Raw genomic sequence first — 57671 nt, 5'->3', positions numbered from 1 at the left:
TGCTTGGGCACGATGAAAGTCTCGGTCAGGAAGGACATGTAGGGCGCAAAGGGCTCTTCCATGCGCCAGGTGATCTCAGTGGGAGACACGACGGTAAGGTCGCGCACCTGCGAGTGGCCGGTCGTGCGCCAGGCCCGGAAGTCCGGGTTCACGATCAGTTCGAGGGTGAACTTGACGTCTTCGGCCGTAAACGGGGTGCCGTCATGCCATTTGACGTCGTCGCGCAGGCGAACGCGCCAGTTGAGGCCGTCTTCGGAAATGCCGCCATTTTCGAGGCTGGGCACTTCAGTGGCCAGATTGGGGACAATGACGCCCTCGGGGGTAATGCGGAACAGTGCATCGAAGATCGAGAAGTGCACACCGTCATCGACCTCAATCTTGGCCATCAACGGGTGGAAGACAGTTGGCTCCTGCGACAGGCCAACAATGACGCGACCTGTGGGGGCGCTGGGCGGTGTCTGGGCAAAGGCGGGCTTGCCCAGCAAATGCGGGGCGGTGAGGCCCAGGACGCCGCCGGCGGCAAGCAGTCGCATCGCATCGCGCCGCGAATAACTCGCAGCTTTCGTCGTGATCTTGGTCATGATTTTCTCCCTTTCGGCGTTCCCGCCACGGCTGAGCTGTCGAGCACGTCCGGCACAGCCAGGTCCGGACGCTCCCCCGGGATCGCCGCCACCAGCTCACGGGTGTAAGCCGACTGCGGCGATAGGAATATCTGGGACGGCGGCCCGTATTCGACGATCCGTCCCTTCTGCATCACCACGATCTCGTCGCAGATCTGGCTGGCGACGCGCAGGTCGTGGGTGATGAACAGCATCGATACGCCGGTTTCCCGCTGGATCTGATCCAGCAGTTGGAGGATCTGCGCCTGGATGGACACATCCAGCGCCGAGACTGCCTCGTCGGCGATCAATAGCTTGGGCTTGAACATCAGCGCCCTGGCGATGCCGATGCGCTGGCGTTGGCCACCGGAAAACTCATGCGGGTAGCGGTCGAAGGCACCAGCATCGAGGCCGACATGGGCCAGGAGGGCCTTAGCCTCATCGCGAGCCCGGCTATAGGGCGTTCCATGTGCCACCGGCCCCACGGTCAGGATATGGCCGATGGTCGAGCGTGGATTGAGAGAAGCGAACGGATCCTGGAAGATCATCTGGATGCTTGGGCGCAAGGCGCGGAATTCAGGCTCCCGCAGCCCGGCGATGTCTCGGCCTTCGAACAAAATTTTACCGCTATCGCTGTCGAGCAGCTTGATCAGCAGGCGGCCCAGCGAGGTCTTTCCCGAACCGCTTTCGCCCACCACGCCGAGCGTGCGGCCCGGTGCGACCTCAAACGAAATATCGTTCACCGCCGGCACGACGCGCTTCTTGCCGAAAAGCACGCCGCCGCTGCGATAGGTCTTGACCAGGTTCTCCACCTTGAGAACCGGTGCCGTGGCCTTTTCAGTGCGCGAGCGATCCTCGCCCGTGAGGTGGGGAACTGCCGCCAACAGGCGGCGCGTATAGGGGTGGCTGGGAGATTTCAGCACCTGATCGGCATCACCCTGCTCGACGATCTTGCCCTTTTCCATGACCACGACGTCGTCAGCGATTTCGGCCACCACGCCGAAGTCATGGGTGATGAACATCACGCTCATCCCTTTGCGGCGCTGGATGTCCCGAATGAGCTTGAGGATCTGCGCCTGGGTAGTCACGTCTAGAGCCGTGGTCGGCTCATCGGCAATGAGGATGGCCGGCTCCAAAGCCAGGGCCATGGCGATCATGACGCGCTGGCGCTGGCCGCCGGACAGCCGGAATGGATATTGGTGATACATGAGTTGCGGGTCGGGCAGACCGACCTCGGTGAGCAGCTCGACGGCACGGGCGCGCCGAGACTGCTTGGTACCGACGCCATGTGCCAGCAGCACCTCGGTGATCTGCTCACCCACCGTCATCAGGGGGTTCAATGCCGATAGCGGGTCCTGAAAGATCATCGAGACCACCCGCCCGCGCACGCTGCGCAGTTGTTCGGCCGGCATCCCCACGATGCCCATGCCTTCGAGATGGATCGTCCCGGATGTGATCTTAATCGGATTGGGCAGAAAGCCCATCAAGGCATTGGCCGTAACCGACTTGCCTGAGCCGGACTCGCCGATGATGCAGAGTATCTTTCCGCGTTCGAGCTGGAACGAGACACCTTCGACGGCGTAGGGCCGCTCCATTCCGGGAGGAAGGCTTATCGTGAGATCGTGCACGGAAAGCGCCAGGTCCTGGGGCGATGCCGTCTCGGTGGTCACGGTCATGGTGCTGTTCTCCCGCCGCGTACTGGGATCAAATTGCGGCCCGGCGCGCCGTCGGCTCATGCCCAAGGCCGGGCTGGGAAACATAGTCGCATCGTCCATCGGGGGGCTCCAAGACATTGTTCCCTAACTCCGGTTCGGTCCCTGGCTCCTGCGAGCGACGCCGACCTGTTGCCGTCTTTTGCAAGACCCCCAATCCTCGTCAGGTGGACGCCTCGAAGTTTAGACAGTGTCCTCCCCACAGCCCCCGCAGATTCTCCGAAAGTGCGTCGTCAGGCAGCACGACATGCTAAATCTGCCGAGCCAGACAGCGATTCGTCCTGCACCGCCGCCAGTGGGTATAAACCGCGCGCGCCGGGTGCCGATGTTCCGGAGACTCTTTCATCCCCTTCACTCGGACAGCACATCCTGCTGCGCGGTAGCTCCTTGGCCGCAAAAGATTCCGCAGAGTGCCGATCAGCCATGGCACGCGGCAAAAGACGGCGCGCTAGAATGTATGGAACAAAGGAGTTCTTCATGCCCGCGCCCCTGCTTCACATCGAATCCAGTGCCGATTTGCCCGGGGAGGCCGACGCCGTCGTCATCGGTGGCGGCGTCGTGGGCGTGTTCACCGCCTATTACCTGTCGCGCCGGGGCGTACGAGTTGCCCTGCTCGAAAAGGGGCGCGTCGCCGCCGAGCAGTCGAGCCGAAACTGGGGCTGGTGCCGTCAGCAGAACCGCGATGCCCGCGAGCTGCCAATGGCTACCAAGAGCCTCCAATTGTGGGAGAATGTCGCCAAGGAGACCGGCGAAGATACCGGCTTCCGGCGTTGTGGCCTACTTTACCTTTCCGATGATGAAAGCCAGTTGGCCGGATGGGCAAAGTGGCGAGACTTCGCGCGCACCGCCGGGGTCACCACACATATGCTCAGCGCTCAGGAGGCCAGTGAGCGAGGCAAGGCCACCGGGCGCAAGTGGAAAGGCGGCGTCTTCTCGCCCACCGACGGAACAGCCGATCCCTCGCGTGCGGTGCCGGTTGCGGCACGCGGCATCATGGCCGCAGGCGGTACGGTGCATCAGTTCTGTGCCGCCCGCGGCATCGAGCTCAGTGCGGGCCGGGTCAGCGGGGTGGTGACTGAAAAAGGCACGATCAAGACCAGGACCGTGGTTATGGCGGGTGGGGCCTGGGCCTCGTCCTTCTGTCACCAACTGGGCATCCGGTTTCCGCAAGCCTCCGTACGCTCCTCTATCCTGGCGGTCGCGCCAGGCCTCTCGGCCATGCCCCCTGCCCTTGCCGCGCCTGATGTTGCCATCACGCGGCGGGGCAATGGCGGCTACACGCTGGCCATAAGCGGTCGCGCGCGCGTAGACCCGACGCCTCAGCAGTTCCGGTTTGGACGGGAATTCTTGCCCATGTTTGCCCGCCGCTGGCGTAGTCTCTCCCCCGGAGGGCTGGAGGGATGGCGACAGGGACACGAAACCTTGAAGAAATGGTCGCTCGACGACATTACGCCGATGGAGCAAAACCGTATCCTCGACCCAGGGCCGGACATGGCACAGATACGCCTGACCTACGAGCGTGCCTGCGAACTGATCCCGGAGATTCGAAACCTCTCCATTACCGATTCCTGGGCCGGTTATATTGACAGTACGCCCGATGGTATTCCGGTAATCGGCGAGGTCGAGAGCATTCCCGGCTTCATCCTTGCGGCTGGCTTCAGTGGCCATGGCTTTGCCATCGGACCCGGTGCCGGGCACCTGATTGCCGACATCATCACCGGAAAGGCCCCCATCGTCGATCCAGCCCAATTCCGCCCTGAGCGCCTGAAAACAGCGGCCTGGGGCAAGGTCGCCGAGTTCTAGCGGTCACCCTGGAAGTCGTGAATTGGCATGGGCGCTAATAGGACCGGCTATAGGATGCGAGTGTGGAGCCTTTGTGAGCGGCAGTGGATCCTCAGGGTGGAAACATTCCGCCGCGAGACGATATACTGGACGGCCACGCCGATGCATGACCAACTGTGCATGATGCGCCGCGTCGCGTTCTTGGAATGGATACTGTTATGAAGCTCGATAGGATCGACATCAGGATTCTGGCGGAACTCCAGAAGAATGGACGGATCTCCAATGTCGAGCTGGCCGAACTGGTCAACCTGTCGCCCAGCCCATGCCTGATGCGGGTCAAGAAGCTGCAGTCGGAAGGTTTCATCACCGGCTACAGCGCGCAGATCGACGTGGCCAAGCTGGGACAGACCTTGACGGTGTTCACGGAAATCACCCTGCGCAATCACCGTCCCATCGACTTTTCGCGGTTCCTGACGACGATCGAAAAGATCGATGCGGTCGTCGAGTGTCACCTGGTCTCGGGGGGATACGACTACCTGGTGAAATTCGTCACGGCCGGGATCAGCGAATACCAAGCAATCATCGAGCGGCTGATCGAGCTCGATATCGGGATCGACAAGTACTTCACCTTCGTGGTCCTGAAGTCCCCGATAGTGAAATCCCACGTGCCTCTGGACAGTATCTTCACGGCCTGACCCCCGCCGCCAAAGCACTGCAGGGTCCGGCAGCAGGTAAAGGCCGCCGGACGCGCCCAACTGAACCTATTCGTAGACGCAGACGAAGATCTTGCGGACCGTTTCGATGGTCCGCCAGACACCCACAAAGCCGGGCTTCATCACGAAGCTATCGCCGGCGCGATAGGTGCGGGTCTCGCCGCCCTGCTCCTCGATTTCGATCACGCCCGAGAGGATGTGGCAGAACTCATACATCGTCCCCTTGCGCGAATGCGTCACGCCGGGCGTGGCTTCCCACACCCCGGTGCGCACCTTGTCGCCCTTGTCGGCATCCTGCGGCCAGGACTTGAAGGCCGGATCGCCGGAGATCAGGCGATCCGCTTCGGGCTTGGACTGGACGGGTTCGAAGTCGGGATTGTGCTCGATGGTCTTGATAAGGGACATAGTGGCCTTCCTTGCTAATAGCCAAGTGCGCGATCGACCAGGCCGATCGGTTCCTCCCCGGCGCGGTGACGCCGGATGTTGTCCACCACGGCCCGCGCCGCACTGAGCGGCTGCGTGACCGAGGCAATATGGGGCGTGATCAGCACCTGTGGGTGCGACCAGAAAGGGTGATCGGACGGCAACGGTTCCGGGTCGGTCACATCGAGCATGGCCGCCGAAATCTGCCCCGAATTCAGCGCCGCGAGCAGCGCCTGCTGGTCGAGCTGAGGCCCTCGACCCACATGTAGCAATTGCGCTCCCCGCGGCAGGGCGGCGAAGAGATCGGCATTGAGGAGGCCGCGCGTCTCCCGCGTCAGCGGCAAGAGACAAATCAGGATGTCCGTCTGGGCGAGAAAGGCGGGCAACGCGGCCGCGCCATCAAAGCACTCGATCCCTTCGATCTGCTTGGGGCCGCGGCTCCACCCGGCAATCGGGAAGCCGAAGGGTTTGAGGCGTTCGATGGCCGCCTTGGCCAACACGCCCAGGCCCAGGAAGCCCAAGCGACGCTGGCTGGCCTGATACGCCGGGAGGGGCTTCCAGATCCCGTTCTGCTGCTGCGTCCGGTAGGTAGGCAATTGCCGATGCAGCGCCAGCACGCCGAGCGCAACGTATTCCTCCATCATGCGGATGATGCCCTCTTCGACCATGCGTACGAGCTTGACGCCCTCAGGAAGGCCGTCCCAGTCGAACTGGTCGACGCCGGCGCCGATCGAGAACAGCATCTCGAGGTTGCGGTAGCGCGAAAGGACCGCGGGCACAGTCCAGGTGATGAGGTACCGTACCGCTTCCGCATCGATCGCGTCGGAAGGCATGACGAACGGCAGATCCGGCAATTCGCGCGCGAACACCTCACGAAAGACCGCAGCGCGGGCGGCATCCGAGTTGAACAGGAATGTCATCGAGACCCCTCTTTTGCGCTACGCGGCCAGCTTGGCGCCAAGATCCTCGATCAGGGCCTGGCAGGCGGCGAGTTCGGCTGTTTCGATGTATTCGTCGGGCTTGTGGGCACGCCCAATGTCGCCGGGACCGCAGATGATCGCTTCGATACCGGCCTGCTGGTAAAGCCCCGCCTCGGTGCCGTAGCTGACAGCCGGCAGCACTGGCTTGTCCGTCAGCTCCGACAGCAGCGACGCCAGGGCGCTGTCCCTGGAAAGCGACAGGCCCGGATAAGTGGTCAACTCATGCCAGGCAACCTCATAGCCGCTGTCGCGGAGCGCAAGGAGCGCATTCTTCACGGGCTCGAGAAGGGCCGTCGGACTGGCACCGGGTATGGCGCGCAGCTCGATCTCGGCGATGCAACGATCAGGAATGATGTTGACCGATTGCCCGCCCTGGATCACGCCTATCTGTACGGTCGAGCAAGGCGGCTCGAAATCGGGGTCCACAGGCCCGCCTTCTAGCTCACCGCTGTATTCAATGATCTGCGCAACGATGCCCGCCATGGCATGGATGGCATTTAGCCCCAGATCCGGACGCGAGGAGTGACCTGACCGGCCAGTTACCTCCAGACGCGCGGCGGCCTTGCCCTTGTGGGCGCGCACCGCCTGCATACGGCTCGGTTCACCGATGATGGCACCCAGCGGCGCATCGCATAGGCCGGGCAACGCCGCGAGGAGGTGTGGCACACCCCTGCAGCCAGCCTCCTCGTCATAGGAAAATGCGAGATGGATCGGGTTCTGCAAATCCTGCCCGGCGAGCTTGGGCAGGGCCGCCAGCGCGCAGGCCAGAAACCCCTTCATGTCGCTGGTTCCGCGGCCGAACAGCTTGCTTCCATCACGGCGCAGCGCAAATGGGTCGCTCGTCCAGCCATCTTCCCGCGCCGGAACCACATCCATATGGCCGGAGAGGACATAGCCCTTGCCTCGAGCCGGGCCGATAGTCGCGAGCAGATTGGACCGATCGCCTTCGGGTCCGATGAGAACCGAAACGGAGGCGCCGTAAGAACGGCAATAGTCGGCGATCCAGTCAACAATGGCATGGTTCGGCATGCCGACAACAGTCGGGAATGCCACCAGCTGGGCGAGAATCTCCTCAACGCGCATCAGGCCACGCCGCCTTGCATAAATTGTAGAATGCCGACAGCATGGCGGGCGGAACACAGCGTTCCCTGCCGAATGGGACGTCGGTTCAGACGAAGATACCGAATTGCCAGAGGAAACCGGTCATTCCTGCTGGCCTACCTGCGGCATCCTGATGCAATAGCGAGATGCAACGCTGCAATGTCCGGTGGGTGTCACAATCTGCTGCTGGAACGGAACCTGCGGCGAGAGAGCGGATGAATTGAATGCAAGAATCGGTGCGCCTGAAGTCCTTTGAGCTGGTTGCGCGAGACATTGCCGGTGTCGATCCACATCTGCTGCATGCACTGACCATTTCTGTAGGCTGGCCACACCGGCCTAAGGATTGGGAATTGCTGATCCGAGCCGGTCAGGGCATTGCCGCCGTGGACGGCATTGGTCGGGTCTTCGGCACCGCCATGTGGTTTCCTCATGGCGACGACTTCGCCACCATCGGTTTGGTGATCACCTCCCCCCGCACCCAGGCGCAAGGTGGCGGTCGCTGGCTGATGAGCCACGTGCTTGAACGGTGCCATGGACGAGACTTGGCGCTCAACGCAACCCGCGCCGCGCACGGGCTCTACCTTTCGCTCGGCTTTGTCGACGAAGCCTCGGTGCATATGCGCCAAGGCGAACTGGTGCGGGACGTTCCGGCACTGCCGCCAGTAAATGGCGAACTGAGCCCTCTCAGTGCTGACCGCCTCGCAGAAGTCTTGCCACTTGACAGCCAGGCCTTCGGCCGAAGCCGAGAACGGCTGCTGACCATGCTGTCGGAGAACGCCTCGATTTGCGTGCTTCGACGTGAAGGCAAGGTGGTCGGGTATTCGATGAGGCGTGATTTCGGACGCGGCCATGTTATCGGCCCGGTAGCGGCGAGCAATGCCGACGACGCACTTCATCTCACGGCGGCACACATGGAGAGCCTCAAGGGTCAGTTTGTCCGCGTCGATACGCGAGAAGCCAGCGGCCCCTATGCGACGTTTCTCGAGCAATGCGGCCTCACCATTGCCGAGGTGGTGACGACCATGTCCAAAGGTCGGCGGTTCCTTAACCGCCAACCGGACCAACCCCTTTTCTATGGACTTGCAGGTCACGCGCTGAGTTGATGCCGAAGCGCCGGAGCCTCATAGGCACGGCCCCCAACGCGCCAACTTGCCGATGCCCATTGGTATCGACCAAGTTGCCGCCAAGGGGGCCATTGCTGCAGCCGACAAGGTCGGCACGGACTGACGGTGAGGGTGTACCGGGCCTGATGAGGCCCGGTACATTGATCAGTCGAGACCACCAATGTGGAAGCTCTTGAGCTCGAGATATTCCTCGATACCGGCCTGACCGCCTTCGCGGCCGATACCGGATTGCTTGACGCCGCCAAAGGGCGCGACCTCCATGGAGATGACGCCGGTATTGAGACCCACCATGCCGAATTCCAGGGCCTCGCCGACGCGCCAGGCGCGCTTGAGCCCCTGGGTATAGAAATAGGCGGCCAGCCCAAAGGGTGTACCATTGGCGATAGCGATGGCCTCATCCTCGGTCTCGAAGCGGAAGAGCGGCGCCACCGGACCAAAAGTCTCCTCATTGGCCAGCAGCATGTCGGTGCTGGCATTGGCCAGGACGACCGGAGCCGCGTAGTGATCGCCATCTGGTAGCGCCGGACGCGACCCCATCAGGCTGGCGCCCTTGGCAAGGGCATCTTCGACGTGGCGCTCAATCTTGTCGACGGCGGCGCGATTAATCATCGGGCCAATCTGCGTGCCAGCCTGGGCGCCGGGGCCGACCTTGAGCGCCGAAACTCGCGCCGCCAGCCGTTCGGCGAAGGCATCATAGACCCCGCTCTGCACCAGGATGCGATTGGCGCACACGCAGGTCTGACCACCGTTGCGGAACTTGGAGGTCATCACGCCATCTACGGCCAATTCGATATCGGCATCGTCGAAAACGATGAAGGGCGCGTTGCCGCCAAGTTCAAGGCTCAGCTTCTTGATACTGTCAGCCGACTGGCGCATCAGCAGCGCCCCAACGCGGGTCGAGCCGGTGAACGAAATCTTGCGGACCGCCGGATTGCTGGTCAGTTCGGTGCCAATCTCCGTCGGCAAACCGGTGACGACATTGACGACGCCATCGGGGATGCCAGCGCGCTGCGCCAGAACGGCCAGGGCCAGGGCCGAATAGGGCGTGAACTCGGAGGGCTTGATGACCGTGGTACAGCCCGCCGCAATGGCAGGGGCGACCTTTCGGGTAATCATGGCCGCCGGGAAGTTCCACGGCGTAATGATGCCAGCGACGCCCACGGGCTCCTTGAGCACCAGAATACGCCGGTCCGCCTGTGGTGCCGGAATGGTGGTGCCGCCTATGCGCCGCGCTTCCTCGGCATACCACTTGACGAATGAGGCGGTGTAGACGATCTCGCCCCGCGCCTCGGCCAATGGCTTGCCCTGTTCCAGCGTCATGATGCGCGCCAGGTCTTCCTGGTTGGCCATGATCAGGTCGAACCACTTTTCGAGCATGGCCGCGCGCGCCGCATGGGTGGTGCGCCGAAAGCTGGCAAATGCCTGTTCGGCCGCTGCGATGGCCCGCTTGGTCTCGTCACGGTCGAGATCGGGAATGGTACCAATGGTCTTGCCGCTGGCGGGATCGACAACGTCGACGGTCTTGCCGGAGGCGGCATCGACCCAGATGCCATCGACAAGAGCCTGCTGGCGGAACAGATCGGGGTCGGTCAGTGCGGTCATTTCAGTGCTCCATGTCAGTCCAGCGCCGCCAGGACGGCGCGGGTGATTTCATCTGTCTTGTGCTTGCCAGGGACGGTGCCAATGCCGCGGGCAGTAACCCGTTCGATGGCCCCAATGATGCGGATGGCCGCGTCGGCCTCCCCGAGATGGTCGAGCATCATCGAGGCGGACCAGATCGCGGCAATGGGGTTGGCGATGCCCAGATGGGCAATATCGGGAGCCGAGCCATGCACCGGCTCGAACATGGACGGGGTGGTGCGATCCGGGTTGAGATTTGCCGATGCCGCAAAGCCGAGCCCACCCTGAATAGCCGCACCCAGATCAGTCAGCACGTCGCCGAAAAGGTTCGAGGCGACCACGACATCCAGCGTCTCCGGGGCCATGACCATGCGGGCTGCCATGGCGTCGATGTGATAGCTCGTGACCTCGACATCGGCGTATTCGCGCCCCAATTCGCGGGTCACCTCGTCCCAGAACACCATCGAGTGCCGCTGAGCATTGGATTTGGTGACCGAGGCCAGCTTGCCGCGTCGCTTGCGCGCCTGCTCGAAGCCGAAGCGCAGGATGCGTTCCACGCCCTTGCGGGTGAAAATAGCGGTTTCGACAGCAACCTCGTCCGCGCTTCCCTGATGGACGCGCCCGCCGGCCCCTGAATATTCGCCCTCGGTGTTTTCGCGCACGCAGAGGATATCGAATTCCGATTTCCGCAACGGCCCCTCCACCCCCGGCAGCAGCCGGTGGGGCCGAATATTGGCATATTGCCGGAAGGCCTTGCGGATGGGCAGCAGCAGGCCATGCAGCGAGATGGAATCTGGGACCTTGGCCGGCCAGCCGACAGCGCCGAGCAGAATGGCGTCATGATCGCGCAGAACTGCAATACCGTCCTCCGGCATCATCGCGCCGGTTTCCAGATAGAGGTCGCACGACCAGGGCAGGCGCGTGCCCTCGAGGGCAAAGCCGGAACCGCGCGCGACTGCTTCGACCACCTGCCAGGCCGCATCGGTGACGGTTGGGCCGATCCCGTCACCAGGGATGAGGGCGATGGAATAGGTCTTCATGTATCCTCACGCTCAGAAAATATTAGGTCCAGGAATGGCTGCGACAGAAGCGCCCACACCGGGGGCAGTTTGTCTGGGCAGGCCTTCATATCATCGGCTCTCTGCACGGCAGATTGCGCTGAAAGAGTCGGCTTTAGCGGCATATCAGTTCGAGTTTTCGGGTGTGTGTGCGGCGCTGTTCACCGGAGAGCTGGATGACGCGGCTGGCAAGCCAGGACATTATAACATGACTTTTTTGATCTTGTTTTCTGCGCACCAGACGAATAGAGCACGTGCGCCGATGGCCCCGCTCGCTTTCAAGCTCTCAAGGAACGCTCCATGTCTCCAGCAAAAGACCTCGTGGCACTGCTTGCCGTTTCGTTATGCATCATCACAACGCCGACCTTCGCCGCTCCCACTACCTATCCTCTGACACTCGACAATTGCGGCGTCTCGGTGACCTTTGAAAAGGCTCCCGAACGTGCGGTCGCCCTGGGCCAGAACAGCGCCGAGATCATGCTGTTGCTCGGGCTGGAAGACCGGATGGTGGGAACAGCCTTCTGGCCGACAAAGGTTCTGCCCGAGCTGCAGGAAGCCAATGACAGCGTCAAACTGTTGAGCGTCGAAACCCCCAGTCTCGAATCGGTGCTGGCTGAGAATCCCGATTTCGTTGCGGCACAGCTACCCATTCTGATGGGGCCGGACAGCAAGGTCGCCAAGCGAGAGGACTTCGAGCGCCTTGGCATCGGCAGCTATCTCGCCCCCGGCATCTGCGCGGTGACGCACGACACCAAGGACGCCTATGGCAGCCGCGACTATCTCTGGAACATGGACTATGTCTATCAGGAGATCGACGAGCTCTCGCAGATCTTCGACGTGCAGGACCGCGGCCAGTCCCTGATCTCCGAGTTTAAGGCTCGTGAAGCGGCGCTGCGGGCCCGCGTCGGCGCCGACAATGCTGACCTGTCCTATGTCTTCTGGTTCTCCAGCCCCTCCCCCGCCGACGACGCCTACCTGGGCGGCAAGAACGGCGCCTCGGGCTTCATCGCCGACCTGCTGGGCGGACACAATGCCATCGATACCGAGGCCGAATGGCCCACCGTGAGCTGGGAAGGCATCATGGCCGCCAATCCAGACGTGATCGTTGTCGGTGAGTCCGATCGCAATCGCTGGGAGCTCGACAGGGCCGAGAACAAGATCGCCTTCCTCAACTCCGATCCGGCGGTGAGCCAGCTCGATGCGGTCAAGCAAGGCCGCATCGTGGTGATGCAGGCGTCCGCGATGAACCCGACCATCCGCACCATTTACGGTGCCGAGGAAGTGGCTGACCAACTGGCAAAGCTCGGCCTGGGCAAGTGAGCACGCCTGCGCGCAAGACATGGGAACAGGCCGGTCTCGGCCTGTTTTTCGCATTGGGTGGCCTTGTGCTGCTGGTCGCGATCGCGGCGGGCACCGGCATTGGAGAAATGCCGATCCCGATCGAGACAACTTTCGCCGCCGTGACGAACCGGCTTGGCTGGACGGCCATTGACCTGCCCCCGATCCAGGAAAGCGTCATCTGGGACTATCGCCTGAGCCGGGCACTGGTGGCGGCCTGCTGCGGTGCGGGCCTGGCCATCTGCGGGGCGGTGTTGCAGGCGCTGTTGCGCAATCCGTTGGCGGAGCCCTATGTGCTGGGCATTTCGGCCGGTGCCTCGACGGGCGCTGTCGGCATTATCGTCCTTGGCGTTGGCGCCGGGACAATATCGCTTTCGGCAGGCGCTTTCGCCGGCGCCTTTGCCGCCTTCACCTTTGTCGCCATGCTGTCGAATGGCGGACGCGGCGGGCCGAGCAAGACGATCCTGGCAGGCGTCGCGGCATCGCAGCTTTTCAATGCACTGACCTCCTATATCGTCACGACATCTGGCAATGCGCAACAGGCGCGGGATGTCATGTTCTGGCTGCTGGGCAGCTTTGGCGGCGTGCGCTGGCCGGAATTCCAACTGGTGCTGGTGGTCGTGGCCGTCGGCCTTTTGGTGTGCCTCTATTACGCGCGGGCGCTCGACGCTTTCGCCTTTGGCGACGATGCAGCGGCTTCACTCGGCATACCGGTAGGGACCGTGAGGCTGGTGCTCTTAGGCATCACCGCCATGATGACCGCAACGATTGTTTCCATGGTGGGCTCCATTGGCTTCGTCGGGCTCGTCGTACCGCATGCGGCGCGCTTCATCGTGGGGCACAACCATGCGCGCCTGCTGCCCACATGTGTTGTGGCGGGCGGCATTTTCATGGTCCTGGCCGATATCGTCTCGCGCGTAATCCTGCCCCAGCAGATTCTGCCTATAGGGGTGGTTACGGCACTGGTCGGCGTGCCGGCCTTCTCGATCATTCTCTATCGCGCCAAGGGGGCCGCATGAGCATCAGTGCACAAAACCTCTGCTGGTCCGTGGGCAAGATCAACATCGTCAACGACGTGTCCCTCTCCGTGCCGCCCGGCAAGGTTCTGGGCCTGCTCGGCCCGAACGGGTCAGGCAAGTCCTCGCTGCTGCGCCTGCTGGCCGGATTGCGACGGCCGGCAAGCGGGCAAGTGTTGCTCGAAGGACGGGACATTCAGGCCATTGGTCGCCGCGCCCTCGCCCGCCGCATGGCCCTTGTTGAGCAGCATGCGACGACCGAGGCCAATGTGCGCGTCCGCGATGTGGTGACCCTTGGCCGTATCCCGCATCGCTCCCCGCTCAGTGGCTGGACCGTGGTGGACGAAGAAGCCGTCATTGCGGCCCTTGATCGCGTCGGCATGTGGGGCCGGGCGGACCGAAACTGGCACAGCCTGTCGGGCGGCGAGCGCCAGCGCGTTCATCTTGCGCGCGCCCTGGCCCAATCTCCCCGTGAACTGCTTCTGGACGAGCCTACCAACCACCTCGACATTCAGCATCAGATCGCTTTGCTCAAGCTGGTTGGCGAACTTGCCCTAACCACCGTGGTTGCCCTGCATGACATCAACCACGCGGCCATGTTCTGCGACCAGTTGCTGGTCCTGGATGCCGGCAAGGTTGTGGCTCAGGGCGCGCCGGAAGACATCCTGAGCGAGACCCTGATGCGAGACGTCTTTCGCGTGGAGGCTCGGATCGACTCCAGCCCGCACCACGGACGGCCCCACGTCCACTATCTCATCTAGGTTCGCGGCCTCACGGCCCGCCCTTCGCTACAGAGCGCTGCGGACGTCAGGGTCGGCCAAAGTCAGATCGAGCACCGTGCGGGTCCGCTCAATGATGGCGTCGATGTCATCTGCCGTGCAGCACAGCGCCGGGGCATAACCCAGAACGCCCTGCGCAAAGGCGCGGATGATGAGGCCATTATCCCATGCCCGGTCGAAGATGCGCTTGCTAGGCTGGGACGCTGCCGGCAAAGGGGTCTTTGCCTGCTTGTCCGTCACCAGTTCCACGGCGGCCAGCATGCCGCGGCCGCGCACATCGCCAACCAGAGGATGGTCCTTGAGGCTGTTCAGCCCCGCGAGCAGCCTGGCGCCCATGACGCGGCCATTCTCGAGCAGGCCGCCTTCTTCGTAAAGGCGCAAGACTTCGAGGCCTACGGCGGCACTGACGGGATGGGCCGAATAGGTAAAGCCGTGCCCCACCATCGCGGCGCCAGCGCCATCGGCGATGGTCTGATAGACATGCTCGGTGAGGAACACCGCGCCCATGGGCGCGTAACCCGAGGTCAGGCCCTTGGCCACGGTCATGAGGTCCGGCACGATCTCGTCCTCGGAACAAGCAAACAGCGGGCCGGTACGCCCGAAGCCAGTGATCACCTCATCGGCCACGAAGAGGATGCCGAGGTCGCGGCACGTCTCGCGCATCGCCTTCATCCACCCGCGCGGCGGCACGATCACCCCGCCCGACCCCTGGATGGGTTCGGCGAAGAATGCCGCCACCCGGTCGGGTCCGATCTCGGCTACTTTGGTCTTAAGCGCCGCCACCGAAGCCGTGATGATCTCGGCGTCCGAGGTTACTGTGCTGCGGTAGGGATAGTGCGAGGCGATCTTGTGCTGCCAGGGGAAGGGCAGGCCAAAACCCTGGTGGAAGACCGGCAGCGCCGTCAGCCCGGCGCCGACCGTGGTTGAGCCATGGTAACCCTGCTCGAGCGAGATGAACTGGTCGCGCTGCGGTTCGCCCCTGGCGCCGAAATAGTAGCGGATGAACCGCACCGCCGTATCGACGGCGTCCGAACCGCCCAGGGTGAAGTAGACGTGGTCGAGATCGCCCGGCGTCCGCTCGGCCAGTTCAGCGGCGAGGCGCGCCGCCGGCTCACTGCCCAGCCCGAAATAGCCGGTCGCATAGGGCAGCTCCCGCATCTGCTTTGCTGCGGCTTCAACGATGCTCTCGTGGCCATAGCCGGCATTGACGCACCACAGCCCGGAAAACCCGTCCACCAGTTGGCGGCCCGTCACATCGATCACCCAGGCACCCTTGCCCGACTGCAGCAGGCGGACGCCCGCCTTTTCGTGGCCGCGCCATGAGGCAACGGGGTGGATCAGGTGGGCCCGGTCGAGTTCGACGATAGAGTTGGCGTACATTTGCAAGATCCTTGTTATCCGAATGCCTGGCTGGCCAGGGCAAAGGTCCGTGCGATCGAAGGCTGGCGCGAGCTGCTAGCGCCGCGCGTCATGGCCATGCCGCCGCCGACATGGGTGAACCCGAGCCCGTCCAGCCAATGGGAAAGGCCGCTGTCGCCAGGCACGTCGATGCGCAGGAACTGCCCTTCCCGCGACGCGGCAACAAAGCGGATCAACTGGCGGGCCGTTTCCTCGTCGGGCGCCACGACCGGTCCGATCACCTGGCCCCGGCCAAACGGCCGTACGGCCGCGAAGGCGGCGATGGCGCCGGACCGGCGCAGAATGGCAAATTGCCCGCCGGCCGCAATCTGCTCCAGAAGGTTTCGGCGATCACCGCCACAGGCCTGGCCATCCAGTGCAGCCAGATCGGGCAGGCTGGCGGTGTCAGCCCATTCGATGCCGACGAGAGGCTGGCTGACTTCGACGAAGCCCTGATGCTGATAGATTTCCTGCGTCGCCCTGAAGCCGAGCTTTTCATAGAGTGGCAAACCGTCGGCGGTGGCAACTAGGCGACAGGTCCGGTCGCCTGCCAGAGCCAGGGCGGCTGAGGTCAGCCTGCGGCCCAGTCCGCGCCCCCGCATTCGCTGGTCAACGATAATCAGATTGATGGCGGCGCTTTCCCCGCCGAAAGGCGTCATCAGGGCGGTACCGACGACGCGATCACCGTCCAATGCTACCATGCCCACGCTGACCGACAGCGAAAAAGCCCAGTCCTCCCGGCGGTGCGGCCAGCCCGCCGCACGCGACAAGTTCCATGCACCATCCAGGTGCCGGGCATCGATCGATGTCAATTCCAGTGTGTCAGTCTGCACTCTTCGAACTTCCGGCAGGGCTTTACGTGCCCTGAAGCTACAGCCATCCGCGCGGAAGGCGGTGCTGCCTGTGCCGGAGTGTCACGGCTCGTTCTGCCGAATGCGCGGCCCTTACCGCACAATCTGCTTCGCCACATGCACCGCGCGGAAAAAGGGGCGGCCGGGCCACCCCTTCTTCTAGTCTCCCGGCGCCCGTGACTGTCAGGCGCTCTTGAGAAGCGGCTCCAGCCCCACGGCGGCGGCCAGACCGCCGATATCCTTGACTTCGGTGTATTCGTAGAACGGATTGGCTGGCTCGTGGCCGCGATTGACCCAGACCTTGCTCTTGATTCCCAGGTCATAGGCCGGCATCAGGTCGTAACGGAAGGAAGACGACACATGGGTGATGTCTTCGGGACCGCAGCCGAGCTTGTCGAGCATGTACTCGAAACCCTTTGCAAGAGGCTTGTAGGCGCCAACCTCTTCGGCGGTAATGACGGTGTGGAAGGGCGCGCCGAGCTTCTCCACATTCGACATGATCAGGTTCTTCATCGAGTTCGACAGGATCACCAGCGGAATTTCCTTGGCGACCTTGGCCAGACCCGCGGGAACGTCCGGGTGCGGACCCCAGGTGGGGATTTCGTCATAGATGCGCTGCGCGTCTTCGGGCTTGAACTGGATGCCGATGCGCTTGCAGGTGCGCTCAACAGAATTGTGCACGACATCGGCGAAGGGCTTCCAGGCACCGAGAACCTCATCCAGGCGATAGCCCCTGAACGCCTCAACGAAATTGTCCATCGCATCGGCGGAAAGGCGCTCGGCATAGACGCGCCGCGCTGCGCCAGCCATGTCGAAATTGGTCAGCGTGCCGTAGCAGTCGAAGGTGATATACTTAGGCCTGAACTTGGTCATAGCGTGCATTCCTTTCAATATGACGACCCCGACTGGCCGCTCTCGGAACACAATCTTTGTGTGAGCAGCGGAGCATAACTTTCCGAACCCTCAGCGCCGGAAGCGCATTGTTCTGAATTTGTCCCCTCCTGAAGCACATTCTGTCGCCGAGCCACCCGCAAGGCCGGGCTATCCCGACAGACGGTGGCACACCACCCACATGACCACCATTATTGTTCCACAATTTTTCGATCGATAGCGCCGGACGCTCTCTGAGCGCCAGCACTCGCTACGGCATGAACGCCGCCTCTGCAGCGCCTTGAGCAGAACAGGCGCAATGCTTCGCGCCCCAGAATCGCTCCGTATTGTAAGACTTCCTTTATGAAAGCGACGAACCAAGCGCAGGTCAGCAGCAGCCCCCAACGGGATCGCAACCTTCACGCGCCCTGCGATCGGGCAGAAGGTCACCTTGAACTTGCATAAAGATTGTTGTACAAAAAATTGACACACTAGAACAGATCGCGGCGCCAAAGCCCATCCATGTGGCCGCTGAATCGGGTAGAAGATGGCTCTAAACCTGCAAGACAAGCCGGCTCGCGCTTCGGAGCTTTCCGATGCCTGCTGCCCCGTCAGTGCCGCAGAGGCAGAAGTAATTGCCGCTCGTCTCTATGATATCTGCGGCTCAGCCACGCGGTTCGAGACCGAAAAGGACGACACGTTTCTTCTCGACTCCGGAGAGCGTGGGAAGTTCGTCCTGAAGATCGCGCATCCTTCCGAGCAAATGGAGGAGCTCGATTTCCAGGTAGCACTCCTGCGCCATGTTGCGGAGCGCGCTCCGAATCTGCCTGTCCCCCGGGCGTATCGCGATGTCGACGGCGAGGAATTGCCCGTCGTTACGACCAGCGCAGGGGAACGGCGTGTGGTGCGCCTGATCGCTTTTCTTCCCGGCACGCCGCTCGACCGCACGAATTCCACCGCCCTGCAACGCGAGCGGATCGGCGAGGTCCTGGCAAAACTCCGCCACGCCATGGCCGATTTTTCCCATCCTGCGGACAGCCGAACCCTGGCCTGGGACGTCACCCACCTGCTCGATCTCTCGGACTTGCTCGATTTCATTCCGGCGGGCAGCAAACGCGCATGGACCATCCGTGCGCTGGAGCGGTTTGCCGAGATCAAGCCTCGGCTCGACCGGTGCCGGCGGCAAGTGCTTCACAACGACTTCAATACCTCGAATCTCGTTGTTGATCCGACCAGCCCGCACTTCGTGACCGGCGTCATCGATTTCGGCGACGCCGTGCGTACGGCTATCGCCGTCGATGTCTCGACGGCATTGATGAACCAGATGCCAAAGGCCTTCGGCGACCGTCAGGACCTCTTCAGGGAACCCCGCGACGTTTTGCGCGGCTATCTCCGCCATGCCGACCTGACGAATGACGAGCTCGAGCTCATCCCCTTCCTGGCGCAAGGGCGCCTGGCGGTCCGGGCACTGCTGACCTGCTGGCGCGCCGAGCTCTTCCCTGAAAACAGCCGCTACATCCTCCGCAATACCGAAGCCGGTTGGGCTCACCTCGAGTGGTTCAACGGGCTATCGACCACACAAATTTCTGAGCTTCTGACCCGAGAGGAACCATAATGTCCAAGCCTGCAACGATCGTGCCCAAGGGCTTCCGTGGTGACATGGCCAACGGCTTCAATCCCCGGGATGCAGACCATCTCTCTGACGATGACGCGGCGCATGTAGCCAGGCGACAAAGGCTGCTAGGGCCCGCCTACCGGCTCTTCTACAAGACGCCGGTCGAGATTTCCCGCGCCAAGGGCGTCTTCCTCTATGACAAGCATGGCAACGAGTATCTCGACGCCTACAACAATGTCGTGTCGCTGGGGCATGCGCATCCGCGCGTCGTCGAGGCGATCCAGAAGCAGCTCGAAACCCTCTGCACCCACACACGCTACATGCAGGAACCGCTGCTCGATTACGCCGAAACCCTGATCAACACATTTGATGGCGAACTCGGCCGGACCGGATGCGCCATGTTCACCTGTACTGGTTCGGAGGCCAACGACCTCGCCTTGCGCATCGCGCGCTATCACACTCGCAAAAGGGGCGTCATCGTCACGGCCGAAGCCTATCACGGCAATAGTGGCGCGGTGGCAGCGATCTCGCCCTCGCTTGGCAAGAAGTCGGCGCTCGATCCCTACCTTCGAACGGTCCCTGCCCCGGACCCCTACCGTCTGCCTGCCGCCGAAATCGGTCGGCGCATGGCCGAGGATGTCGCCCGGCAGATTGCCGACCTTGAAAGGCATGGGGACGGCGTGGCGGCATTCATCGCCGATTCCGTCTTCTCCTCCGATGGTCTTTATGTCGACCCCACGGACGTCCTGGCACCGGTGGCGGAGGTCGTCCGCAAGGCGGGAGGCCTCTTCATCGCCGACGAGGTGCAATCCGGTTTCGGGCGGACCGGCACCCACCTTTGGGGTCATGCCCGCCACAAGGTCGATCCAGACATCGTCACCCTGGGCAAGCCCATGGGCAACGGCTACCCCGTTGCGGGCCTCGTGGTTCGGCCCGAAATCGTGGCGGAATTCGGGGCCAGCATGCGCTACTTCAACACCTTCGGCGGCAACTCTGTCGCCATCGCCGCCGCGAGGGCCGTGCTCGACACCATCCTTGAAGACAACCTAATGGCCAATGCCACCCGGGTCGGCGGCGAAATCCTCGATGGCCTGCGCACCCTGCAGGACAAATACGACTTCGTCGGCGATGTGCGCGGAGCGGGCCTTTACTTCGCCGTCGAGCTCGTCAAGGATCGCGAGGGCAAGGTGCCGGACATGGATCGGGCGCTGGCGGCCGTCAATGCGCTACGCGACCAACGCATTCTGATCTCGGCGACTGGGGCGGATGCGCATATCCTCAAGATCAGGCCCCCGCTTGTCTTCACCTCAGCCAATGCCGGGCGCCTGCTCGAGGGTGTCGACAAGGCACTGCGCGCGGTGCAGATCTAGGAGTATACGCCGCGAGCCCTGTGGCACCTCACGCGGCACTATCAACACCGGGCCCATGAACCAAAAACAAGAACTCGACGCCAACGACGAACTCGCCCCCCTTAGCGCCGTGGAGATCCTGGCGCGCGATCTGCGCCGCCGTATCCTGTCGGGCGACTTCAAGCCCGGCGAATTCCTCCGCGACGCCCGCATGTGCGAAGAGCATGCAACCTCGCGACACACATACCGCTCCGCAGCTCAGTTGCTGGTGACCCAGGGCTTGCTGCGCCAGATTCCGAACCGGGGCTTCATGCTGCCCGAATTTGGTCCGGACGACATCGTCGACATCACACGGGTGCGCGGCGCCATAGAGGGCGAAGCCATTCGCCTGATCGTGTTGACCGGGATCATTCCGCCCCCGGCACTCGAGGCGGTCGAGGTCATGCATGCCTCGACCCTGTCCTCAAACACGTCCGCCCTCGTGACAGCGGACCGCGACTTTCACCATGCCATCATCGGTGCGAGCGGGAGTGTCCGCCTAAAGCGTGCCTATTCCAACCTCGAGGGCGAGATCGAGCTGCTTCTCGTCCAGCGTCAGGCGTTCTACGGCACTGCCGAGGAGATGGCGCTGGAGCACGAACGGCTTATCGGCAGCCTCAGAAGCCGCCACTATGACACTGCCCGGGATGCCTTCAAGGAGCACTGGGAAGATCTCCAGACCAAATTGCTCGCTCCGCGGTAACACCGCGGAACCTCGTCTCTGGTGCTATCAGGCGCGCCAAAGCGCCAAACTGGGGTCTTCGCGTAGCCCGCCAGACCTGGCTTCGACAGACTTCAAATGGCGGCGATGTCCAGCTTCGAGCCGTCAACCAGTCGCGAGAGGCGGAATGGGGTCGGGTCGACGCTGGGTATGTCGTTTGCGACAAGCTCTGCGGCCAGATGGCCGAGCCCCGGGCCTAGACCAAAGCCGTGGCCTGAGCAGCCCGCGGCGAGGACCAGGCCCTCCACCGCGTCCACCTTCGACACCACGGGTACTGCGTCCGGCGTGCAGTCAACGAAGCCACCCCACGCGCTGTCGATCTTTATGTCGCCCAGTTGGGGGAAAGTCTTCCGAACGCTTTCCACCACCTGACCGATCAGCCACTTCAGGGGCGGAGGGTCCAGCACCCGGTTCTGTTCGAAGATCCGATCATCGCTGGCCATCAAGGCCGACAGTGAATCCGGCCCGGAAAGGAACGATTGGCCAATGCCAATTTTGACATTCTTCAGCCGACGGATGAACTGCGGCATGAATTCCCGACTGTACCGGATGGCCTGGGGCGTGATTTCGAGGTTCGCCTTGCCACTGATGGCCAGCGTATAGCTTCCGTCCAGCCGGCGCGTGATCGTGCAGTAGGGCGTAGAGATCGCCTCGCCAATGTTTATGGTCGGGGCAGAACGCAGCGCGGTCTGCCGGATGCTGGCCTGCGGAAAACTAACCCCAAGCGGCCTCAAAAAACGCGAAGACCAGGCCCCGGCGGCGCACAGAACCGCGCTGGTCTTGATGTAACCCTTTTCCGTATGCACGCCCGTGATCTTGCCATTGGTCACATCGAGCGCCCGCGCGGCGCACTCCTGGTGAATCGTGGCGCCCAGCGCCCTGGCCCCTTCGGCGATGGTCGGCGCGGCGAGGGCCGGTTCGGCCTTGCCGTCCCGTTCTGAATAGGTCCCGCCGACCCATTTGTCGCGCGCTTCAGGAACACGCTCGGCCAGTTCTGTCCGGCTGAGCAGACGGGTGTCGACCTCGTATTCGCGTGCGACCTCGCGCCACTTTTCCCAGCCTGCGAGCACGGCCTCATCGTGGGTAGCATAGACGAGACCGCAGCGGCGAAATCCGAGGTCCCGACCGATGTCGTGCGTCAGCTCGTCCCACAGTCGCATGGAGAGAACCGAAAGCGGCAGTTCGCGTCGGTCGCGGTTCTGCTGGCGGCACCAGCCCCAGTTGCGGCTCGATTGCTCACAGGCGATGTGGCCCTTCTCGAGCAGCGCCACGGAGAGGCCACGCTTCGCCAGGAAATAGGCGGCCGTGGAGCCGAGAATTCCGCCGCCGACAATGACGACATCGGCCTCTGCCGGAAGGCGTTCATCGCTGTGAATGCGTTCGACTCTGGGCGACATGTTCCAACCAACCTCGACTGCCAAGACTGCGGAAGAAAAATTCCGATCAACCTTTCATCGCATCGCGCGCGCGAAAGAATGTGCCGAAATCATCCCGGACTTCGTCAGATGAGGAGCTTTTCTGGTCGCAAAGTCGATATGATCTGCTCGAGCCCGACTAAGCCCATTTTGACCGGGAGCCCACTCAATATGACCAGACCGGCAGCTCAACGATCGGGAAGGAGTTCGTTAGCGATGGTCAAGACGAAGTGCTAAGAGTTCCCTCACCCGGCCAGCGCCGGCAAAAGGCATTCCCAGATAGCCGGAAAGGGAATGGTGGTGTCCACCAGCGAGCAAGATGCTTTCCGGGAAATGCCGAAATATTCCCCATAAACTCGACCACCTGGAGCGAGCAATGGACAAAGTGTCGGTCGAAAGCGGCTATCGAGATTGAAACGTGTCAGCCGGCATCGGCCATTTGACAAAATCGGGTGTCGCCATAGGCAATGAAGAAAGGATTGGCAAAATCGCTGTCGGTAGACTGATTGCGCTTGCCATAGCGTAGGAGGCTTCCGTCAAGACATTCGACGCGCCCACCTGCCGCACGCAATACCGCATCGCCCGCAGCGGTGTCCCACTCCATCGTCCTTCCGAGGCGCGGATAGATGTCGGCCTCGCCCGACGCCACTAGGCAGAATTTCAGCGAAGAGCCGGCAGAAATGTAATCGGTGATCGGAAACCGGGCGAGACGTTCATCGCCCTGTCCGCTTCCATGGGATCGGCTGCCAACGGCCCGAAGTCCCCTCTCCGCATCACGTACACGAATGGCAGAGGCAGTCCCAATTACACCATCAACGACAGATGCTGTGAAGCTGCCTTCGTCGCGCGCTCCCCACCAGATGCGCTCCAATGCCGGCGCGTAGACAACGCCGTGCACAGGCGCCCAATCAACGACAAGAGCGATATTGACTGTGAACTCACCATTTCTCGATACGAACTCCTTGCTGCCATCGAGGGGGTCCACCAGAAAAAAACTGCCCTCAGTCGGGGGAACGATGCCACGCGACACCGCTTCTTCGGCGACAACCGGAATATTAGGATAAAGCTCGTTTAGCGCTTCAAAGATGATCGCTTCGGCGGCAATATCGGCCGTGGTAACAGGAGAGTGGTCCGACTTGATCTCCACCTGAAAGTCGGTGCCATAAACGCGCAGGATCTCTTTGCCGGCACGTAGAGCCACCTGGCAGAGTTCATTGACAAAGACCAAAGTCTCTCCTTCCAACAATCAATTATCCAGAACGTAAACTGGGGACGTCCGGCGTCGACCGCTGCCCAGGAAAGCAGCCCCTCGTAGACAACTTTGCCCAAATGTTCAATCGGCAGGACTTATGCACTTGCCAGAGAACGTCCAATTTCGTGGGACTGATGGTTTGCGAATTAGCCGGGGGGCACCAGAAGTGATGCATGCCATCAGCCTTGGTGAACTGAAATGGTTGGCTGGGTGGGGTTCAGCCAAAACCTGCCAATCTCGAGCCAGACCCTCGCACACGCGTGACCATTCATTTACCAAATCGCAACTATCATCCCGCCGATTTGTCCGCCTGGAAGGTCAAGCCATGTTTCAAATTCGACTGCCGTTCCGCACACGCTCACCGGATCGGGACCGCCAGACAGATGTCAACAGACTGGGTACCATTGCGTCCGCCGTCGACGGCCAGCTGACTGAGATCGGTCGAGAAATGGCAGGACTGAAAGCGCGTATGGACCAAGCCTATCTCAGCGCTACGTCTCTTCTTGAAGCGAGCGGAGAATACGCCGTCCGGTCAGCGGAGGAAGAGGCCGAGATCCGAGCGTTTGAAGCATCAGCCAGCGCCGCCCGCCGACGCATCGGGGAGCTCGAACAGCAGAAGGCGCTGCTTGAACAGATCCGATCTATTCTTATCTCGGCCAATACCGGTTTGCGGGAAGCGGCAAAGACTGAGGCATAGGTTCGCAAGGGGTCACCCGGTCCGTGCCGATTCCAATTAGCGAAAGACCTCCCCTCCGCTCATCTCGCGCCAGTGGCGCAGAGATTGGGGCAGATCATAGCTATAAGTGAATCCAAGTTCGGCAAGCTTGGCAGGCACGATGTTGGTCGACCGATAGAGCTTTCTGATCCGCGCACGATTTATCGAGCTGCGTATGCCCAACAAACTGAGTATTTCGAACCCGACCCCGGCAAGCATCATCAGCGATATCGGCACAATGCGTCTGGCCCTGGGATAACCCGCAACGGCGGTAAATGCATCGCAGATGGTCTGCGAGGTGAACCGCTCGGCATGGGCAAAATTGTAGACGAGATGGGTCTGGTCACAGTCCAATGCAAAGCGGAAAGAGCGGATGAGGTCCTCGACATAACCACAGGCCTTCACCGTGTCCGTCCGGCCGGGAAACAGGAAGCGACCTGTGGCCATCAGGTGAGCGAGACGAGTGAAGTTCCCGCCCTCTGTGTAGCCGTAGATGACGGCCGGCCGCACGACCACCAACCGGCGATGCCCCGGGTCTTCCTTCGCCCACTGGGCGTGAATGGCTTCTGCACACAGCTTTGATCGCCCATAGGCGGAATCCGGCATTGGCATCGAGCTTTCGTCCTTTGGATCCTCGCTGGCGCCATAAACGGAGATCGAGCTGGTAAAGACGATCTTCCTGCAATCGACCCGACGCGCAAAATCGGAACAGTTCGTGGCGCCGGTCACATTGGTCCAGAAGTATTCCCAATCCGGGTGACCCGGCGTGGTGTGCACCGCCGCCAGATTGTAGATTTCCGTAGCGGTGTCGCAAACCTCCTCAGGGATAGGCCGCGTCACATCGACGTGCTTGTAGTCGACCCCTTCAACCGCGAAGCGTGGCGCCTGAATGTCGCCGCTCACGATTCTATCGTATTCGCCGCTGGCAACGAGAGCCTTGAGCAAATGCGACCCGACGAACCCCGCTCCGCCAAAAACGACCGCTGACTTCCCGACCATTCGCCTTCCTCTCAGTGTGAGCGACACCTTGTTTCCCCGGCGCCCTGATCAACCCGCTATTCGTGCCGGCAGATCGATCGGACGCCACTAGAACACCTGGAGAGAACGACCAGTAACACCAAGTTGCCCTGCGCTTTTGGAGCGACAAGTGCAGCGGCCGCAGGAACTGGTCAACCAGAGGACGCAGAAAGAAGCAAAAAATAATGAAGAAACTGCAAACTAACGGTCAGAATGGGAAAAATAACGGGATAGCAACAATGGCAACCGCAGCAAAGATTATGTTGAGGGGTAAGCCGACTACTAGGAAATCCCTAAACTTGTAACCGCCCGCACTATAGACAAATGTGTTCGTCTGATAGCCGATGGGCGTTGCAAAGCTTGCCGATGAGGCAAACATAACGGCCATCAGGAAGGGGCGCGGATCGTAGCCGAGATGCAAGGCCAAGGCGACCGCGATGGGCCCGGTAAGGACTGCCACGGCGTTGTTGGAGACGATCTCGGTCAGAACGCTGGTGAGAATATAGATCATGGCAAGCATAGCGAGCGGCCCGGCAAAGGCGAGTTGGCCCGCCGCGAAATCGACGAGAACCTGCACTGTTCCGGTGGATTCAAGAGCGATCGAAAAGCCCAGCATGCCGAAGATAAGGAACAGGATGCGCCAATCTATGGCCTCGAAGGCGTCCTGGGGGTCAAGACAACGGGTGAGCATCACCAAGACGGCGCCGATCACGGCAAGCCCCGCAATTGGCATGACATTGAACGCCGCAAGGAGCACCACGGCAAGGATTGTACCGACGGCAATCGGGGCTCGCCCGCGGCGCATCGGCCTTTCGGACGGTGCGGTCAGATTGACGACCCCACCATCTTCCATGAGGCGCCGAATTCCTTCAGGGGGGCCCTCCAACAAAAGCGTATCCGCAAATTGCAGGCGGAGGGCCTGAATGTTCTGCGAAATGTTCTGCTCCTGCCGGTGAACGGCTATCAGGTACACCCCATATTTGCGGCGCAGTTTGAGCTCCACCACTGGCCGACCGACAAGATGCGAGCTGGGACCGATGCTGGCCTCCATGAGGACGGTTTGCTCAGCGGTAACCGGCTCCAGCCCCCCCTCTTCGATCTCGCGAAACTCGATCTGACCGTTTTCCTTTAGCCCAAGAATCTCGCCCGTATCGGTCTTGACCACGACCCGATCGCCGGCCTGTAGGGTCAGGTCTGCCATCCGGCGCCGCATCGATGCTTCGCCGCGCACCACGTCCAATATGCGTGCCGAGGGATCATGGAATGGCAGGTCCTTAATCATCTTACCGACAAAGCGCGAACCATGGGGGATCAGAAAACGCGCCATGAAGCGGCGCTTGCCCTCTTGTCCAAGCATGCTGGCCATCGACGCGCGGTCGGGCAGGAGAAACCGGCCGGCAATGGTGGTGTATATAAGCCCGATAGCGACGAAAATGGCGCCAACGCCCGTCATCTCGAACATGCCAATTGGCGCCAGGCCAGCCTGTTCGGCCACCCCGCTCACAAGCACATTTGTCGATGTGCCAACCAGCGTCAGCGTCCCCCCCAAGATCGAGGCGTAGGAAAGAGGAATGAGAAGGCGCGATGGTTGCACGCCAAGTGATCGCGCAATGGAAATCATGACCGGCGTCAACAGGACGACGACAGGCGTATTGTTGATGAAGGCTGACGCCCCTGCGGCCCCGACCATCATGACCAGTGTCGCGCGAAGCAGGGATCCCTTGGCGACGCCTCGGATGAACTGACCCACCGCATCGAGCACGCCCGTCCGTTCGAGCGAAGCGGACATGATGAACATCATGGCAATAGTGATGGCAGCCGGAGAACTGAAGACCGTCAGGAACTGATCTGTGGTGACGATGCCAGTGACCAGTAGGATCGCCGAGGCGCTGAGAGCAACGACCTCGGGGGGATAGATTTCGGTGATGAAGCCAACAAAGATCAGGCCGAGAAGGACCAGCACAAAAATCTGGTCAACGCTCATGGCCATGTCCCTTCCCAGCGTGCGCCTTTAGGCAGAACAACCAGATAGCCCCGAAACGACAACGCACGTTCTGATGCCCCATGCCTTCACCTGCCCGACCAACTCACGCGGTTGGGCAGTAGTTACACGCAATCGTTGGTGAGGGAAACGTCCGCCAGCCCGTCCGGGCATTCGTTCCGTCGGCATGCCAGGACCGACGAAACCCTGTCCACGACGCATGCCACCTATGCGCGCGCCATGCAACAAACCCAGATTGCGGAACGGGCTGGTCCCTGCAATCTATCGAGCATTATGTCCTTGCGGATATGCCTATCCCGCTTAACCGTAGTTGCGGCAATTCGCACGAGAGCCCCGAAAGACACTGGAAATAGCGACAAATATGGGGCTTAACACCAATCAAACTTGAAACTACTGCGCAAAGCCCAATCGATTCACCCCTCGCGGCCTCAGAAAATTGAAAATCTTTAGGATTCTTGTGCGACAAGAGCATCTTGACGATGCAAAAGGGTGCGCACCACACATCAAGACTGGTCCTATCCATTGCGAACCAGGCATCAAGTGCGTCCGTCCGATCTTGCGGACTGAATATGCTTTTCTGGCCGCAGCGGCCCCGGCATTGCGCTAGACGCGCCCGGTCGCGGTTCCCCTACAACATCAGGCACTGAGCAGTTACGGAACGAACCTCATGGAAGAGAATGAAATCGACATCCGCGGCATCATCGGCCTGCTGAAACGTCGTTTGCTCTTGATTGTGTCCACAACCGTGCTGGTCGTGGGCCTGGCCGCATCGGTGGCCTTCACCCTGACGCCGCTCTACACCGCCTCGGCCCTGGTGATGGTCGACCCCTCGCGGAAGAACATTCTGGACGATACGGCCCTGCAGGGGTCCTCCTCGGCCGCCGACAACGCCCGGATCGACAGCGAAGTGGAGCTGGCACGATCGGACAACATCCTCATCAAGGTCATTGAGCGTGAGAACCTGATCTCGGACCCCGAATTCGGTGTCTCAGTTGGCCTGAGGGCGCGGCTTTTGTCGTTCTTCGGTATACCGGTGCCTGAGCTCCCCACCGGACAGGAAGCCGTCAACCAGACACTGGCCAAACTGCGTTCAGCTGTTACCGTTCAGCGTCGCGGTCTAACCTATCTGATCTCGCTTCAGGCCAGCTCGGAACGCGCCGCCATGGCCGCCAACCTCGCCAATACCCTGGCGGAGGTCTATATCCAGGATCAGCTCTCCTCCAAGGTTTCAAGTGCCATCGCCTCGCTCTCGGTGATCCAGAGCCGGCTGGAACAGGCTCGGCTGGCCATCGTGACCTCCGAGAACACTTATGACCAGTTCATAGCGGACAATATCAACGAGATCGCCCGTGACAGCGGCCGGAGCGATCTGACGAGCATGCAGAGCCAGATCGCCGCTCTGGAGGCAGCCCGCGAGCAATCTGCAAGCCTGGCCAATACCGTGCAGGTCGCCATTGCCGGAAACGACATCAACGCAATCGTCAACTCGCTCGAAACCGAAGCCATTGCCGAACTTGAGAGCCAACGCGAGCGGCTGCAGCGCGATATTGAGAGCGCTGCGGACGGCACAGCTGCTGTCGATCTGCGGAATGAGTTGGCCAATATCGAGCAAAGCCTTCTGGAGGCGGCAACGAGCGAGGTCTCGGCTCTCCAGAGCAATCTGCAGCAGACCCAGAGCCAGGCCGATGCGCTGCGTCAATCACTCCGTTCCGAAATCATTGGTTCGGCGCTCTCGGCCGACACGCTCACCCAGATTTTCGAGCTGCAGCAAAACGCAGAACTGGCGCGACGTCAGTATCAGACACTGCTCTCGCGCGCCCAGGACCTCGAAGCGCAGGCAGACCTGCAATTGGCCGACAGCCGCATCGTTTCTGCCGCGCTTGCACCAAACGGTCCATCCTTCCCCAACCAGCGACTGATCCTGATCCTCGCCGGACTGGCAGGGCTTGGATTGGGCGTTGCCCTGGCATTCCTCTACGAAAACCTGATCGGTGGTTTTGTCACCGACGAACAGGTCGCCACGGTCCTCAAACGCCCTGTGGCCGCCACCGTCCCGCGGCAACAGGCCAAGAACGAGTCCAAGAGCCACGCTGACCTTGTCGTGGCGTCCCCGCTATCGGTTTTTTCAGAATCCATTCGGCGCGCCAGGGCCGCCATTGATCAGGCGATCCGGAAAACCCAGCCTGGACCAAAAGAGGAAGGCACTGGCCGGGTGCTGATGGTGACCTCTTCCAATCCCAATGAAGGCAAAACCACGCTCGCCCTTTCCATTGCCCGATCGGCCGCGCTCTCGGGTCAGTCGGTCCTGCTGATCGATTGCGATCTGCGCAAACCCTCGGTGCATCGGCATATCGGCCTGCAGTCCGATATAGGTCTGCTTGAGCTGCTCCAATCGGATGACACCGATCACGTCGCTGCCCTTCGCAAGATCATGGTGCAGGACCCCTTGTCCAAGACCTCGATCATCGTGGGATCAAGGCGAAGCAATGTTCCTACCGACCAGCTCCTCTCCAACAGCTCCTTCCAGCGCATCCTGGCCGCAGCGCGCCGCGCCTTCGACCTGGTCGTTCTCGACACTCCGCCCATAGGGCCGGTTGTTGACGGCCTCTATATCTGCCAGCAATCTGATGCCATCGCCTTCGTCATCAAGTGGGCGAGCACCCAACAAGGGGAAGCAAGGAAGAATATCGAGGCGCTTGAAGAGGCCGCAGGCGAAAACATACCCGTGCTTGTTGCCCTCACCCAGCAGGAGCAGTCGCGATCCGACTATTACCGTAAATATGGTGGCTATTATTCCTATGAGAGCTGACCGTGCTGCGTCGCGATCCTTGGCAATGACCAGTTCCATCAACTGGCGTCCACCATCATTGGTGATCAACCCGCCGACTCTGGCCGACCCTAAAAGATGATGAGCAGAACACACCGTTTTTCATTGTGGGGCCTATTGGCCGTATCGCTCGGCACCGTGGCACTTGGCTCCATGGCATTCCACAAAGAAGCTGGTGCCAATACAGTCGGATCCGGTTTCACCGGGCTTCCGCAATTCATGAGCATGTCAGCCGAGGAGACGGTGCTGCCCCTGTCGATCCAAGGCCGCCGCGCGTTCTTGCGGCGGTGCGAGCTGATCTTGCAGGAAACTGCGCCTTTGGCTTTTCGCTTCGCAACCGAAGAGCAGCAGGAAAACGCCCAGCCGCTTTGCCGCAGCATTGCCGAGCAATCGGTATCCGCATCCCCAGCCGATTCCTATGCCTGGTTGATCCTTGCCACCGCACAGCTGCGCCAAGGCGATCAAGAGGCGGCTGAGACCAGTATTGTCCGGTCGGCCCTGACGGGCCCGAACGAAAGCTGGCTCGCCGCGGCTCGATTTGAGCTCGTCCAGAGCGCCCCGGACGCGGTTTCGGATCGTATTCGGGCGGTCGCCGACGCGGATACCGCGGCCCTCGTCCCCTCCAACCGAGGTTGGGTCGTGGCACGCGAATATGTCACCAACCCGGCCTTCCGCGAACGCGCTGAGACAATAGTCGAAGCCCAGCCTGAGGCCGTTCAACGTCGCTTCCTTTCGCTGATCCGGCGGCAACTCTAAAGGTGTCATTTTGAGCATGGCGGCCCTAGGACTTTCCCATCTCGGACGCGCAGGGGGTTTATTGAACGATCAGTCGCGTAGCCGGCCCCAGAACCGTTTCGCATTATGGGCTCTCTTGGTCCTCTTCGCGCTGGTACCCCTGCCTTTTGCCAGCGCACGCCCGTTCATCTGGACGATTTGGGGGATTTACGCCGGTCTCATCGCAACGGTCTTCTTCGCCTGGCAGCTGCGTTCAAGGTCACAATTGCGCGTGCCCCTTACGGCACACCCCGTTCCGACCGCACTTTTCGGCCTGACATTTATCGCTCTATTGTTGCAGCTCGTGCCGGTGGGAGCAGTGCCCATTCTGGCTGAAGGCAATATCGTTCTGACGGCACCACAGACCAGCGTTGCGCCGGGCCAGACCGTCCTGATGCTCCTGCGGCAGTTAAGCTTCGCACTCGTCGCAGTTTTGATCATGCAGCTGGGGATCAGTGACAAGCGCCGTCCGGTCCTGTTGCATGGGCTAATCGTCATCACGCTTGCCTATGCGGCCTATGGACTTGTTGCTCTGAGAACGGGGGACACCATTCTTGGCCTGCCCAAATGGGCTTATCTCGGCTCCCTGACCGGGAGCTTTGTCAATCGGAACTCATTTGCCACCTTTCTGGGCTTTGGCGCCATTCTGACGTTAGCCCATGGCTGCGCGGTGCTGAAGCGGCAGGCCGAACGGCACCGGGACGACGGCTGGATCACTGGGCTGCGCAGCAATGTCATCCTCTATGGCGCTGCCTATGCGTTTCTCATGCTCGCAATCGTGGGAACGCAGTCCCGCATGGGCCTGTTCGCCGCCCTTGCCGGATCGGTTGTGGTCATCGTCGCCGCCCTGCTGGCCATTCGCCGCTTGGGCCTGCTTCTCGTGCTCATTCCGCTGGGGGTCGGCCTCATCGTGGCCTTGCTTTGGTTGTTCGGTGGCGGGCTCCTCGAACGCATCGAATGGCAAGGTTTTGGTTCCGATAGTCGTCTTCTGCTCTACCAGCAGGTGCTGGATCTGATCGCGCTACGGCCCTTGACCGGTTTTGGCGGCGGCACATTCGGCATTGCCTTCCCGATCGTCCACCAGTTGCCGCTAAGCCCTGATTTGGCCTGGAGCATGGCGCACAACACCTATTTAACGCTCTGGGCAGAACTGGGCCTGATCGCCGGGTCGATGCCCATTCTTGCCGTCGGCTTCATTGCCTTCCGCCTGCTGCAGGCAATGCGGCAGGATATTGGCTCCTGGACCGCTCAGATTGCCGCTTTCGCGGTGATCGTGCAGGTGGCAATCCATTCCACCGTTGATTTCAGCCTGGAGATCCCTGCCAACACCTTCCTCTTCGTCGCAATCGTTGCGGCTGGCCTCGCCACGACGTCGCGCGCGCAACGCGGCAATTCGCATCGTTAGTCATGTTCGGGGCTTTCAAACGTCTCTGGGGCCGATCGCAGCCACAGCACCCCACAAGCGGCAGCCGACATATCCGGCTCGAACAAATGCCTTCAGCGCTTTACGCGATCGGCGACGTGCACGGGTGTCTTGCGGAACTGCAGGAATTGGAAAGGCAGATCATCGCGGATGGCATCCGCTTCGAGGGGCCAAAGCTGTTGATCATGCTGGGGGACTATGTCGATCGTGGTCCGGAGGCGGCCGGCGTCATCGATCACCTGCTCGCCCCCCCTCCTCCAGGGTTTGAGCGTATTTGTTTGCAGGGCAATCATGAGGTCATGGCAGCCGAGTTCATTGAACGCCCCCATCGGTGGGCGCAGTGGTTCGAGCTTGGCGGCCTTGAAACCCTTAAGTCCTACGGGCTGCCGACAGCGCAAGTTCCAGCAATGGGGACCCGGCGTCTTGAACAGATGCTCAGGGCCTATATCCCCGAGGAGCACCTGGATTTTTTGAATAGCCGCCCATGGACCGTCAGCCTACCTGGCTGGCTCTTCGTCCATGCTGGCGTCAAACCCGGCGTTTCTCTCGAAGACCAGTCCCCGTCGGACCTGCATTGGATCAGGGAAGAATTTCTAGGGGCGAACAACGCCTATCCGGACCGTGTGGTCCATGGACACACTCCGACCAGCGCCCCCGAAGTCACGCCCGGCCGCATCGGCCTGGACACCGGCGCCTTTGCCACTGGCGTGTTGAGTGCTGTCCGAATTACTCCTGATGGATCAACGAGCTTTTTGCAGACCGCGTGATGGGCCGCACATCCCGCGATCGGCGCGCGCACCAGGCGCTCCTGAAACACTGATCTGTGCAGATTAGGCCCTGTTGACATAAGTTGGCATCCATAGCTTTGCGGCGGCGAATGCCAGGAAGCCAAGGAATGAGACGGCGGTCTTGTCTTATCGGGTTGCGATGCGCCGGAACTGCTTGAGCTTGTTGAACATGCGCTCGACCCAATTACGTTCCTTGTAGGCACGGTAATCGCAGGCGATGGCCTCTTTATCGTTGGCCTTGGGCGGGATGACCGCCAGAATCCCCTTGAGCAGCAGGCTGGCGCGGACATCGTCGCTGTCGTAGCCCTTGTCAGCCAGCATCAGCCTGGGTTTGGCGACAGGCAAGGAGATCAGGTCATCGATGGCCTTGTAGTCGGAGGCTTCGCCGCCGGTGAGGACGAAGCCAAGAGGGCGTCCCTGACTGTCTGCGCCGGCGTGGATTTTGCTCGTAAAGCCGCCGCGGCTTCGACCAAAACCCTCCTTATGAGTCCCCCTTTTGCGCCCGCTGCCTGAGAGTGGCCGAGCACCGTGGTGCTGTCGATCATGTGCTGCCAGTCGTCGGTGAGCCCAAGCTCGACCAGCGTTTCCAGCAAGGCGTCCCAGACCCCTTGCTCTGCCCAGCGCCGGAACCGGACATAGACCGAGTTCCACTTGCCATAGCGTTCGTGCATGTCGCGCCAGGGGCAACCGACCCGCAACACATAGAGCATGCCATTCAGAAAGCGCCGGTTGTCCAGGGCTGGCCGAGACCACCGACCACGCTCGGCCGGCAACAATGCCCCTACCAGCGCCCACTGATCATCAGTCAGATCGCCCCGAGCCAAAACTGCCTCCTCTGAAAGGAAGCCTTGAATCAGCCAGGCAGCGATTTGGGAATCCCTTTTGTCAACACAGCCTAGTTGCCGCTTCCGGTGAAGAACTCGCGAACCACGGTTTTCGCGATGATTTTGAGATCCAGCCAGACGGAAAAATTCTGGATATAGGCCAGATCATGATCGATGCGTTCACGCGCTAACCGCCGGTCCCGCGTGGACCCTCGCAGGCCATTGGCCTGTGCCCAACCGGTGATCCCGGGCGGCATCGCAAGGCGCTCATCGTAGTAGGGCACGAGCTCCCGATAGGACCGACCGCCGGCCAGCATGCCCGGAACATGTGGTCGCGGGCCTACAAGGGACATATCGCCAACAAGAACATTGAACAGCTGCGGCAGCTCATCAATGCTCGTCCGGCGGATGAATTGCCCGACCGGGGTCACCCTGGGGTCATTGTCCTGCGTCTGCGAGACGCCTGAGAGATCACAGCTCTCGATGCGCATTGAGCGGAATTTGAGCGCATCAAACAGCTTACCCCCCTGCCCTTCGCGCGCCTGTCGAAAAAAGACCGGCCCAGGGCTGGAGGCCTTGATGGCAAGGGCCACAAATATGAGCAATGGCGCGAGAATGACCAACCCAATCGCGGCACCAGTAACGTCGATAACCCGTTTGATGGCCAGCTGCAGGCGGCGCGACGGTTCGCTATTATCCGGCATCGTCGTCCAGCGCACGGGCAGACCCGAATGCCAGCTTATCCGCTGACGGTATTCGAGGACTTGATGATCTTGAGAAGGCTCCCGGTCGACATCGTCGAGCGGATACATGCCCACTTGGGCGACACCATCCAAAGTTTCAGCGCGCGCTAGACTGTCCACGATCTCTGTTCCCTCTGCACCAGGGTGGTCACATCATTTTTGTGCCGCAGTATGAGTTTAACAGAAAGTTTACGATCGCCAAGTCCAAAAACGCTCCGGAAGACTTCAAAACCAGCTAACGTGGCATGAATGAGCAATATTCCACTTGCGTGGTTAACTTGACGCGGCCCGAAGCCACAGTCCCCTTCGAGTTAAGAAACACAATTCTCTTCAAGCAAGCAGTCATGCGCAAGAAGCATCGCCCCCATGAACATGCGTAATACTTGGAATGCGCGCAAAAAAGGCGTGAACTACGCTCACGCCCTCAGTGACTAGTATGAAATGTAGAGAAAATGCCCTTAGACCGGGCTAGCCTCATTGCCGCCAACCGCGCCGGAATCGGGCAGCAGCTCTTCGAAGAGTGCGTCGATAACGTCACCGCCACCTCGAGCCCGCACTTCAGCGCGCAATTCCGTGAACGACTGCAGCGCCACCGCGGGATCAATTCCAGCTGCCACCAAGGCCGCCGAATAGGCATTAATCGCCGCTTCGCATGCAGGTGGGGTCCCAAGCGGCGGGGTGCACGCCACAAGCACCGCCTCATACAGTTCTTCAAACCCTGGGACAGGTGCGGCGATCGGCTGAACCGCGCCAAGAGACATTGCAGTCATTACCCCAGCTGTCAGTATTGATGCAAATCGGTTCCGCATCTCACTCTCCTAAAGTGCGCCGCGACAAGGTTTTAGATTGCCTTGGCTCCACGGTCAAGCATGGTGTTTACGTATTGTTAGTCTCATTCGCAAGTATGGCGCGTTAAATATGGTAAAGCCCGATGTCTTTTGCGCCACAAACTTCCTCGTTCGATGGTGTTTGGAATAATTCTTGGGGCTGCAACTGGTTCGCGCGAGCGCGTTTCCGCAAAGCAGGCATGCGCCAGACGCATAACTTGCATGTGGCGACCGAGGATTTGTAAACAAAACAACAAAAGGTCCCGCAGACGCGGGACCTTGCAACTATGATTTCTTCGGACTGCTAGCCCGCGGTCCAACGCATCGGATTGGGGCCGGACATGGAGCGAATATTGTAGCCCGAAGCCCGGAGCGTCTTGACCGAATTGTTCAGATTGTCGAGCACGTAGTCGCCTTGGCTGGTCCGAACGACCAGGACAGCGTGGGGCTCACCCCGGCGCGTATGCGTGTAGGCGATCCGGAGCGACCCGGCCGAGACACCATGGCGAATGAGCATGCTGCGCTTGCTGATAACGTAGTCCTCGCAGTCACCCGCAGTCGGGTTGAGGCTCCAATTGTCAGAGACATCCACCTTGGGTCGAATGGCCCGGTTCACGTGAACATTGACCTGCTTGAGCATGGCCATGAGATCGGGCGTCATGGTGACTTGCCCGCTGCCGCCCGAGCGGCATTCGCTTCGGTTCTTGGCGCAGAAATACTGCATGGAAAGCGGCGTGATGGCCGCCATCTGAACGACCGGCTCAAAAGCCGGGGCGGTCGATGTCTGGTGATAGGCGGATGCACCGCCGGTGGAAGTCACGACGAGCGCGAGGACCAGGCCCGCGATCTTCATGGAAAACTTGGTATTCATTTGCGCCATCCCTGATGCGTTGATGGCATCAGAATGCGCGCGAGACATTGCGCCTGCCTAAGCAGGATAGATACAATTTTATTCAATTTGACGCGGTTCCTGCCGCATCTTCCAACTCTCCTAAGATTGCAGTCGCAACGGGTCCTTGCGGCCCGTAGGCAGTTTTGAAGCGAGATGTCGGCAAATTTGATTCAATAGCATTGGACATCCGCGCGAGCCGCCGCGCTGGCACACGCGAACCACTCGTGCTAGGCAGGCGCCCTGAAAATCGCCGCAGGGGCCAGCCGCATGTGTCAAATCTGTTTCGTCACCAACGAAACACCCACTGCTGAAGCGGCGGCCGAGCGTCTTCGCAGGCGCTATGGCGAGGTGGGTCTCAACGCGGCCGACTATGTCGTGGCGCTGGGCGGCGACGGCCTGATGCTGCAAACGCTGCACCGGGTAATGCAAACCGATAAACCGGTCTATGGTATGAATTTTGGGTCGGTGGGGTTCATGATGAACACCTTCAGCGAGGACGACCTGCCCGACCGTCTGATGGCCAGCCAGCGCACCCGCATTTATCCTCTCGCCATGGACGTTATCGATATTGCCGGCAACGCCCGGACGGCTCTGGCTCTAAACGAAGTCTCTTTATTTAGGTCCACCTATCAGGCGGCCAAGCTCCAGATCCTGGTCGATGGCGAAGTGCGGTTGGACGAGTTGATCTGCGACGGGGCCCTCCTCGCGACGCCGGCTGGCTCGACGGCCTATAACCTCTCCGCGCACGGCCCCATCCTGCCCATCGAGGCGCCGCTCCTTGCGCTCACCCCCATTTCCCCGTTCCGCCCAAGACGCTGGCGGGGAGCAATTCTCTCCAACCGGGCGGTCGTCAAATTCATTACGCGGGAGGCTAATAAACGCCCCGTGAGCGCTGTCGCCGACAATGTCGAATTCCAGAATGTCGCGGAAGTCACGGTACGCGAAGACCGCACGCACGGCGTGACGCTTTTGTTTGATCCGGGCACCAGCCTCGAAGAGCGGGTGTTGAGCGAACAGTTCCGCTTCTAGCGCATCCATTTAGGCCGCGGGCAGGACCAGTTGTTGCTGCTCGCGCGGTACCGGCAGTTGGGCATGCGTAGTGCGGTCGAACGCTGCCATGACGCCTCGGGCGGCCTTCCGGGCCAGACTTATGTTCTGCTCGTTGAGATAGCAGAACGCTTCCTCAAGTTCTGCCGGGATGTTCCCGTCATATTCGTTGATCAGTTCTTCGGTCAGCGCCGTCAGGACGTAATGACGCGCTGCTACATCGTCGGCCAGATCAGCGGTCCTGGCGTGAAGCACGATCCGCACCAGCAGGCCGCTGACATTGGACGATAGCCCGCACCGCGAAAATAGCGCCTGAAGGGTTGTGGCGCTGCCGGCTTCGAGAAGCGTAAAAACCTTGCTGGCGCTGGTCGAGGACAGGCCTGCAATGCAGGATGCAAAGAACATCACCCGGCCCGTGGCAATTGCATGTAGCAGCAACCGTGCTGAAACCTGGTCTGTGTCGACGAGCGTCTCGACGAACTGCTCCCGTGCGTCGGTCGCTTCGGCTTCGCCTATGATGGCAACGGCGGTATCCGTGCCGTCTCGCAAAATCCGTCCGAGCCGTTCAGCGGTGAGGGCACCCTTGACCATACGGCAGGTCTTAAGGCTTTCGGTAATCTGCTGCACCAGCATGAGGCGCGCAGTCCCTGGGAGTTCCTTCCGAGCGAGCAGCGCACCTCGTAACCGTCCATCCGTGCCCCTCGACCGGGCGAGTTCGGCGAGAACGCTGCCGTCAATCTTGAGGTCCTGACGCTCCAGAACCCGGATGATGAGGTCGTGATCTCCGCTCGCGATCAGGGCCGCAGCAAGTCGGGCACTGACCTTGCGTCGCTGGGAAATCGCCGTCAGCGCCGCGATGTCGCCCTTGACGATGATGGGCAGGAGATCGGCATCAATCAGAATCGGGGAATATTGCAGCACGGCTCTGGATATGATGGCGCTATCCTGAAGGAGCGCCAGGATCACCGGGCGCGGCGCCCGCTCGGAGTGCAGCAGGCCATAGGCAAGAGCAGCCCGAACCTTGACCGAGCTGTCATCGAGAAACCCGATCAGGGCGGCATAGAGCGCTGCATGCTCGTCAGCCGGGCCGGAGTGGTCGAGATAAGCCATTGCAGCAAGATGGGCCGCATGTCCCCGCTCGTCGCTGTCCCTGGACTGCGACAATTCCGCAAAAGCTTCATAGCCTGTCATCACGCACTCCGCACTGATGTGAGGAGGCTAACGGCCAATCTTTAAGGAACGGTTCACCATAAGGAAGGCGGATCGCGACCGGATCCAGATGCTCATCAGACCCCGGAGATATAGCTAAAGGTCTGGACGATTGCACTCCAGGCCGCAAGCACAGCTACCCACGACAGTAGCGCAAGGCAGGCAATGACGACGCCGCGCGGCAAATGGCCGGTAGACCGCGCCCGAACCTGACGGAAAGACCCTGCCATTCTCGTTTCTCCTTGCCGGAGCGTGGAAACCCTGGGACTACTAGACGTCACACCCCTTAACACTCAATAAAATCAATCCAGCAAATTCAGCCAAGCTGATCGTTCGACCTAGATCATTGCGCGTAGAGCTGCGTGAAAAAGGCCGAGCCGTCATGCTCAGATCCCTCTGTGCCCTCCGCCTCCGTCTTAAAGAGGCCCGTAAAGGACAAATTCTCTTGCGAAAACCGTGACGGCAGCGGCGGTTCGGCGACACGGGTCTGGTTCGCCCCCTCTCCCGTCATTTGCTGAACGGAAAATCCGGGGTTTTGCGGTGCTTCGTGCTTTGCCACCAGCACCTGGTAAACCTGCCGGATGGTACGCGCCTGCCCGTCGCCATCGTAAAAAATGGCCCTGTTGGCGGCCGCCTGACGCGGAAACAGATTAACCGCGACCTGGTCAGGATTTTGAAGTCCCGCCCGAAACATCTTTTCAGCCCCCTGGGCGCCGAGGAAATGGGCGATATAGAGCTCTCCCGCGCTGGGCATGCGCCCAAATTGAGTGCGCAGATATTCGCCATTGGACCGGGTGAACGCCGCCGCCAGATCGGCTGCGATCTCGGGGTTTTCTCGCAATTGCAGGATGTGGGCGCGCTTTGCCGGGTCGGTGATTACATAATCGCCGCCCGAGTTACGGGTGATGGCATCGGCATAGGATTGGTACCCAAGCCTTGGCCCCTCCTCCTTCATCACCTGAAGCCAGGTGCCTTCGAGGAATTGAAATAAACCCACCGCCGTAGACGTGCCCGCGCGCGCCTGCGGGTTGAGGCTGCTTTCACGCATCGCGGTTTGCAGCAGATAGCTGAAATCAACTCCGCTGCGATTGCCCGCGGCATTGAGGGCCTGGGCCAGGCTTTGAGAAACCGAGATGGACTGCACACCCATGGGGGAGCCTGCGAATCGTGCGCTAATGCCTTCAGCTTAGCACTCCAGCACGTTAACACACTGTTAACCCTGGCACTGGAGAGCTAGCGGTTCCCACCACTCCACTTGCGCACGATGGTCTCAAGCGCGGGGCGGGGTCGATCCTCAGGCACGATGGTGGGCGTTCCGATATGGACAAACCCGACAAAGCGCTCGCCTGGTCCTGCGCCCAACATGGCCGCGGCAGCTTCATCGAAAGTGAACCAGCGCGTAACCCAACTGGCGGCATAGCCCATGGCATGGGCGGCATGAACCAGATTAAAGGCGACATTGCCTGCCGAGAGCAGTTGTTCGAAGGCCGGGACCTTGGGATGCTCCTGCGGCGCTGAGAGGACCCCGATGGTAAGGGGCATAGGCAGAAAACGCTGCCGCTCGATCTCAAGGCTCTCGGCATCCAGCTCCGGATTGTTTTGCCGCGCGATTTCGGCCAGCGCCTCGCCGGCTGCAATCCGGTCGTTACCTGCAATCACCACCAGCCGCCAGGGCGTGAGCTTGCCGTGATCCGGCACCCGGGTTGCTATGGTCAGCATCTGAGCGAGTTCATCCTCGTTGGGCCCCGGCTCGCGCAGAAAGGCCGGGCCGACGGAGCGGCGGGACAGCAAGTAATCACGCAGGGCCGCATTAACGGGCATCAATCATCTCCAAACAGTTTCGGCCCAGCCATACCCGCCGATAAGGCCAGCCGTCGACGTAAAAAGGTTTTGAAGTCTCACGCAATGGTTTAAAATCAACAGCGATTGTGACACAGCTTTTCCCCATTCGGGCTCTAGGTGAAGTCGAGAGTCGGTCGCAACACAGGCGCCGCGAGTGGGAGATCAAATGCGTTCGGCAAAAGTTCTGGCAATCCTTATCGGGCTCTCGGCGGCCCTTGGCGCTTTGCCTGCCGTGCAGCCCACGCTTTCCCAGGAAACCGGCGAGATCCCGCCTTTGCCTAGACCCCGGCCGGATCGCGAAGCCATGGTGCCGCCCACTGGAGCGACGAGCGAGGGCGAAACGACGGCCACCGAAGCCATTGCTGCGGTCTCCAGCGTACCGCAGCCGGTCGTACTTACCGCCCGTATCACTGCCGATGGCACGCCAATTCCCGAGGGATTGGTCTGGCGCGTCTTTGAGGGTGCGCCAGGAGAAGATGGCGAAATGGCGCTTATCGCCAAGGCCGACGCCGGCAGCGCACAGCTTGAACTGCCGCCGGGGGAATATGTGGTGCATGTTGCCTATGGTCAGGCCCAGGTAAGCGAACCGCTGACGGTAGTACCAGGCACGACAACCCATGACGTCATTCTCGAGGCTGGAGCCCTGCGCCTGAATTCGGCCGTCACCGGCGACATCCCGATTTCCCCGACGCAACTGCATTTCGACATCTTTACCTCTGGGGACGAAAGCAGTCGCGCGCTGGTCGTCGACAATGTGCCACCTCAAGAGATCGTAACACTCACTTCCGGCACCTATCATATCGTTTCACGCTTCGGCACCGTCAATGCGTTGGTTCGAGCCGATCTTCGGGTCGAGCCGGGTCAGTTGACCGACGCCACACTCTATCACCATGCGGCTGAGGTCTCGTTCAGACTCGTCTCGGAAGAAGGCGGCGAAGCCATCGCCGATGTCGAGTGGACCGTGAAGACTGCGGATGGCGCCACTGTTTTCAGTGAGCGAGGGGCATTTCCTTCCACCGTGCTTGCCGAGGGCGAATACCTTGTCCTCGCTAAGCTCGGCGACCAGGTCTATAACCGGGCGGTCCAGATCCAGCCGGGCAGTCCCCGCGAGGTCGAGGTGCTGACGAGCGTCTATTAGTCCAGCAATGCCGGGGTTGGGAAACCTCTTCGGCCTCAGGCAACAGGTCAAATCAAGACCGATAGCCTCGCTTGGCAGCCACCGAGGCTATACAGTCCGGTGGCTAAGAACAAAAAAGCGTAGCGTGTTGGCACAATGGGCCCTGCCACACGATTTCCGCCCGACCGCCGCGAAAACCGGCATCTGAATTGACGTGGGACCCGATTTTGGATCCCGCGGCAAGGACACACGCGGCCCAGATCGCGTGGATGGGAAGGTTGCTAACGCGCTCCCACCAGCCGAGGGGGATGCCACTCTATACAGGTAAAGCATCCGGCGCCCGTCGCCGACCGAGCGGCTCCCCAATCCCTGGGATAAGCCGCGCTCCCATGCCGGCTGAGGACAGGTAGTCCAGAGGCGAAAAAAGGGCGGGCGGGAATCGAATCCCGTCCGCCCACCTTTTGATCCGTTCCAGCCTAGCGCCCGATATCCTCGTCTCCATGGTCGGGCGCGGAACGAGAATCCGCAGGCGACCCCATGGGGCGGCGCAAGGCCGAGGCGATGCGATTGTGTCCGTGGGCTCCTTTGGGACCCAACCCGCCATCGCCCTCAGTACCATCCGCCCCCTTCGTCAGCGGATCGCCCGCGAGCGGCGGCGCCGCCTCGCCCTCAAGGCCGGCCGATGTCTGTACGGCATCCACCTGGGCCAGTTGCCCGCCGAGCAGGCTCAACGCCTCCTCATCGACCAGGCCATCGACGACAAGCTGGACGCACTCGCCCTCGCTGGTCACAACCACGGAGCACGAGTAGTCACGCCCAAGAGCGGCGAAGGCCGCGGGGTCGGCACGCCCCCTGAGACCGCCGGCGAGCCGGTCACGGCGCAGCCCCAGTGCCGCTGCGGCCTTGACGAGTTCGGCGCCGGGGCGCGCCACAAGGACCAGGCCCTGGACGCCTTGGACCCGGCGGCGCCGGCTAGCCTGGTACACCTCCTCGCACTGGCGAAACGCTGCGACCTTGGCTTCGTCGCTGGCACTGTCCATCACTGTGAGCAGCGCCCCACGCAATGCAGACGCGTCAAGCGGGCAGGTTTGGAAGCCAATCTGAGTGGCGATTGCCGTCAGAGTTCCGGCAATCGCGAGCGAATTTTGCACGGCCGCGAGCTCCACGCGAGCCGTCTTCTGGGCGAGCGCAGCGCTCCGTCCTGCAGGCGTCTGGCCGTTGCCGAGCTTCCGGCGCGTGAGCTGGCGGGTCATGTCGGCCAGCGCATGGGTTTGCGCACGGATGTCGTCCGAGCCGGGACTATTTTCAGCCATCTTGGGTTCCTTGAGCTAAGTTAGGCCCGGCGGCGCATCGCCGCCACCGGTCTTCCCCGAGACTGCCCCTGGCTCTGGCAAGACACGTGCCCCCGAAACCGAAAATTTCCGGGTCGGTCGCAAAATTTTGCTATTGTCCCTTGCCAGAACGCCTCCCGCTCTCGCCGGAGGGTCATCGCGTATAGGAAGTTGGTATGGCCATTGCGTTTGCGAGATCGATGCCGTTACAGCGCTCGCGCGGTCATTCATCCATCCAACGGCTCGCCTATATCACCCGCCGGCATCTCGTTTCCGCCCGCACAGGGCAGGCTTTCGACCACAAGGACCGGCCCGACCTGATCGAGACGGTGACCCTGGTGCCCGAGGGATGCGCGGAAATGGAGGGAGCAGATCTCTGGGAGGCGGTCGAGGCCGCCGCCCCTCGCCGTGACGCCGTGCTCGGCTTCGAGCTGGTTCTCGCCCTGCCCATGCCTGGCGAGCTTCCGATCGAGTTGAGCTGCCGCATGGCCGAAGCTTTCGCGCGCGAGATCATTGTCGAGAGACACAATTTAGCGGCCACTCTGGCCGTGCACCGCCCGCATGGAGCCCAGAGCGAAGAAGCAACGCTGGAGGACGCCTTTGGAACCGAAGACGACGCTTTCGCCAGATCGATCGCCACGGCCAGCGCCAATCTTCACTGCCACATTCTGGTCGCGCCGCGGCAGATCACGCCTCAGGGGCTGGCGCGGCGGCGCTACACGGCCCTCGACCCGATCAAACGTGCCGGCAAGATCTATGGCCGGCACTGGGGCAAGCTGTGGGGCGATTCTCAGAACCGCTTCTTTGCGGCAGAAGGCCTTGATCTGCGCGTCACCCCCAGCCCGCCGATGGCCCTCGATCCCGCGCCGCTGCGAGCGGTGAGGCGGTGGCGCAGCCGCCAACGCCAGAACGCTTCGGACGTCAAGGGTCGCGCCCTCCTCGTCAACCAGGCGCGCGAAGACGAAAACGCTACGATCGTCCTTTCCATCCATGACGCCCTGGCCTGTTTTGAGGCGCCCTTTACCCGAAGCGAGTTGAGGACATTCTTTTCGCGTCACCTCCATCCTGAACTCGCCGCAGAAATGACCGAGGCCAGCATCGGGCTCGGCCAATGCGTGGAACTCGATATCCCGGATCAGCGTGAGTGGTTTGCCAGCGTTCACCTGGTGCAGACCGAACTCGCGGCCTTTGGCCGGATGCTGATCTTGGCCAATAAAGACACCTGCCGTCGGACGGTAGAGCCTCACACTCAAGAAGGCTTTTCAGAAGAAACGCGAGCGGTTCTGAACGCGAATTTCGATGATGCCGATTTAACGCTGGTCGAGGCCACTGGTGCTGCCGGGCTCCTCGTGTCCGATATCGCCCGAACCGCGCAGGCGGCCGGTTTGACCCCGGTGGTCATCGCCCATGCAGCGGGACACCCGCCCCCAAAAGCGGTCGTGCGGGACCTCGAGGCAGTGAAAAGCCGGATGGTTTCGCGGGCCACCATCATCATCGACGATGCCGATGCCCTCAACGCGCCGGAGCTGTCCCTCGTCCTTGCGGCGGCCATCGCCGGCAATTCCAAAATTGTCCTCATCCGACGGGCGGATAGTGACTGGACAAGGCTGCCACTGCTTGATCTCGCCGCCAGCCACGTCCGGGTTCTCACCTGGCGCGATGCGGCCGCTCGAGCCGCCCCGGAAGCCGGGCGCACCAAACGCCCCGCCCCGCCCCGATCAGCCATCTTTCATGCACCTTCTGGCGCCGGAATTGTGCCGGCCGGGTCCGACTGGCCGGCCTTTGCAGTCGATCCCGACGGCGCGCTCATAACCACCCCGTCTGGCATCGCCGCCGCGATACGCTTCTTTGCCACCTACCCTTATGATCTGGAATGGACCTTTCCCGAACGCGACGCTTCTGCGGATGAGGCGGGCCTAGTACAGGAGCTCGCAAGATTTGTCGGGACCGAAGGTGAGCTCTTCTGGGATGAGCGGGCCGATCTCGAGGCGGTCGATGCCGACCTTGCAGCAGAGGCAGCCGCCTTTGCCATGCTCGATGACGCGGGTTTTGATGATTTGCCCGAGGATGACCCGGACCCCGAGCCGCCTTCGCCGGACGATTTCGATTTCGAAGACGCTGACGAACCGGACTGGGACGGGGGCGATCTTGAGAGCCCCTACGAGCCCGAATGACCGCAGTGATCGAGGGGTCGAAGCGCGAGGCATGGAACGGCTTTACGGCGGCTCTTAAAAGGCGAGCGGCAAGCCGGAATCGAAATTCACATATTGTATATTCAGAGGGTGCAGGGAGAGCTGCGATGATGGAGGTGACATGGACTGGCCGGTTGCACCCGGTCAGTATCAATGCCTGACGGATGCCCGGTGGTCGACATGCGCCAGCTTGTCTTGCGCACATCCCCCGGCTTTGCGGCCGAGCGTGCGCCAACTTGTGTTTCCGCACGTTCGGCATCGCCGCAGCCCCACGCCCCGCACTTCCGATACATGCGAGAACTGCATTCGTCCCATGCAAAAACAGATGGCCGATGGAAGAAGCACCGCCGTAACCAGGCGTTTCGCTCCCGTCCGCGTGGTAACCATTGGTCACGATTAACAATTGGTGTGGTTTTCTACTTGCAGTTTTGCGTGTAGTTGGTTTCCTCGTTTTTGGGACTGGGAGTTCAGCAACCGGGTTGCGGACATTTCCGCATCATCACGGGCTGAACGCATGATTATTGATTGGGGATATTGCATGGGGTCGGGAAAAACTGCGCTCATCACCGGTATTACAGGCCAGGATGGCTCCTACCTGGCCGAGCTTCTGCTCGAAAAGGGCTATGAAGTGCATGGCATCAAGCGCCGGGCCTCGCTGCTCAACACCCAGCGCGTCGACCATATCTACGAAGACCCGCACACCAAGAATGGCCGCTTCAAGCTGCACTATGGGGATCTCTCCGATACCTCGAACCTGACGCGCATCCTGCGCGATATTGAGCCCGACGAGGTCTATAATCTCGGTGCCCAGTCGCACGTCGCCGTGAGCTTTGAGGCGCCCGAATATACCGCCGATGTCGACGCCATCGGCACGCTGCGATTGCTCGAGGCCATCCGCTTCCTGGGGCTTGAAAAGAAGACAAGGTTCTACCAGGCCTCGACCTCGGAACTCTATGGCCTCGTCCAGGAGACCCCGCAGCGCGAAACCACGCCCTTCTATCCGCGCTCGCCCTATGCCGTGGCCAAGATGTACGCCTATTGGATCACGGTGAACTATCGCGAGGCCTATGGGATCTATGCCTGCAACGGCATCCTCTTCAACCACGAGTCTCCACGTCGCGGGGAAACCTTCGTGACCCGCAAGATCACCCGCGGTCTCTCCAACATCGCCATGGGGCTCGAGCCCTGCCTCTATATGGGCAATATCGATGCCCTGCGCGATTGGGGCCATGCAAAAGACTATGTCCGCATGCAGTGGATGATGCTGCAGCAGGACGAACCCGAGGACTTCGTCATCGCCACGGGCGTGCAGTATTCCGTGCGCGAGTTCATCCGCTGGACCGCTGAGGACCTCGGTATCACCCTGGAATTTTCCGGATTTGGCGTTGACGAAGTAGCAACCGTCACTGCGATCGAGGGCGACATGGCCCCTGCCCTGAAGCCCGGTGACGTGATCGTCCGCATAGACCCGCGCTATTTCCGTCCGTCTGAAGTGGAAACCTTGCTGGGGGATCCGAGCAAGGCGAAGCAAAAGCTTGGCTGGACCCCCGAAATTACCGCCCAGGAAATGTGCGCCGAGATGGTTCGCGAGGACCATAAGGCAGCGCGCCGCCATGCCCTTCTCAAGCAGCATGGGCTCGACCTTCCCGTCAGCGTTGAGTAGTGCCATGACCTTCGATCTGACCAATAAGCGCGTCTACGTCGCCGGCCATCGCGGCATGGTCGGCAGCGCCGTGGTGCGCCGGCTTGGCACCGAAGGTTGCGAAGTGATTACCGCGGGCCGCGATGTCGTCGATCTCAAGCGGCAGACCGAGGTCGAGGCCTTCATGGCCGACGCCAAGCCGGATGCCATTGTCATGGCGGCGGCAAAGGTGGGCGGTATTCTGGCCAATGACACCTATCCGGCCGACTTCCTCTACGAAAACCTCATCATCGAAGCCAATATCACTCAGGCGGCCTTCGAGAACGGCGTCAGCAAGATGCTGTTTCTAGGCTCGAGCTGCATCTATCCCAAGATGGCGGAGCAGCCGATTACGGAAGATGCGCTCCTGACCGGTCCGCTCGAGCCGACCAATGAATGGTATGCCATCGCCAAGATCGCCGGAATCAAGCTCGCCCAGGCCTACCGCAAACAGCATGGCTGCGATTTTATCTCTGCCATGCCCACCAATCTGTACGGTCCGGGCGACAATTTCGATCTCAGCTCCAGTCACGTCCTGCCGGCTCTAATCCGTAAGGCCCACCACGCCAAGCTCAACGGCGACAAGACCATCACCGTCTGGGGTACAGGCACGCCGCGCCGCGAATTCCTACATGCCGACGATTGCGTGGACGCTTTGGTCTTCCTGCTCAAGACCTATTCCGGTTACGAGCATGTCAATGTCGGTTCGGGTGAGGACGTGACCATTCTCGAACTGACTGAACTGATCTGCGAAGCGGTCGGCTTTGATGGCGAGATCGTGCACGATTTCTCCAAGCCGGACGGCACGCCGCGCAAGCTGATGAGCGCCGACCGGCTGCGCGGCATGGGCTGGGCACCCCGCATCGGGCTGCGGGACGGCATTGCGGAGACCTATGACTGGTTCCTCGCCAATCAGGAGCGCTGGCAATGACGTATACGGCGGTCATCTTCGGCGGGTCTGGCTTTTTCGGCACCCATCTGGCCGGGCATCTTGCCGAGGACCCGGAAGTGGTCCGGATCGTGCTCGCCGATATCCGCGAACCCCGGTTTACCCATGCCAAGGCCGATTTCGTCCAATGCGATGTGCGTGAGCCCATTGATCTGGCTGTCGAACGCGAGGTCGTCATCTTCAATCTTGCAGCCGTCCACACCACTCCCGGCTTTGAAGATTGGGAGTATTACTGGACTAATGTGCGCGGCGCGATCGAGGTCTGTCGCTTCGCCACAGCGATAGGCGCACGCCGGATAATTTTCACCTCTACCATGGGCATTTATGGCCCTCAGGAGGAACAGGTCGATGAGCGCACAAAGCCTCGACCTGTCACCGCATATGGTAAGTCAAAGCTCTTGGCCGAGAAGATTCATGAGGATTGGCAAGCGGTAGATCCCACCCGACGTCTCGTTACAGTCCGACCTTCGGTGACTTTCGGCGACGGTGAGCATGGCAATTTCGAGCGTCTAGCGAGTCTGCTGCGAAAGAGGCGCTTCGTCTATCCAGCTCGCAAAGATACTATCAAGGCGTGCGCTCCAGTCTATGATCTCTACGACTGCATAAAATTCATGGCCGCCTTCGATGAACCGGTCATCCGTTTTCTCTATGCTTATCCAGAACGCACGACCACAGAAATCATCAATCGTGCCTTCAACGAGGCTGCCGGGTTCGAGCTGCCAACGATCGTGGTCCCTGAGAGCATAATCAATATGGCAGCCCTGGGATTTGAAGTTCTTAGCAGGCTCGGGCTCAAGACCTCCATAAATCGAGCGCGAGTGAAAAAACTCATCCAGTCGACCAATCTGTACCCCCACGAACTAGTCTCCCGGGGGTGGAGGTTCAAGACGTCTCTCCCTGAAGCCCTCCGGCGATGGAAAGCAGAAAGCGACTTCAAGTGACCCAGAGAAAAAATCCCCTCGACATACTATTCCATGACTACGGCGGTTACGGATTCACGGCCCAGCTTGCCCGTCATTTGGCTCGCAAGGGCGTAAGCACGGCGTATTTTTCTTTCGGCGGTTTTGGTTCGCCAAAAGGGAGGGTCGGCAGGACGGCGACTGATCCCGCCTGCTTTGCGATTGATGAAATCAACATCTCCGAGCCGGTGAACAAGGACAATTTGATCAAGCGTTATCGCCAGCAAATCGAGTATGGACGCACAGCCGCTGCTAGGGTCATCGCTGAACGGCCCAAAATTGTAGTCTCCTCAAACTGCCCATTGGAAGTGCAAAGTCACCTTCTCGCCGCATGCCGGAAAATCGACGCCAAGTTTGTATTCTGGCTCCAAGACCTTCATTCAGAGGCCATCGGCCGCATCCTAGGGCGCCGCGTCCCACTGCTCGGGTCAGCAGCGACAAGATATTATTCGTGGATGGAGGGTCGGCTGCTCGCGGACAGCGACGCTGTAATCGTCATAACGGATGGCTTTACCGATCTCATCAAGAGCTGGGGGGTCGACACCCGTCATTTCACTACAATCGAGAACTGGGCTCCGATCGGCGACATGCCGCTCTATCAGCGTGACAATGATGTGGCCAACCGCCATTTCCGTCCAGGACGCCCGAGGATATTGTATTCCGGCACTTTGGCCCGCAAACACAACCCGGACATTCTCCTCAATTTGGCTCGCAACGTCGACGCCGACATTCACCTTTACTCGATGGGAAGCGCCGCCGAGTATGTACGCGGTGTCGCTGCAGAGGAAGGGCTCGGAAATATGTTTGTTCGTCCTTGGGTCTCGGTCGAAGACCTGCCCAAGGTACTTGCAGGAGCCGACATCTTGTGTGGTTTCATAGAGAAGGATGCCGGTCGGTTCTCCGTTCCTTCAAAAATACTCTCCTATCTTGCCGCCGGACGGCCGATTCTTGCATCAATGCCGGCCGAAAATCTGGCCAGCCGCACTATTGTTAGGGCGGGCGCCGGACTTGTGAGTGACCCCGGCAACCCGACCGAACTCGTAGACAACGCCGCAAGATTGCTTTCCGATCCCGAAGAAGGTCGGATTATGGGGCAGCGCGGTCGAGATTATGCCGAGCGTACGTTCGACATTGACGTCATTGCCCGCCGCTTCCAAGCTTGCTTTGCCAGCATGGAGGAAGCCAGACCCCGGAAGCACACAATGCTACCGAGGTGGAGGCCAATTGAACAACAGTGGCCTTTTGGTGGCAAAGAATGAACTCCTTGTTTGACGTGGGTATGGTCCGTAATAGCAACGTGGCCCGGAAGGCACTTGCTTTTAGTCTTGTGGCGCCAAAACGGGCAATGCGTGCTTTCGCAACAACACGGGATTATGCAAATAATCCACCGATCATAGTTAATTCCCTGCCCAAAAGTGGAACGCATCTCCTCCTCCAGATTACGCGCGCTTTGCCGAGTACTCGATACTTCGGTGGGTTTATCGCAACCACGCCCTCGTTAACTCTCAAGGAACGATCACAGACAGTTTTGGCAAAAAAAATATGCGGTCTTCTTCCAGGAGAAACGGTTGGAGCCCACTTATATTACTCTGATTCCGCAGCGGCGGCCATGAGCGCCATAAATGCAGTCCATTTGTTTATTTATCGTGATCCACGAGATGTATTGCTGTCGGAAGTTAACTATCTAGCAGATATGAACCGCTGGCACCGAATGCATAAGGTTTTCTCAAAAATCGACGATCCACATGATCGCCTAAAGGTGGCTATTGAAGGCTTTGATGACCGTTATCCCGATTGCGCGAAACGAATAGCCCCTTTTGTCGGCTGGTTGCAGCATCCCGAAACACTGTCGATCAAGTACGAAGATCTGGTGGGACCCAACCGTCTTGATGTCCTGGGCCACATCGCAGCAAAGCTAAAAAAAGCAGGGGTGCCGGGCGCCCATGAGGACCGATTGATCTATAGTATGGAAGCGGCCATCGATCCGGGCAAATCGCATACATTTCGCGAGGGCGGCACGGAGAAATGGCGAACCGCCATGTCGGCAGGTGACGCTGATCGTATTGGGCTAATGCTCGCGCAGGAACTGAGAGCATTCGGCTATGTCAACACCACGCAGGGGGGCGGAAACTGACATGCTCCGAGAAGTAACACCCTCTACTAAACACAGCGTGGTGGTTATCGGCAGCCTGCCACCGCCCATAAATGGGCAGTCGAAAAACCTCGCGGCAATCACTGAAGACATCAGCAAAATTGACGGTGTTCGCTTGACGCGCTGCACCATTGCAGCAGGTAGTCTCACTCGAAATCCAGCAAGCCGTACTCTAAAACTGTTTCGTGTGGCGAAGGCTCTGTGCGTGCTTTTCCTGAAGCGCTTCGAAAACCGAGAACGCACGCTCTATTTGGTGTCCGATGGCGGTTGGGGCCTAATTTATACGTTTCTGCTTGCCTGGACGGGCCGTCTGCTCGGCTACCGGCTTATTATTCAGCACCGCACTTTCCAGTATGTGCGGACGACAAAACGGCTGGCAGGCTGGATCGATAGATCCGTGAATGGCTTCCACGTGTTTCTATGCGACGCCATGGCCATGCAGTATCGCGCACGCTACAACTCGAAGGCCGCGTATATGGTCGTAGGCAACCTTTCCCAGTACAGCAATTTTCTTGGGCAGCCCGCACCAGAGCGGCGTCCCGATAACAGCGTTATCAGGGTAGGCCTTCTGTCTAATCTCTATCTGACCAAGGGTTTGGACACTTTTCTTGCGGTTGCTCAGCGTGCAAAAGACAAATGCCTGCCGGTACACTTTGTCCTGGCAGGACCAGTTCCAGATAGCGCCAGCAAGACGTTGATCGATATGGCAAAGGAGAATCTGGGCAGCATGCTGGAAGTGACCGGGCCGTTGCATGGGCGGCATAAGGATGCCTTCTACGTAGGCTTAGATGTCTTCATGTTCGCGACGCGATACGCTTTGGAGGCACAACCTAACGTCGTTTTAGAAGCCATGTGTGCCGGATGCGCCATTATCTCGGCTGACAGGGGTTGCATCGCGTCAGACGTTGGGGACGCGGGGGCCATTGTCGCTTCCGAAAGCGAATCCAATGCCGACAGCTATCTCGCACATCTGGAGAAAATGTCCGCTAATCGAGAAGTGCTGGAAACCGCACGGACCCGCGCCCATCAACTAGCACAACAGGGCATCAAACGAGATCGGTTCGCCTACGCACAATTTTTAAATGCAGTGGCGGGGAGCAATGTTCGTCCGGGTGGGAACGGCGCACAATCTCAAACAATATACAGCAATTAAAACTAGAGAAACAGCATGCTTCGCCAAGTTAGAAATCTCTTGCGCCCGCTCGTTTCACTGAAGAGCGAATATAGCGTGCGCCGCGGCGCATACAGTTTGATTCCATTAAAACATCGCTCCCAGCACTCTAGGATTGTACATGCTTGCTTATGGAAAACTGGGAGCCAATTTGTTCGCCTGGTCCTATCAGATCCACGCATATATCGGGCCAGCGGACACTTACCCTATGTTTGGGGTGTGTACAAAAGGCAAACTACTTCCATTCCCGATATCGGCAGAGTACCCGGAGCATCCTTGCTCGCCTGTTATGGAACGCCTGAACATGCCAGTATTCAGTTGGACGGCGCCCCGTTCCGTTCCATTTTCGTTGTTCGAGACCCGCGCGCACTCCTAGTTTCCTGGTATTTTTCGACGCGTTTCTCGCATGTGTCCACAGAAGGAGTCGAAAGACACCGCCAAGCTATGGAGGGGTTGAACGAAGAGCAAGCGCTGACTTACATGATCTCAGAATTCGAGAAGGAGTTTGTCCCGGTTTTTGAAGCTTGGCTAAATCGAATAGAAAACAGTGTTGACTGCAAACTGGTAAGATTCGAAGATCTCATAGGTGCTTCGCAGAAACAGACTTGGATGGATATTTTTGATCATCTTGACATCTTGACCAGCCCGGGAACACTAAACGCTGTTTTGGACACATACTCGATAGGAAAGTTGCGCGGCAACAAGTCTAACCCGGACAAAAAATATGCCGCCGCGGGTCAAAGGCCGTGGCAGGACCATCTGGTCAACGACGCTCGGGTCGCTTTTGAACAATCCTTAGGAAAACTCCCCGCAAGACTGGGATACGAATGATGCATGCTCGTATTGCTTTGTGCATCATGAATCTTGGCGTGGGTGGTGCACAACGAGCAATGGTCACGCTCGCCAATGCCCTTTTTAGAAGAGGCGCGAAAATCGATATCATCGTCGCGCAAAAATTCGGTGCATACCAACATTCACTTCCGCCAAACACGCGCATAACCACGGTTGGAAAGAGTACCTTGGCCATGGCGATCGGACTTCGTCGTTTTTGCAATGCCAATCCCGATGTCACTTTGATTTCAGCTCAGACGAATATCAGCCGCGTTCTAGGTCTTCTTAAGCTTGTTAAAGCTATTGATAATCACGTAATTATTCGCGAGCCTAACCGAATAGGCTCAACAGTTAAGGGGGCGCTCAGGTTTTGGCGACCGCTCTTACCTCTGCTCTATCGTCAGGCCGAGGGCATCGTCGCAGTCTCTCAAGCAGGAAAGGACGACTTAGCCAAACTTACTGGCTGGCCCGAGAGTAAAATATCACTGATTGGTAACGCAACGGATCATGATTATGTCGTCAAGAGGGCCAGAGAACCGTTGCCAGAGCCGTGGCTCTCCGAACTAAAAAATTGCCGATATGTTCTTGGCGCTGGCAGGTTGGTTGAGCAGAAGGATTTTCCCACCTTGATATCGGCGTTTGCCAAATCCGGTCTCCCGAACGACGTCAAACTGGTGATTCTCGGTGAAGGTCGACTACGGGGAGAACTTGAACGACTTACAGAGACACTGGGGATTGCTAAACGTGTTTTGATGCCTGGATTTCAAGAAAACCCGTTTTCTTGGATGTCTCGGGCAGAATTGTTCGTCCTTTCCTCGCGCTGGGAGGGTAGCCCCAACGCCCTAATCGAGGCGCTGGCAACCGGCACGCCCTGCATCGCGACCAACTGCCCTTCTGGACCAAGTGAGATACTCAGTGAACCTTTGCTGGGACGGCTGGTGCCAGTTGGCAATTCGGATGCAATGGCGCGCGAGTTGGCAGCCATTCTGTCCGAACCGGATACGAGAGAGGAACGCGAAACTAAGGCACGCGAGAAGTTTGGGGTGGAGCCTTGGGCAGATCGCTATGTGACAGTCATCAACAATTGCACCACACAGCAGGGAATTTGACAATTGGCGACAACCGAGACACCCAGAATTCTACTAATTGTGGGTTCTGCTCGTAGTGGGAGCACGCTTGCAGGTACGCTTGCCGGCCGCTTCACAAATGCCAGTTACCTCGGGGAGCTCATCCATTTTTGGGATAGGGGGTTAGCACTGGATCATCTGTGCGGGTGCGAACAACAGTTTTCCGCATGTTCCTTCTGGAACGCAGTGGTGCAAAATGCGGGTCTAGCAGGTGAAAATGCGATGGCGCGGCATGATCAGTTGCATGCGGCTCTCAAAGTCCACTCGCTAAGGCGATGGAACACACCCGAGAACCGTACCTCTGATTATCAGGATATGCTTAACCTTATCACCAGACTTTATGAATCTGCGGCGCAAATCGCCCGCACACCATGGCTAGTCGATAGTTCGAAACATCCCATCTATGCACGGCTGCTTGTCGATTGTTTTGGAGCCGACCGCGTACACGTGCTTCATTTGGTGCGTGACCCGCGTGGTGTAGCTTATTCAGCGGCGAAGAAACGCCCAAAGATCGACAGCGGTCGGGCTGGCGACATGATGACCCAACGCTCATACCTTCAGAGCGGCTTGGCATGGCTAAAGGTCCAGGTATCAGCAGAAGCGCTGCGCGGAACGACAGGCACGTATCAACGGATCAAATATGAACAATTGTGCGAGTTCGGGGCGGAGGCTCTCATGCCTTATCTAAACGAGCTCCCAGAAATTGGCGTCTACTCACCTCAGTTTAAGACAGACCATACTGTATCCGGGAACCCCGCGCGCCTAGCCGGCTTCTCAAAAATCAATGCAGATACCAGTTGGAGGAACGAAATTTCGGGGATCAACGCCTCAACAGTTGCAGCAATAACGCTGCCATTTCTTATTAGATATGGCTATGCAAATGCAATAGGGAAATAGGTAGAACTAGCGATAATTCAGCTGGCATTGAAAATAATGAATTCGCTGTATATCGAAAATCGTCGATGATATAATATAATATGATGCATTTAATGCTATGTACGGAATTGGCGTGACTTCTTACAGAATTTAACGAGCTGCTGCTACATTTCTCCGCCAGCACTCCAGTGGACACCGCCGCGTCATGAAGACACTTGCAAGCGCTTTCATCGTTTCAGGAACATCAATTGGCAACTTGATACTAAGGCTGGGAGCTTTGGCGGTCCTGGCTCGTCTCCTAACGCCAACAGACTTTGGACTCGTGGCAATGTCACTTGCCATTGTGACCATCCTTTCCTTGATCGCCCAGCTTGATCTGCGTGACGCCCTCATCCAGCGGTCACGCATATCACGCGTTCATGTGCAGACAACGCGTCTGGTGCTAAGTATCTCGTCAATCGGATGGGGTGGGTTGCTCTTCACGCTGTCTCCTTGGTTCGAATCAAATCTTGGCATGCCGGGCTTGGCGGACCTAGTGCGTATCATGTGCCTGATCATCCTTATCGAGGCATTTGAGGTGCCTTTCGAGGCGCTGCTCATTAGGGGCCGCGCCCTCTCACAGGTAGCAATGGCCAACCTTCTGAGCTATGCGCTGGGTTTCGGCGCGACTGGCATCCTGATGGCGTACTTCTTTCCCGGGCCAATGGCGTTGGCGACAGCCTATATCGCAATGACCGCCGTGCGCTGTTTTTTCATGGCGGCATTCCTCAATAAACAGCGTAGAGCAGCTGCCATTGCAGATGTTCACGTCGGTAACGTTGACCTTCGGGAAGTACTGGACTTCATGTTTCGCCATTCGTTCTTGGGGACAGCCAACAGGTTTTTTGCCAAGTTCATCAAACAGCTAGACAATGCAATGGTTGGTGTAATCGCGGGAGCACAAGCCCTTGGACTTTACTCGCGCGCCTATACGCTGGCCATCGCACCAGTCGACACCTTACTTGGCTTAACCGTGCGATCGGTAGTTTTTCCGGCACTAGCAGCAATGGAAACCGACACATCACGCTTCAACAAAGCTGCCCAGAAAGGCCTGTTTGCCGGAGCGGCAACAATGCTTCCCATTTCTGCTACTTTATGTGTCCTTGGTCCGGAAACAATTGGCCTGCTTTTGGGCGGCGGCGCCTGGACAGCGGCGGTGTTCCCGTTTCAATGCCTGACAATGGCGATGGGGTTACGTTACGCTCTCAGACTAGTGGTGGCGATTGGACGCGCACGAGGAAATCTCCTTACCGTTTTCTGGCTTAATTTTCTAACGACAGTCTGTCTGGCCGCTTTCGTCTGGTTGGGAACCGTCGTCGCTGGCATCAATGGTGCGGCTGTTGGTGTTGTGTTTGTAAGCGTGATTCAATGGTCAGGTTCACTGCTTACAACGGCCAAGATTTGTCGATCGAACTTCTCAGATTTGCTCTCAATGCATCTCGGGCCATTTGCGCTCATCGCGATATACGCCGGTGTTATGTGGATTGCGGCCAACTTTCTGCGGATGAACGACGCACCGGAAATTGCAGTTCTCGCAATAGCCCCGATTGCTGCAGCAAGCGCTCCGATTTTGCTGCTTAGCTGCATTCCGGGCAGGTTCCTGCAGCATTGGCAGCAAACCATGCTGAAGCAAATGCTAGTCCAAGCTGGCAAAGCCATTCCCGGTTTTGGGCATTTGCTCAAATGGTCAAGGGCTCTAATTGACCGCTGATGGCGAATCCCGCACGTTGAATTTGTCGTATGAGTTGTGGAGGTGTGCATTACGGTCGACACTATTTGGTCATTGCGCACTCTTCATGGTGCCGGAACTACATTTCATTGTGACGGGCAAAGCCTTCCTATATTCGATCAACATGGCCAGATGATATCCCAAGACCGACAACACTTCACCAAGTTCGGCGCGATATATGCGGGGCCGATCGTGGTGAGGGCGCCGGAGCAGCTCTGTGGAGCGCACCCCATTTTGATGGTGTGGACGGCCCCCGCTACCAGCGGCGGATGACAGGAGTAAGCTGGTCGCCGCCAACAACCCTTCCAGCGGGAGCCACGAAATGGTACCAGTTGTTATCGGCCTGGACATCGCAAAGCGGGTCTTCCAATTTCACGGGATTGATCGAAGCGGGAAAGCGGTACTCCGCAAGCGGCTGCGGCGCAGTGAGCTCCTGTCGATCTTCTCTCGCCTATCGCCGTGTTTGATCGTTATGGAAGCCTGTTCAGCAGCACATTATTGGGCTCGAGAGCTCGCGATGCTGGGGCACGAAGTTCGTAAGCGGTGTTCTGCGGCCACGGGCGCTCAGGGCCGCGGGAACTTTACGACGTTGTTGCCGCGCATAAAGGCGATTGCCCCTTCGTTGTTTAGAGCGGCTAAGGCAGCATCCCGCGCCTCGCTGTCGGTCTCGAACTGATTATCCCAGACGTGGCTGTCGTTCTGATGGTCCACGACCTCAAGGGACCAGGTCGTGTCTGTTTCGAGACGATGGATATTGATCAAGAAGGCGTATCCATCGATCACTACCCGCTGGCTCTTGCCTGATGTGACCAGGTTTGGGTCGTCTTGATCG

At 59.9% G+C, this 57671-nt stretch carries 50 protein-coding genes and 2 pseudogenes (1 of these 52 running past the window's edge); 28 read left to right on the top strand and 24 right to left on the bottom strand.

Annotated features, from left to right (window positions below; all coding sequences use genetic code 11):
• Nucleotides 1-581, bottom strand: the 5' portion of a protein-coding gene (locus tag QZ564_RS04755) for a peptide ABC transporter substrate-binding protein (protein ID WP_297105438.1). Its footprint begins 1090 nt before the window's first position; only the first 581 of its 1671 coding nucleotides appear in the window; it begins with the start codon at nt 579-581; its stop codon lies beyond the left edge, outside the window.
• Nucleotides 578-2275: an ABC transporter ATP-binding protein gene (locus QZ564_RS04750; RefSeq protein ID WP_297105550.1), complete on the bottom strand. Its 1698-nt coding sequence runs from the start codon at nt 2273-2275 to the stop codon at nt 578-580. Before QZ564_RS04750 ends, QZ564_RS04755 begins: the two co-directional genes overlap by 4 nt.
• 513 nt (nt 2276-2788) lie before the next feature.
• Here QZ564_RS04750 and QZ564_RS04745 point away from each other — a divergent pair.
• On the top strand, nt 2789-4114 hold the full coding sequence (locus QZ564_RS04745; RefSeq protein ID WP_297105435.1) for an FAD-binding oxidoreductase: 1326 nt from the start codon (nt 2789-2791) through the stop codon (nt 4112-4114).
• Nucleotides 4115-4311: 197 nt separating this feature from the next.
• On the top strand, nt 4312-4788 hold the full coding sequence (locus tag QZ564_RS04740) for an Lrp/AsnC family transcriptional regulator (RefSeq protein WP_297105432.1): 477 nt from the start codon (nt 4312-4314) through the stop codon (nt 4786-4788).
• 66 nt (nt 4789-4854) lie between these two features.
• Here QZ564_RS04740 and QZ564_RS04735 read toward each other — a convergent pair whose 3' ends face one another.
• From QZ564_RS04735 to argE, 3 genes are read right to left on the bottom strand one after another with little or no spacing between them, the layout of a single operon-like run.
• A complete protein-coding gene (locus QZ564_RS04735) occupies nt 4855-5211 on the bottom strand; it encodes a cupin domain-containing protein (protein WP_297105430.1) in 357 nt (118 codons plus the stop codon).
• Nucleotides 5212-5225: 14 nt separating this feature from the next.
• On the bottom strand, nt 5226-6149 hold the full coding sequence (locus QZ564_RS04730; protein WP_297105427.1) for a glyoxylate/hydroxypyruvate reductase A: 924 nt from the start codon (nt 6147-6149) through the stop codon (nt 5226-5228).
• Nucleotides 6150-6167: 18 nt separating this feature from the next.
• Nucleotides 6168-7292, bottom strand: a complete 1125-nt coding sequence (gene argE / locus QZ564_RS04725; RefSeq protein WP_297105424.1) for an acetylornithine deacetylase — start codon at nt 7290-7292, stop codon at nt 6168-6170.
• Nucleotides 7293-7534: 242 nt separating this feature from the next.
• Here argE and QZ564_RS04720 point away from each other — a divergent pair, with 242 nt between their 5' ends.
• Nucleotides 7535-8413, top strand: a complete 879-nt coding sequence (locus QZ564_RS04720; RefSeq protein WP_297105422.1) for a GNAT family N-acetyltransferase — start codon at nt 7535-7537, stop codon at nt 8411-8413.
• A gap of 165 nt (nt 8414-8578) precedes the next feature.
• Here the strand turns inward: QZ564_RS04720 and QZ564_RS04715 are convergent, their stop codons facing one another.
• Together QZ564_RS04715 and QZ564_RS04710 are read right to left on the bottom strand one after the other, a co-directional pair.
• Nucleotides 8579-10036, bottom strand: coding sequence for an NAD-dependent succinate-semialdehyde dehydrogenase (locus QZ564_RS04715; RefSeq protein WP_297105419.1), 1458 nt, complete (start codon nt 10034-10036; stop codon nt 8579-8581).
• Nucleotides 10037-10050: 14 nt separating this feature from the next.
• On the bottom strand, nt 10051-11094 hold the full coding sequence (locus tag QZ564_RS04710) for a tartrate dehydrogenase (protein ID WP_297105416.1): 1044 nt from the start codon (nt 11092-11094) through the stop codon (nt 10051-10053).
• A 318-nt stretch (nt 11095-11412) separates the two neighbouring features.
• Between QZ564_RS04710 and QZ564_RS04705 the strand changes: the two genes are divergently transcribed.
• From QZ564_RS04705 to QZ564_RS04695, 3 genes are read left to right on the top strand one after another with little or no spacing between them, the layout of a single operon-like run.
• The gene (locus QZ564_RS04705) at nt 11413-12432 is read left to right on the top strand and encodes an ABC transporter substrate-binding protein (RefSeq protein ID WP_297105413.1); all 1020 of its coding nucleotides are present in this window, start codon (nt 11413-11415) and stop codon (nt 12430-12432) included.
• Between the two features lie 41 nt (nt 12433-12473).
• The gene (locus QZ564_RS04700; protein ID WP_297105546.1) at nt 12474-13469 is read left to right on the top strand and encodes an iron chelate uptake ABC transporter family permease subunit; all 996 of its coding nucleotides are present in this window, start codon (nt 12474-12476) and stop codon (nt 13467-13469) included.
• Nucleotides 13466-14227, top strand: a complete 762-nt coding sequence (locus tag QZ564_RS04695) for an ABC transporter ATP-binding protein (RefSeq protein ID WP_297105408.1) — start codon at nt 13466-13468, stop codon at nt 14225-14227. Before QZ564_RS04700 ends, QZ564_RS04695 begins: the two co-directional genes overlap by 4 nt.
• Before the next feature lie 27 nt (nt 14228-14254).
• Here the strand turns inward: QZ564_RS04695 and QZ564_RS04690 are convergent, their stop codons facing one another.
• The 3 genes from QZ564_RS04690 to QZ564_RS04680 form a co-directional block, all read right to left on the bottom strand.
• Nucleotides 14255-15625, bottom strand: a complete 1371-nt coding sequence (locus QZ564_RS04690) for an aspartate aminotransferase family protein (RefSeq protein ID WP_297105406.1) — start codon at nt 15623-15625, stop codon at nt 14255-14257.
• 14 nt (nt 15626-15639) lie between these two features.
• On the bottom strand, nt 15640-16476 hold the full coding sequence (locus tag QZ564_RS04685) for a GNAT family N-acetyltransferase (RefSeq protein WP_297105402.1): 837 nt from the start codon (nt 16474-16476) through the stop codon (nt 15640-15642).
• A gap of 201 nt (nt 16477-16677) precedes the next feature.
• Complete coding sequence (locus QZ564_RS04680; protein ID WP_297105400.1) at nt 16678-17367, bottom strand: haloacid dehalogenase type II; 690 nt, start codon at nt 17365-17367, stop codon at nt 16678-16680.
• Nucleotides 17368-17911: 544 nt separating this feature from the next.
• Here QZ564_RS04680 and QZ564_RS04675 point away from each other — a divergent pair.
• Genes QZ564_RS04675 through QZ564_RS04665 form a run of 3 tightly spaced genes read left to right on the top strand, consistent with a single transcriptional unit; the run spans nt 17912 to nt 21070 of the window.
• On the top strand, nt 17912-18979 hold the full coding sequence (locus QZ564_RS04675) for a phosphotransferase (RefSeq protein WP_297105395.1): 1068 nt from the start codon (nt 17912-17914) through the stop codon (nt 18977-18979).
• Entirely contained in the window at nt 18979-20349 is a 1371-nt protein-coding gene (locus QZ564_RS04670) for an aspartate aminotransferase family protein (protein ID WP_297105392.1), read from the top strand. The genes QZ564_RS04675 and QZ564_RS04670 overlap by 1 nt, the downstream gene beginning before the upstream one ends.
• Nucleotides 20350-20404: 55 nt before the next feature.
• Complete coding sequence (locus tag QZ564_RS04665; RefSeq protein ID WP_297105389.1) at nt 20405-21070, top strand: GntR family transcriptional regulator; 666 nt, start codon at nt 20405-20407, stop codon at nt 21068-21070.
• Nucleotides 21071-21162: 92 nt separating this feature from the next.
• Here QZ564_RS04665 and QZ564_RS04660 read toward each other — a convergent pair whose 3' ends face one another.
• Nucleotides 21163-22485, bottom strand: a complete 1323-nt coding sequence (locus QZ564_RS04660) for an FAD-binding oxidoreductase (RefSeq protein WP_297105386.1) — start codon at nt 22483-22485, stop codon at nt 21163-21165.
• A gap of 439 nt (nt 22486-22924) precedes the next feature.
• A complete protein-coding gene (gene cysQ / locus QZ564_RS04655) occupies nt 22925-23731 on the bottom strand; it encodes a 3'(2'),5'-bisphosphate nucleotidase CysQ (protein ID WP_297105383.1) in 807 nt (268 codons plus the stop codon).
• A 190-nt stretch (nt 23732-23921) separates the two neighbouring features.
• Between cysQ and QZ564_RS04650 the strand changes: the two genes are divergently transcribed.
• Nucleotides 23922-24452: a hypothetical protein gene (locus QZ564_RS04650; RefSeq protein ID WP_297105380.1), complete on the top strand. Its 531-nt coding sequence runs from the start codon at nt 23922-23924 to the stop codon at nt 24450-24452.
• Nucleotides 24453-24488: 36 nt separating this feature from the next.
• Here the strand turns inward: QZ564_RS04650 and QZ564_RS04645 are convergent, their stop codons facing one another.
• Nucleotides 24489-25469 (bottom strand): NAD(P)-dependent oxidoreductase, encoded by a 981-nt coding sequence (locus QZ564_RS04645; protein WP_297105375.1) that lies wholly within the window; start codon nt 25467-25469, stop codon nt 24489-24491.
• Between the two features lie 226 nt (nt 25470-25695).
• Nucleotides 25696-27471 carry an SLC13 family permease gene (locus QZ564_RS04640; RefSeq protein ID WP_297105372.1) on the bottom strand — a complete coding sequence of 592 codons (1776 nt, stop codon included), beginning with the start codon at nt 27469-27471 and terminating at the stop codon, nt 25696-25698.
• 685 nt (nt 27472-28156) lie between these two features.
• Between QZ564_RS04640 and QZ564_RS04635 the strand changes: the two genes are divergently transcribed.
• The 4 genes from QZ564_RS04635 to QZ564_RS04620 all read left to right on the top strand — a co-directional run bounded on the left by QZ564_RS04635 (nt 28157) and on the right by QZ564_RS04620 (nt 33280).
• On the top strand, nt 28157-30298 hold the full coding sequence (locus QZ564_RS04635; protein ID WP_297105369.1) for a Wzz/FepE/Etk N-terminal domain-containing protein: 2142 nt from the start codon (nt 28157-28159) through the stop codon (nt 30296-30298).
• A gap of 135 nt (nt 30299-30433) precedes the next feature.
• Complete coding sequence (locus QZ564_RS04630; RefSeq protein ID WP_297105366.1) at nt 30434-31072, top strand: hypothetical protein; 639 nt, start codon at nt 30434-30436, stop codon at nt 31070-31072.
• 115 nt (nt 31073-31187) lie between these two features.
• A complete protein-coding gene (locus QZ564_RS04625; protein ID WP_297105363.1) occupies nt 31188-32495 on the top strand; it encodes an O-antigen ligase family protein in 1308 nt (435 codons plus the stop codon).
• An 86-nt stretch (nt 32496-32581) separates the two neighbouring features.
• Nucleotides 32582-33280 carry a metallophosphoesterase family protein gene (locus QZ564_RS04620; protein WP_297105360.1) on the top strand — a complete coding sequence of 233 codons (699 nt, stop codon included), beginning with the start codon at nt 32582-32584 and terminating at the stop codon, nt 33278-33280.
• Nucleotides 33281-33427: 147 nt separating this feature from the next.
• Here the strand turns inward: QZ564_RS04620 and QZ564_RS04615 are convergent.
• From QZ564_RS04615 to QZ564_RS04600, 4 genes and pseudogenes are all read right to left on the bottom strand, one after another.
• A pseudogene (locus tag QZ564_RS04615) lies at nt 33428-34074 on the bottom strand (IS5 family transposase).
• A 122-nt stretch (nt 34075-34196) separates the two neighbouring features.
• The gene (locus tag QZ564_RS04610) at nt 34197-34937 is read right to left on the bottom strand and encodes a sugar transferase (protein WP_297105542.1); all 741 of its coding nucleotides are present in this window, start codon (nt 34935-34937) and stop codon (nt 34197-34199) included.
• Nucleotides 34938-35326: 389 nt separating this feature from the next.
• Complete coding sequence (locus tag QZ564_RS04605; protein ID WP_297105358.1) at nt 35327-35485, bottom strand: hypothetical protein; 159 nt, start codon at nt 35483-35485, stop codon at nt 35327-35329.
• A 514-nt stretch (nt 35486-35999) separates the two neighbouring features.
• A complete protein-coding gene (locus QZ564_RS04600; protein WP_297105355.1) occupies nt 36000-36566 on the bottom strand; it encodes a transglutaminase-like cysteine peptidase in 567 nt (188 codons plus the stop codon).
• Between the two features lie 288 nt (nt 36567-36854).
• Here QZ564_RS04600 and QZ564_RS04595 point away from each other — a divergent pair, with 288 nt between their 5' ends.
• Nucleotides 36855-37616, top strand: a complete 762-nt coding sequence (locus tag QZ564_RS04595) for an NAD kinase (RefSeq protein ID WP_297105352.1) — start codon at nt 36855-36857, stop codon at nt 37614-37616.
• Between the two features lie 9 nt (nt 37617-37625).
• On the opposite strand, the gene QZ564_RS04590 is transcribed toward QZ564_RS04595, so the two are convergent.
• The 4 genes from QZ564_RS04590 to QZ564_RS04575 all read right to left on the bottom strand — a co-directional run bounded on the left by QZ564_RS04590 (nt 37626) and on the right by QZ564_RS04575 (nt 40664).
• Nucleotides 37626-38825 (bottom strand): DUF2336 domain-containing protein, encoded by a 1200-nt coding sequence (locus QZ564_RS04590; RefSeq protein WP_297105350.1) that lies wholly within the window; start codon nt 38823-38825, stop codon nt 37626-37628.
• Between the two features lie 95 nt (nt 38826-38920).
• On the bottom strand, nt 38921-39073 hold the full coding sequence (locus QZ564_RS04585) for a hypothetical protein (RefSeq protein ID WP_297105348.1): 153 nt from the start codon (nt 39071-39073) through the stop codon (nt 38921-38923).
• A gap of 113 nt (nt 39074-39186) precedes the next feature.
• Nucleotides 39187-39993 (bottom strand): transglycosylase SLT domain-containing protein, encoded by an 807-nt coding sequence (locus tag QZ564_RS04580; protein ID WP_297105345.1) that lies wholly within the window; start codon nt 39991-39993, stop codon nt 39187-39189.
• Between the two features lie 83 nt (nt 39994-40076).
• Complete coding sequence (locus tag QZ564_RS04575) at nt 40077-40664, bottom strand: nitroreductase (RefSeq protein WP_297105342.1); 588 nt, start codon at nt 40662-40664, stop codon at nt 40077-40079.
• A 187-nt stretch (nt 40665-40851) separates the two neighbouring features.
• Between QZ564_RS04575 and QZ564_RS04570 the strand changes: the two genes are divergently transcribed.
• Nucleotides 40852-41823: a hypothetical protein gene (locus tag QZ564_RS04570; RefSeq protein ID WP_297105337.1), complete on the top strand. Its 972-nt coding sequence runs from the start codon at nt 40852-40854 to the stop codon at nt 41821-41823.
• A 455-nt stretch (nt 41824-42278) separates the two neighbouring features.
• On the opposite strand, the gene QZ564_RS04565 is transcribed toward QZ564_RS04570, so the two are convergent.
• Nucleotides 42279-43115: a hypothetical protein gene (locus QZ564_RS04565; RefSeq protein ID WP_297105334.1), complete on the bottom strand. Its 837-nt coding sequence runs from the start codon at nt 43113-43115 to the stop codon at nt 42279-42281.
• A gap of 194 nt (nt 43116-43309) precedes the next feature.
• Here QZ564_RS04565 and QZ564_RS04560 point away from each other — a divergent pair, with 194 nt between their 5' ends.
• The 12 genes and pseudogenes from QZ564_RS04560 to QZ564_RS04505 all read left to right on the top strand — a co-directional run.
• Nucleotides 43310-45307 carry a MobA/MobL family protein gene (locus QZ564_RS04560; protein ID WP_297105331.1) on the top strand — a complete coding sequence of 666 codons (1998 nt, stop codon included), beginning with the start codon at nt 43310-43312 and terminating at the stop codon, nt 45305-45307.
• Nucleotides 45308-45863: 556 nt separating this feature from the next.
• Complete coding sequence (gmd, locus tag QZ564_RS04555; protein ID WP_297105328.1) at nt 45864-46988, top strand: GDP-mannose 4,6-dehydratase; 1125 nt, start codon at nt 45864-45866, stop codon at nt 46986-46988.
• A gap of 4 nt (nt 46989-46992) precedes the next feature.
• Nucleotides 46993-47937 carry a GDP-L-fucose synthase gene (locus QZ564_RS04550; protein WP_297105325.1) on the top strand — a complete coding sequence of 315 codons (945 nt, stop codon included), beginning with the start codon at nt 46993-46995 and terminating at the stop codon, nt 47935-47937.
• On the top strand, nt 47934-48896 hold the full coding sequence (locus QZ564_RS04545; RefSeq protein ID WP_297105322.1) for an NAD(P)-dependent oxidoreductase: 963 nt from the start codon (nt 47934-47936) through the stop codon (nt 48894-48896). The genes QZ564_RS04550 and QZ564_RS04545 overlap by 4 nt, the downstream gene beginning before the upstream one ends.
• Nucleotides 48869-50173, top strand: a complete 1305-nt coding sequence (locus tag QZ564_RS04540) for a glycosyltransferase family 4 protein (protein ID WP_297105319.1) — start codon at nt 48869-48871, stop codon at nt 50171-50173. The genes QZ564_RS04545 and QZ564_RS04540 overlap by 28 nt, the downstream gene beginning before the upstream one ends.
• Entirely contained in the window at nt 50170-51048 is an 879-nt protein-coding gene (locus QZ564_RS04535; RefSeq protein WP_297105316.1) for a hypothetical protein, read from the top strand. The genes QZ564_RS04540 and QZ564_RS04535 overlap by 4 nt, the downstream gene beginning before the upstream one ends.
• A 1-nt stretch (nt 51049) precedes the next feature.
• On the top strand, nt 51050-52219 hold the full coding sequence (locus QZ564_RS04530; RefSeq protein ID WP_297105311.1) for a glycosyltransferase family 4 protein: 1170 nt from the start codon (nt 51050-51052) through the stop codon (nt 52217-52219).
• Between the two features lie 294 nt (nt 52220-52513).
• A complete protein-coding gene (locus QZ564_RS04525) occupies nt 52514-53068 on the top strand; it encodes a sulfotransferase domain-containing protein (RefSeq protein WP_297105308.1) in 555 nt (184 codons plus the stop codon).
• Nucleotides 53068-54177: a glycosyltransferase gene (locus QZ564_RS04520; protein ID WP_297105306.1), complete on the top strand. Its 1110-nt coding sequence runs from the start codon at nt 53068-53070 to the stop codon at nt 54175-54177. The genes QZ564_RS04525 and QZ564_RS04520 overlap by 1 nt, the downstream gene beginning before the upstream one ends.
• A 3-nt stretch (nt 54178-54180) precedes the next feature.
• Complete coding sequence (locus QZ564_RS04515) at nt 54181-55092, top strand: sulfotransferase domain-containing protein (RefSeq protein WP_297105301.1); 912 nt, start codon at nt 54181-54183, stop codon at nt 55090-55092.
• A gap of 184 nt (nt 55093-55276) precedes the next feature.
• A complete protein-coding gene (locus QZ564_RS04510; RefSeq protein ID WP_297105298.1) occupies nt 55277-56821 on the top strand; it encodes an oligosaccharide flippase family protein in 1545 nt (514 codons plus the stop codon).
• Nucleotides 56822-57161: 340 nt separating this feature from the next.
• Nucleotides 57162-57377: pseudogene (locus QZ564_RS04505) on the top strand (IS110 family transposase); the annotation flags it as partial.
• 26 nt (nt 57378-57403) lie between these two features.
• Here the strand turns inward: QZ564_RS04505 and QZ564_RS04500 are convergent.
• On the bottom strand, nt 57404-57671 hold a 268-nt coding region (locus QZ564_RS04500), incomplete at its 5' end, for a hypothetical protein (RefSeq protein ID WP_297105295.1).

It is taken from the genome of uncultured Devosia sp., from assembly GCF_913055165.1.
Lineage (GTDB): Bacteria > Pseudomonadota > Alphaproteobacteria > Rhizobiales > Devosiaceae > Devosia.
This window is presented reverse-complemented; position numbering and strand designations above follow the sequence as displayed.

Excerpts from the sequence above, each read along its gene's own strand:
- QZ564_RS04750 (WP_297105550.1), bottom strand. The coding sequence starts at position 2,275 with ATGACCGTGACCACCGAGACGGCATCGCCCCAGGACCTGGCGCTTTCC.
- QZ564_RS04745 (WP_297105435.1), top strand. The coding sequence starts at position 2,789 with ATGCCCGCGCCCCTGCTTCACATCGAATCCAGTGCCGATTTGCCCGGG.
- QZ564_RS04740 (WP_297105432.1), top strand. The coding sequence starts at position 4,312 with ATGAAGCTCGATAGGATCGACATCAGGATTCTGGCGGAACTCCAGAAG.
- QZ564_RS04735 (WP_297105430.1), bottom strand. The coding sequence starts at position 5,211 with ATGTCCCTTATCAAGACCATCGAGCACAATCCCGACTTCGAACCCGTC.
- QZ564_RS04730 (WP_297105427.1), bottom strand. The coding sequence starts at position 6,149 with ATGACATTCCTGTTCAACTCGGATGCCGCCCGCGCTGCGGTCTTTCGT.
- argE (WP_297105424.1), bottom strand. The coding sequence starts at position 7,292 with ATGCGCGTTGAGGAGATTCTCGCCCAGCTGGTGGCATTCCCGACTGTT.
- QZ564_RS04720 (WP_297105422.1), top strand. The coding sequence starts at position 7,535 with ATGCAAGAATCGGTGCGCCTGAAGTCCTTTGAGCTGGTTGCGCGAGAC.
- QZ564_RS04715 (WP_297105419.1), bottom strand. The coding sequence starts at position 10,036 with ATGACCGCACTGACCGACCCCGATCTGTTCCGCCAGCAGGCTCTTGTC.
- QZ564_RS04710 (WP_297105416.1), bottom strand. The coding sequence starts at position 11,094 with ATGAAGACCTATTCCATCGCCCTCATCCCTGGTGACGGGATCGGCCCA.
- QZ564_RS04705 (WP_297105413.1), top strand. The coding sequence starts at position 11,413 with ATGTCTCCAGCAAAAGACCTCGTGGCACTGCTTGCCGTTTCGTTATGC.
- QZ564_RS04695 (WP_297105408.1), top strand. The coding sequence starts at position 13,466 with ATGAGCATCAGTGCACAAAACCTCTGCTGGTCCGTGGGCAAGATCAAC.
- QZ564_RS04690 (WP_297105406.1), bottom strand. The coding sequence starts at position 15,625 with ATGTACGCCAACTCTATCGTCGAACTCGACCGGGCCCACCTGATCCAC.
- QZ564_RS04680 (WP_297105400.1), bottom strand. The coding sequence starts at position 17,367 with ATGACCAAGTTCAGGCCTAAGTATATCACCTTCGACTGCTACGGCACG.
- QZ564_RS04675 (WP_297105395.1), top strand. The coding sequence starts at position 17,912 with ATGGCTCTAAACCTGCAAGACAAGCCGGCTCGCGCTTCGGAGCTTTCC.
- QZ564_RS04670 (WP_297105392.1), top strand. The coding sequence starts at position 18,979 with ATGTCCAAGCCTGCAACGATCGTGCCCAAGGGCTTCCGTGGTGACATG.
- QZ564_RS04665 (WP_297105389.1), top strand. The coding sequence starts at position 20,405 with ATGAACCAAAAACAAGAACTCGACGCCAACGACGAACTCGCCCCCCTT.
- QZ564_RS04660 (WP_297105386.1), bottom strand. The coding sequence starts at position 22,485 with ATGTCGCCCAGAGTCGAACGCATTCACAGCGATGAACGCCTTCCGGCA.
- QZ564_RS04645 (WP_297105375.1), bottom strand. The coding sequence starts at position 25,469 with ATGGTCGGGAAGTCAGCGGTCGTTTTTGGCGGAGCGGGGTTCGTCGGG.
- QZ564_RS04640 (WP_297105372.1), bottom strand. The coding sequence starts at position 27,471 with ATGAGCGTTGACCAGATTTTTGTGCTGGTCCTTCTCGGCCTGATCTTT.
- QZ564_RS04635 (WP_297105369.1), top strand. The coding sequence starts at position 28,157 with ATGGAAGAGAATGAAATCGACATCCGCGGCATCATCGGCCTGCTGAAA.
- QZ564_RS04620 (WP_297105360.1), top strand. The coding sequence starts at position 32,582 with ATGCCTTCAGCGCTTTACGCGATCGGCGACGTGCACGGGTGTCTTGCG.
- QZ564_RS04610 (WP_297105542.1), bottom strand. The coding sequence starts at position 34,937 with ATGTATCCGCTCGACGATGTCGACCGGGAGCCTTCTCAAGATCATCAA.
- QZ564_RS04600 (WP_297105355.1), bottom strand. The coding sequence starts at position 36,566 with ATGAATACCAAGTTTTCCATGAAGATCGCGGGCCTGGTCCTCGCGCTC.
- QZ564_RS04595 (WP_297105352.1), top strand. The coding sequence starts at position 36,855 with ATGTGTCAAATCTGTTTCGTCACCAACGAAACACCCACTGCTGAAGCG.
- QZ564_RS04590 (WP_297105350.1), bottom strand. The coding sequence starts at position 38,825 with ATGACAGGCTATGAAGCTTTTGCGGAATTGTCGCAGTCCAGGGACAGC.
- QZ564_RS04585 (WP_297105348.1), bottom strand. The coding sequence starts at position 39,073 with ATGGCAGGGTCTTTCCGTCAGGTTCGGGCGCGGTCTACCGGCCATTTG.
- QZ564_RS04580 (WP_297105345.1), bottom strand. The coding sequence starts at position 39,993 with ATGGGTGTGCAGTCCATCTCGGTTTCTCAAAGCCTGGCCCAGGCCCTC.
- QZ564_RS04575 (WP_297105342.1), bottom strand. The coding sequence starts at position 40,664 with ATGCCCGTTAATGCGGCCCTGCGTGATTACTTGCTGTCCCGCCGCTCC.
- QZ564_RS04570 (WP_297105337.1), top strand. The coding sequence starts at position 40,852 with ATGCGTTCGGCAAAAGTTCTGGCAATCCTTATCGGGCTCTCGGCGGCC.
- QZ564_RS04565 (WP_297105334.1), bottom strand. The coding sequence starts at position 43,115 with ATGGCTGAAAATAGTCCCGGCTCGGACGACATCCGTGCGCAAACCCAT.
- QZ564_RS04560 (WP_297105331.1), top strand. The coding sequence starts at position 43,310 with ATGGCCATTGCGTTTGCGAGATCGATGCCGTTACAGCGCTCGCGCGGT.
- gmd (WP_297105328.1), top strand. The coding sequence starts at position 45,864 with ATGGGGTCGGGAAAAACTGCGCTCATCACCGGTATTACAGGCCAGGAT.
- QZ564_RS04550 (WP_297105325.1), top strand. The coding sequence starts at position 46,993 with ATGACCTTCGATCTGACCAATAAGCGCGTCTACGTCGCCGGCCATCGC.
- QZ564_RS04545 (WP_297105322.1), top strand. The coding sequence starts at position 47,934 with ATGACGTATACGGCGGTCATCTTCGGCGGGTCTGGCTTTTTCGGCACC.
- QZ564_RS04540 (WP_297105319.1), top strand. The coding sequence starts at position 48,869 with ATGGAAAGCAGAAAGCGACTTCAAGTGACCCAGAGAAAAAATCCCCTC.
- QZ564_RS04535 (WP_297105316.1), top strand. The coding sequence starts at position 50,170 with ATGAACTCCTTGTTTGACGTGGGTATGGTCCGTAATAGCAACGTGGCC.
- QZ564_RS04530 (WP_297105311.1), top strand. The coding sequence starts at position 51,050 with ATGCTCCGAGAAGTAACACCCTCTACTAAACACAGCGTGGTGGTTATC.
- QZ564_RS04520 (WP_297105306.1), top strand. The coding sequence starts at position 53,068 with ATGCATGCTCGTATTGCTTTGTGCATCATGAATCTTGGCGTGGGTGGT.
- QZ564_RS04510 (WP_297105298.1), top strand. The coding sequence starts at position 55,277 with ATGAAGACACTTGCAAGCGCTTTCATCGTTTCAGGAACATCAATTGGC.